Source organism: Microbulbifer mixtoriginis (SeqCode) (assembly GCF_052468275.1).
The window spans coordinates 4,724,358-4,782,028 of record NZ_CP174341.1; the positions used below are offsets into that span (position 1 = coordinate 4,724,358).

Here is a 57,671-nt window from a genome sequence, read left to right on the forward strand (position 1 = left end):
TGCTGCGTTTGACATTGGACCTGGGCGGAGAGACCCGCCAGGTATTCGCCGGTATCAAGAGTGCCTATGCGCCGGAAGAGCTGGTGGGCAAGCACACCGTTATGGTCGCTAACCTGGCGCCGCGCAAAATGCGTTTTGGCGTGAGTGAAGGCATGGTGCTGGCCGCCGGTCCAGGCGGTAAAGACCTGTGGATTCTCGAACCCCACACAGGCGCCAAGCCCGGTATGCGCGTAATGTAATTTATTTTTGGGGTGGGCACTGTCCACCCTAGCGCAGCGATACCGCAATTAAACCGGCACATACCAGCCCCACGCCTAACAGCTGGGGTCTGTGTGCCGGCTCTCCCAACAGCCAGATAGCAAATCCCACTCCCAATGGAATACTGAGCTGGCGTAAAGCGACCACGTAGCTCACATTTTCCGTCATCGTCATCGCCAGCAGCACCAGTCCATAAGTCGCTCCCATCATCAAGCCGGTCAAGATACCAACCTTCAAATCCCGCAGATTTTCTAATAATTGTCCGCGTCCCACTCGACTCATACAGCCACATAGTAACCAGACTCCACTGACAAAAAACTGCAAGCCCAAGTAGCTATACGCCACCACAGCAGGTGTTACCGCGTCGCCAAGCGCCTCTTCCAAATAAAGCAGTGCGCCCTTATCTGCCAATGAATATCCCACCGTACCCAGTGCCGCTACCAGAGCCCAGGCGCAGTCCGCTCTCCAGTACACGCTCCAGTGCCATTGACGAAAATACACCAGCGGCACCAACAAACAGCCGATCGTCACCAACAACATGCCCAGCCAGGCTTGCCAGGGCAGAACCTGCCCCAACAGCACCGTTGCCAGCGCCACAAGGAGTACCGGCAGAGCCCGTGCGATGGGGTAAACCAGGCTGATATCGGCGCGCTGATAGGCCAATGCCAGCCCCCCCATATAAATCATCTGAAAAAAACCGCTGGCCAGTAACAACAACCAGAAAGCACGCGGCAGTGATTGAGCCTGTAACAGGACCCAGAGGCCAAGGGGGAGAAGTAGTAGACCCACACTGAGGGTGGCGATACAAAAAAAAGCTGGGGAGGGGGTGCGGGATTTTCCCAGTAAATTCCAGCCCGCATGAAGAAATGCCGAGATTAAAACCAATGATGCTGCAGTTATCGATATTCCCATAAAGGCCCTCTTCATTTGTGACAGAAAGGCCCGTAAACAAACCGTAGCCAACCCTACAAGATCTGCAGCCGTCCTATAAAAGCCATTGCATTCGACCTCTGCTGACGTAGCATGCCGCTATCTCACACAGGAAATTGAGGAGATTCCATGCGCGGAGTATTTCTGGACGCAATGACCATGAAACTTGGGGAGTTGAATATACAGTCCCTAAAAAACAGTCTAGATCATTGGGATTTCTATGAGACCACCTCAGCCAAGCAAACCGCCGAACGTATCGCCGATGCGGACGTAGTTATTACTAATAAAGTGGTTTTGGACCGCACGCTTCTGGAGCAGGCCCGCTCTCTCAAGCTGATCTGTGTGTGCGCTACAGGCACGAATAATATTGACCTGCAAGCCGCACAGGACTTGGGTATTCCTGTGCGCAACGTGCAGGGATACGCCGGCGCTTCGGTACCACAGCACACCCTGGCACTAATTCTCGCCCTCGCTTCCCGCTGGCATCACTACCATCAGGACGTCATAACCGGCCGCTGGAGTCAGTCGGAAATTTTCTGTTTACTCGATCATCCTGTCGTAGAACTCGCCGGTAAAACCCTGGGAATAATCGGTTATGGTGAATTAGGGCAAAGGGTCGCCAAACTGGGGGAAGCCCTGGATATGCAGATTTTGGTGGCGGAATCCTTCAGTGGAGAAAAACGCGCTGACCGGGCACCACTGGCGCAACTTACAAAGGAATCCGATGTAATCAGTCTGCACTGCCCCCTCACGAAGCAGACGGAGAAATTGATCGATCGCGATTTTATCGCCAACATGAAATCCGGCGCACTGTTGATCAATACCGCGCGGGGCGGTTTGGTGGATGAGGAGGCCGTAGCCAACGCACTGCGCAGTGGAAAGCTCGGCGGCGCCGCACTGGATGTTTTGAGTGAAGAGCCCCCACCGGCGAGTCACCCCCTACTGGCCACTGATATTCCCAACCTGATTATCACGCCTCACAACGCTTGGATCAGCCGTGAGAGCCGCCAGCGCTTACTCGATGGTGTGGTAAACAATATTGAGGCCTGGAAACGGACACTCACACCATAAATGCCATCAGCCCCCCTGTAGAGACACCGATCAATAGCGATATAACTAAATTCACCAAAACAATTCGGAGTTATTTTTTAATACCCTAAATAAAGAGCCAATGCGCCTGTGAATTGATTGCTGCGACTATAAAATTCTGCGGCAATCATCCCCTGAAAAGGAGCAACCCGATGGCAACTGCAAGATCTCCACATAACTCCAGCAGGGATAAGCTGCAACAGGCCTATAATCTCGCAGGAGAGGCCGCTTCTGATGCTGCTGAAAACCTGAGACAGAGAGCGAGATCTTCTGTCCAGCAACAGAGGCAACGCGCTTCAGAGGTTATGGAAAAAGCGGAGTCTTCCCTGCGGGAAAGACCGATCCTCGCAGTCGGCTGTGCTTTTGTGGTCGGCTGGGCAATCGCCAAGCTTTTTAAATAAAGCCAAAGCGTTTGCCGTTTTAACCGGTAAGGAAACCGCCGATGGGCAATGGAGAAAAACGCCAGGGAACTGACCAGAATTCCGACCCGACCGCGCAACAGCGCGGGCGGGACGGTTCCGCTGAAGGCAGCGGTAACGGTGATAGTAGCGACACTGGCGGCAGTTTAGAGGAGACTATGGCTCGTGTTGAAGCCACTCTAACTCTTATAACTGCATGGATGGGTAATATTCAGCGCTTATTTCAGCTAGAGCTGGAAAGAACCCTAACAGCCGGGAAAAGGCTGATTTTTCTGCAGTTGATGCTGGTACCCCTGGGAACCGCACTACTCGTCAGCCTTTGCGGTGGCATTGGTTTGATTGCCTACTATTTTAGCCAATCGATCTATATCGGTTTCCTTGTATTTGTACTGATACAAATTGCCCTTTTCCTCGGTGTGTTGCTTTATCAGCAAAAGCTGCGCCCTCTGCTGGGATTTGAAGAAACCAAACGGCAGGTAAAAGAGGCCATACAAGATGTCGCTGAGACAATTAAATAGAGAAATTACACAATGCCGTGTGGACGCTGAAAAACAGCGTCGCAGTGCGTTGCGCTTGTTTGATCAACAGCAAAGGCAAATTAACCAGCAGCTGGGCAAAATTCCTATAGTGGCCATTCTCGGCGTCGCTTTTGCCGCCGGCTTTATTACCGAAAAACTCTGGCAGCTGCCACACACTTCACAAATCATTCAATTCGCACTCTCTATGCGCGCCCTATAAGCTATTTCGCTAAAGCTAAATAAGCAGAGAGACAACCATCCCACCCTGGGGGTGCAATAGACAAAACTGTCATTCAATCCTGCTCAGCTGTCTTTTTGCGCCATTTTGTCCTGGGTTTTTTTATCAAAATCACTGGCGTCATGGCGTTCATGAAGCTGCTTACTGGGATCCCCCCAGGTGCGGTTCACCATACGCCCACGCTGTACCGCCGGTCGCTGTGCAATTTCATCAGACCAGCGCACAAGGTGTTTGTAACTCTCGGTCTGCAGGAATTCACTGGCATCATAGGCCTCATTACGGATCAGGGCTCCGTACCAGGGCCAGATGGCTATATCTGCAATGGTGTATTCACGCCCAGCGATAAACTGGTGCTTAGCCAGTTGCCGGTTCAATACATCCATCTGCCGCTTTACCTCCATGGCAAAACGATTGATGGGGTACTCCAGTTTCTCGGGCGCATAGGCATAAAAATGCCCAAAGCCTCCACCGAGATAGGGCGCCGCCCCCATCTGCCAAAACAGCCAATTGAGAGTCTCGGTACGCTGCTCCGGTGTATGCGGCAGAAAGGCGCCAAATTTCTCTCCCAGATACAGAAGAATTGATCCGCTTTCAAAAACCCGAATTGGTGGTGTCGTACTGTGGTCCACCAGGGCTGGGATCTTTGAATTCGGATTGATATCCACAAAACCACTGCCGAATTGCTCACCCTCAGTGATGCGAATCAAGTGGGCATCGTATTCCGCCCCTTCAACCCCCAGTGCCAGAAGCTCCTCCAGCATAATCGTAGCCTTGGCACCATTGGGGGTTCCCAGGGAGTACAGTTGCATCGGGTGCTTGCCCCGAGGTAATTCTTTATCATGGGTGGCACCCGCTATAGGGCGGTTAATTTTGGCAAACTGCCCACCACTTTCCGCATCCCACTTCCAAACCTTGGGCGGAGTATAGGGTTGATCCGGCATTACAGAGCTCCAACTGGTGTTACGGGTTAATCCAATAGAGATAAGGGCATACTCCCCGAGAGTAAAGGGTCGCGCCAATAAATCCATGGAAACCTTAAATCGCCTCTCGCAAGCATCGCGCACTAGCCCAGAGGTACCCACTATTCTCAAAGCCAGAACCTAGCTTGGCGCCTTGCAGGGGTCCTCTGCTGCCAGAAGATCCCCGACTGAGTTGAAGGCCCCCCGCGACTCACCCATAATACCGGCCCTGCGCGACATTCGACGGAGCCCCAGGCCCTCTGCCTCTCACCGGGGCACCTCGACTCCGCCAAGGCGCTAGCATCATTTTGTTCCTGGGCTTCAACCGGACCTGATATGACCGAATTTGCAGTCATCCTGCTCAGCACCATCCTGGTCAACAACTATGTGTTGGTGCAGTTTCTTGGGCTGTGTCCCTTTATGGGTGTCTCCAACAAACTGGAGACCGCCGTGGGTATGGCTGGCGCCACCACTTTTGTACTCACACTGGCCTCAATCTGCTCTTACCTGGTGAATACCTATTTGCTTGAGCCCTTTGGCATCGAATACCTGCGCACTATTTCCTTTATTCTGGTGATCGCGGTAGTGGTGCAATTCGCCCGTATGTTTATCGAAAAAACCAGCCCACTGATGTACAAGGTTTTGGGCGTTTTTCTGCCGCTAATTACCACGAACTGTGCCGTACTGGGCGTAGCGCTGCAAAACACCATGAAGGCCCACACATTTATACAGTCCACCCTGTATGGCTTTGGCGCCGCGGTAGGTTTCTCCTTGGTATTGATTCTTTTTTCCTCCATGCGCGAGCGATTGTTTGCCGCGGATGTACCGCTGCCATTTCGCGGCGCCGCTATTGGCATGGTCACCGCAGGGCTGATGTCCCTGGCATTTATGGGCTTTAGCGGTCTGGTATAGGGTTACGTGATGCTGGACTGGATTTCTGAAATTTCCTCCCCCCTGCTGGTACTCGGCGGTATGGCTCTGGTGTTTGGCGCCCTGCTGGGATTTGCCGCCATTCGCTTTAAGGTGGAGGGGGACCCTCTGGTAGAACAGGTCGATGCCCTGCTGCCGCAAACTCAGTGCGGGCAGTGTGGCTATCCCGGTTGCCGTCCCTATGCCGAAGCAATTGTGCATGGCGACGCCATCAACAAATGCCCCCCAGGCGGTCAAGCCACCATCAACGAGCTGGCCAACCTGCTGGATATGGAACCCATGCCCCTGGATGCAGAGCACGGGGTCGAAGATGTAAAAAGAGTGGCCTTTATTCGCGAAGCCGAATGTATTGGCTGCACCAAGTGCATTCAGGCCTGCCCGGTGGATGCCATCGCCGGCGCAGCCAAATATATGCACACCGTAATTGCCGACGAATGTACTGGATGCGATCTCTGCGTAGAGCCCTGCCCCGTGGATTGTATTGATATGGTGCCCGTAGATATGCCGCTACAAGATTGGCATCCACAAAAGCCCGAAGACGGTATCCAGCTGATTGCCACCGACCGTCGCCCGCAGCAAACAGATCAACGGGGAGGTGCAGTTTGAACCCCGAAAATGAAAACCGCACAGCGCTACAGGAAAAAAACCAGCGGCGCGAAGCGGTAGAGGAGCGTCGCGCCGCCCGCGAGGCACAACTAATCGCCAGCGAAAAGGCGCGGGAACTGCGCCCCAACGATTTCCACGGCGGCGTACATCCACCGGAAAACAAGCAACAGAGTACCGGCGAACCCATTGGCAGCATTCCCCTGTCCGAGGATTTGATTGTGCCTCTGCTGCAACACAGTGGTGCCACTGCATTGCCCCTGGTCAAACTCGGCGATGATGTACTAAAGGGCCAAAAAATTGCCGAGGCGGATGGCCTGATCAGCAGCCCTGTGCACGCCCCCAGTTCCGGTAAAGTCATGGCCATAGAGCCCTGCGCCGTCCCCCACCCTTCGGGGCTCGCCGAGGACAGTATTGTGATCCGTACCGACGGCGAGGAGCACTGGTGTGAACTGCAACCCTGTGAGGATTACACCCAGCTTTCGCCTGTTGAGCTTCTGGAGAAAATTCGCGACTGCGGCATCGCCGGCATGGGCGGTGCGGGCTTCCCCACCGCGGTAAAGCTCGATCCCCACGGCGGGGCGGAAATCGACACACTGATCATTAACGGGACAGAGTGCGAGCCTTACATTACCGCCGACGATATGCTGATGCGCGAGCGCGCTGAAGAGATTATCGCCGGGATTGGCATCATCTCTTATATCCTTGATGAGCCCGAGCGCGTATTGATCGGGATTGAGGACAATAAGCCGCAGGCCATTGCCGCCATGCGCGAAGCCGCCAGAGATACCCGCTTTGATATCGTGGTGTTCCCCACCAAGTACCCCTCTGGTGGGGAAAAGCAACTTATCCAGATTCTCACCGGCCGCGAAGTACCCAATCAGGGCCTGCCGGCCAATGTCGGCATCGTCTGCCAGAACGTGGGTACCGCCAGGGCCATTTATCGCGCCGTTCGCTATGGTGAACCTCTAATCAGCCGGGTAACCACAGTTGTTGGGCAAGCCCTGGAGCGCCAGCGCAATATCGATGTGCCCATCGGTACTCCCATTCACCATATTCTCAAACACCACGGTATCCACCGCGGCCAGATGCAAAAGGTGATTATCGGTGGTCCCATGATGGGTTACACCATTGACGATGAGCGCGCCCCTGTAGTCAAAACCACCAACTGCCTATTGGTGCCTACCAACCAGGAGTTGCCACCAGCACCGGTAGCCAAGGCTTGTATTCGCTGCGGTTACTGCGCCGAGGCCTGCCCAGCTTCACTGCTGCCACAGCAGCTGTACTGGTATGCACGCGCCGATGAGCGCGAAAAGCTGCAAGCTTATAACCTGTTCGACTGCATCGAATGCGGCGCCTGCTCCTATGTCTGCCCCAGTACGATTCCGCTGGTGCAGTATTACCGCGCTGCCAAAGGGGCAATACGCTTGGCGGAGGAGGAGAAAGAAAAGTCCGACCGCGCCCGCGATCGTTTTGAGTTCCGCAAGCTCCGTCTGGAAAAGGCCGAGAAAGAAAAAGAAGCCAAACGTGAGGCACGCCGCAAGGCAGCCGAACTGGCGCGCCAACAGCGCGAGCAGAGCCCTGAGTCCGAGGAAGCCAAAGAGAGCAAGCAACAAGCAGATATCGTCGCCGCTGCCCTGGCCCGGGTTAAATCCCGCCAGGAAGATCCCCAGCAGCTGCTCGCCCGTGCCCAGCGCACCTTCTCCAGCGCCGAAAGCCGCGTCGAACGCCTGCGCAATAAGGTGGAGGCCGCAGAAGAAGGCCAACGCGACCAGCTGGCAGCCCAACTCAAGGCTGCCGAGTTAAAACTGCAGGAAGCCGAACACAAGCTCACCCTGGCCAGGCGTCGCGCCGATCGCGATCCCGCCAGGGAACCCAGCCAGGAAGAGACCAGTGCCGCCGTGCGCGCTATCACTAAGGCGCGTGCCTCGGCAGAAGCTCGCTCTCAAATGAGCGATGCCGAGCGACTCGCCGCAGATATCGAGGCTCTGCAGAAGCGTCTCGGCAAAGCCGAGGCAAGGTTGCAAAAAGCCAAAAATGAAAATGATGCCAACCTGGCGGCCTTTGAGACTGCCTTGGAAAAGCTGCAGAAAAAGTTGGAAGACAAGATGCAAGAGCAAAAAGCCGCACAGGATGGTCGCCAGTAATGTCCTTGATGCGAGCCACCTCCCCCCACGCCCGCTCCGGCGATAACACGGCCAAAGTGATGTTGCAGGTAGCGGCCGCCACCGCACCAGGTGTTCTGGCCATGGTGATTTATTTCGGCATCGGCGTGTTGATCAATATTGCCTTCTCTGTAATTACCGCTCTGCTGTGCGAAGCCGCAATCATGAAACTGCGGGGCAGACCCGTGGCTTTCTACCTGCGTGACTACAGTGCCATGGTCACGGCACTCTTACTGGGCATTGCTCTGCCTCCATACTGTGCCTGGTGGTTGCCGGTAGTCGGCAGCGCCGTGGCCATCGTATTGGCTAAACAGCTATATGGCGGCATGGGGTACAACCCTTTCAATCCAGCCATGGTGGGTTATGTGGTTTTGCTGATCAGTTTCCCGGTGGATATGACCCGCTGGGTTGGCGCGGCGGATGTGATCGGTGGTGCACCGGATATTGGCGAGGCCATCTCCCTGGTCTTTGGCAGTTACAACGTGGATGGTTTCACCCGTGCCACCCCCCTGGAAATCGTGCGCCTCAACGAGTCAGTGTTGCTGTCACAACTCTACGAGATGGAACCGGTTTTCAGCCAGGGGACTTTTGCCGGGGCCGGCTGGGAAACCATCAGTTTCGGGTTCCTGTTGGGCGGGCTTTTTCTATTGTTTCGCGGCATTATCACTTGGCACGCGCCAGTAGCCATGCTCGCAACCCTGACCCTGATCTCTCTGTTTTTCTACGACAGCGGCAGCTCTCTTTCCGAGGGCTCACCACTGCTGCACCTGTTCTCCGGCGCTACCATGTTCGGGGCCTTTTTCATCATCACAGATCCGGTCAGTGGCTGTACCAGTAATAAGGGGCGCCTGATCTTCGGCGCCGGTGTTGGACTCTTCACTTATATTATCCGCGCCTGGGGCAGCTACCCGGATGCCGTGGCCTTTGCGGTACTGCTGATGAACTTTGCCGCACCCACCATTGATAATTACACCCTGCCACGCACTTATGGTCACAAGCGGGCGCGTCGCGCTACTGACTTGGAGGAGCACTGATGCTCAAGCAGTCTATGGCCACCAATGCCGTTGTGCTGACCCTGTTTGCCCTGGTCACTGCAGGCACTCTGGCAGTGACCCAGATCACCACCCGAGAGCCCATTGAACGGGCGATACGCGCAGCCTCTGCCAAAGCCCTGCTGGAAATTATTCCTCTGGATCGCCACAGCAATGACCTACTTGTGGACACCTATCCAATTCCCAAGACCTACTGGAATCAACTAGGGCTCTCTCAGGGTGGCGATATCAACTTAGCGCGTGGCAAAGACGGTAAGATTTCAGCGGTCATTGTACCGGCGGTGGCACCAGACGGTTACTCAGGCCCGATCAAAATGCTGGTAGGCGTCAACCGCGATGGCACCATAGCTGGTGTACGGGTCACCAGCCACAGCGAAACGCCGGGCCTTGGTGATAAGGTCGAACTTAAAAAAAGTGATTGGATTCTTCAGTTCGATGGCCTCTCACTGAAAAACCCTCCCTCTAGTGAGTGGAGAGTTCAAAAAGATGGCGGGGTCTTCGACCAATTTACCGGTGCAACGATCACCCCCCGCGCAGTGGTTGCTGAAGTACATCAGGTGCTGGAGTTTGTCGCCAACAACCATCAGCAAATATTCAGTGCACCGGTGTCCAAGCGAGCCGTTGAGGTGGAAAATCCTGAAGCGGAAAATACTGATGAGGCTCAGCCCAATACGGAGCAGAATTAATGGCGACCCCCGGTTACGCAGAAATTACCCACAACGGACTCTGGAAAAATAACCCCGCCCTAGTTCAGCTTTTGGGGCTCTGCCCCTTATTGGCAGTTACCGGCTCAGTGGTCAACGCTATTGGTCTGGGGCTCGCCACCACTGGTGTACTCACCTGTTCCAACTTGGCAGTTTCCCTAGTACGGAAACAGATGCCCGACACCGTGCGTTTACCCGCCTCGGTAATGATCATCGCCACCTTCGTCACCTGTGTCGAACTCTTGATGAAGGCTTTCACTTATGAGCTCTACCTGGTGCTGGGAATTTTTATTCCATTGATTGTTACCAACTGCGCCATCCTCGGCCGCGCCGATGCCTTCGCCAGTAAAAATCCAGTACTGCCGTCACTGGTCGATGGTTTTATGATGGGGGTTGGCTTTACCGCAGTGCTGATTGCTATCGGCGCCGTGCGGGAAATACTCGGCCAGGGCACTTTGTTTTCGGATATGGATTTGCTATTGGGGCCTATGGCCAAAGACTGGAGCCTAAACTTGCTGGGAAGTAATTATCCCGGTGTGCTGGTGGCGGTGTTACCGCCCGGTGCATTTCTGGTAGCCGGTCTACTGATTGCAGCGAAAAATGCTATTGATACGGGTATTGAACGGCGCCGCAGTCAGCAAATCAGAATTGTACCTGGCTCCAAACGGGTGCGCGTTACTGGAAAAATCTCTTAAGATTGCCCCAAACAAGCCCTTATTCCCTACGACAATCGTTTAGTGTAGCGAAAGCTATTCGATTGTCGCTGACCCACTTGCCGAGTAATTGTCATATTCCGGTGAGAAAAAGACCTAGGATTGACGCCTAAATCTTTATTTTCTGATTCAATAAAAGCCCCCTATACAAAAGTGCACCATATTGAGGAGATTCACGTAGAAAAACCACAAGTGAAGCCTCTGACTTGTGCAATCTTCGTGTAATCGAATGTAATAGCTTTATTCTCTCTTTTTGAATTCGTTTGGCTAGAATGGCACGACCGAACAGCTTGCTAGAGCGATCGGAGCCAACACAAAAAGAACAGGGATACTGCTATGACTGTAGACAATGGAAAGTCTGATCTGGTCTATCACGGCCGCCGCGCACAGCGAGCCGACAGCCGCCTGCGCCGCAAGGCCATCCTAGAGGCCACCCTGCGACTAATCGTAAAAGAGGGGATTCGCGGTATCCGCCACCGCGCCGTAGCTCGCGAAGCGAATGTACCACTGGCCGCCACTACCTACTATTTTAAAGACCTCAACGATCTGATCAGTGATTCATTCACTTATTTCGTTGAGCAGGGATTGGAAAGCACACGCCAACTTCAAGAAGAAAGTTTCAATGCGGCTCGCAACCTCTCTTCACAAGAGCGCGCATCGAGTAGTAGTCACAAACTGCTGGTGCAGCAGCTCACCCGCTTCATCCTCACACATGTGCGCAACCAGGCTGAAGATCGTGACCGCCGTTTGGTTGAGTTGGCCTTCCGCAATGAGGCGCTGCGCAACGAGCAACTGACGCGGGCGGTACGCATGTCAAGCCATGCGAGAGAGTCCCTAATTCAGGAATTCTTCCACTTGCTGGGAGTTGTTGATCCAGAAGCCGCTGCGCAAATCGCTCACGGCACTATTCTCAAGTTGGAATATGAAATTTTAAGTGGCTCCATTGCACTGGATTCTCCATTGCTTGAGCGCACAGTCACCATGATGGTTCGCGGCTTAATTCCTGCAACAGCTACCCAAGTTACCGAGACCGCAGCATACGGCTGAAATATAAAGACTATCTCACAGGTTAGCGGCACGGTGCCCAAACACTGTGCCGCCTTCTTCCTTAAATGGCCAGCCTGATATCACTCACTGCACTATGAGCAGCTTCCCGACATAGCCGCCACCCACTGGCGTAGTAAGCTCACCCCCTCTTCATGTACCAAACTTCGCCCTAACTCCGGCATCATCGCGCCCGGATCGCTGGACTCTACACGGAAATTCAAAATTGAGTGATCCGGCTCTCCCGGTACTATGGCAAATACCCGCCCTCCACTGCCAGTACCCGCCGCTACTGGTGGTTTACACAAGCCCATCTTGCGCCAGTCTGTTTCACTGTGATGAAGCATCAGCCCCGATGTGTCAGCGGCACCGGCCGGGTTATGACAGTGACCGCAGTTGATATCGAGGTAGGCACGAGCTCTATCTTCTAGCGATTTTGAAGTATCTGCATAACTAGCCTGGCTTGGTAGTGATATCAGCGCGGGAAGCCCTTTCAGATATCCCACTTTCTGCCAGTGGGATAACTGATTCTCTGTTCCACTAAGATAGGTAAAATCTCGATTTAAGTGTCTTGCTCTCGGGCCGAGTGGGGAAATCTTCTTTCCAGTAAAGTTGTCAGCATGGCAACCGGCGCATTGATTGGCATCGGGCACCACATAAGTAAATTCTGAGACATCCCCAGAGTCGTTCACCAGTTTAAAATGTGTGGTATCACCAGCGATTTCATAAACGGCTTCAGTTTGAGCCGCATTCCAAATATAGGGGATCGCCTGCCAGCCCCTCTGACGTTTTACTAGCAGACGGGTCTCAATCAAGCGCACAGCCCGCATATCCAAAGCTTCTCCACTGCGCCCTTCCAGGTAGTCCCGAGTAAAATTATCGGTGCGCAGAACTGTATCACCCTCTCCTCTTGGATAGTAAAAAGTCTTGGTAAGTACCGTACCCACCGGATACTCAAACTGCTCCTCACCATACTCTGCCGAGGTGCCTGCGGGCATCCACACGGTTCGCAGTTTATGGGCGTAATCGGTAAAAAGCCCAGTATTTAAATCGTACGGCAGCACACCTGCGTTGGGGGTCAAACCGTTATCAATAATATTGACCAGATTCCAGTCACTAAGCCTCTCAGGAATAGCATCTTCGGCAAATAGTTGAACTGGGGCTTGGGCTTTCTCGCAGCCACTAAGGGTGACCATTAATGTAGCAATAAGGAGAAGGAAAGAGCCCACCAAACATTTCCACTTATTCATTCCCCCCCTCCAAGACAGCCAAATGATCTCCCGCGTTTTTTTCTTTATCTGGCCGGTCAAATTTCAAAACGACCTCTGGTAGCTTTTTCAGACGGCACTGATGAGCAGAAATATCGGTGGAAATATTCTGATAGTTATTTTGGAAATCAATATTCAATATGCCCACATCCGTGTTGTCAATGCATAGCCGAAGGTGGTCTGGCAGGGCGCCCTCAAACATTTTCTTGCTATCCACAACACCATCCCAAAGTACATCGGGCAAGCTTCCACCCAGTCCAAAACGCGCTAACTTTAGCGCCTTAAGTTCCAAGTGGTCTGGTGATGAACCACCTCCTGCAAAGTGATTGTTATAGATATAAATACCTTCCGGATATGGATCGAAGTCTGCCTGAGTCGACTTATCGCTGTAATAACCCGCAGTAAAGTAGCTACTCACGATAATATTAGCAGTATCATTATCCGCAATCTTGTTATCAAATATCTCAACCTGATCATTGGAATTAATCACGATACCCGATCCTGCAGGAACTGCAGCCACAGGGGTTCCTTCATGCCCAAAGTTTTTTACATTGTTTTTAAATATATCGTTATCATAAATACGCGTACTATGCCCAGGCTGAGGCAAATTTGGCATATTAAAAACCAGAATACCCCCCGTATTATTGGTTGCCACATTACCATACACATCAGCACCGATAGTATTTTCTATTTCGATGCCCGCCACATTAAACTCAGCGCGATTGTTTCGCACAATCACATTGCGAGACTGACCGACATAAATGCCAGCATCTGAGGCGCCAATAGCTACTGAACCTTCCACCAAGGTGTTTCGTGTCTGCACCGGATAAATTCCATAGGCACCATTTTCTGTAGATGGACCATTAGTCCACTCAACACGAATATTACGAATAATAATGTTTTGCCCTTCATTAATTTTTAAGGCATCACCCACCGTATCCTCTATTGCCAAGTTTTCTATCGTGAAATCGTTGGCATTGACCAACAGTCCCTCAGCCCCTTGAATTTGACTTTTAAATGAGAGGATAGATTTATCCATTCCCATACCACGAATAGTGACATCATCAACATTTAGAGAAAGACTACGATCAATCTGAAATTCCCCTTCAGGAACAATAATGACATCACCTGGCTTAGCAGCAATAAGTTGCCTCAACAGTTTTTTCTGAAAATCAACGTCATTAGTTGCAGGATTTGATTGAGGGGCTTTCTTCTCTCCGCAGGCGGAGACTAGTAATAACGTGAGAGCCACCCCGATGTAGGACAAGGTCTTCATGCTTCACCCTTTGTTTGAATTATTGTTTGTAGCTACTACATCTGGCTTTGGTAGGTACGAATGTACCAATTAAGTCGCGCAAAAAAACTTGCTAGGCAAGCTTCTGCATACTATCTGACCCCTAGATACCCTTCAAGACACTATTATTATTTGAAAGACTAGAAAACATATAGGGTACCAGCTTGGCGCTTCATGCAACCAATTATTGAAAGCACGTTTGCCCGTACCCCACATTCCCTAAGGAATCGCAATCAAGATGGAATTTCGTAAGTTGATTTTAATGCCATTTGCCCTTCTAAGTTTTCAGGTGCTTGCTCAACCGACTTTAAAGATTGAGATTACAACCCCAGAGGGATGGCAGTTTCATACTCGACAGATATTGAGTAAATTAACCCTAAGTAAGGAATCTAAGTCTACATCTGCCCAAACAGCGCCCTCGGAGTACCAGGCAATTCGCTGCGATGGCCCCTGGGGGGCTGTAAAATATACTATCCCCCTATTAAAGGGCCCCGGCATTAAAATCTTATATGGGACAGGTAGTCTTTTTCTGCAAGTTATTGAATATTCTGTTGACAGTAAAGAAGGTGCCATTTATTCAATGAGTATTCAATGCATTGATGTCGAGCCCACACAGATAATCAATGCGATCACTGAAATTGAACTCACTATTGGAAAAGAAGCTTCTGAGCAATTGGAGCTCAGCAATGGCTATATTCTTAAGTACCATTACAAGCCTGGCTGAAGAATTTACAATAATTTAGCTGTTCAGAAACCTACCTATTTTTTCATAAGCATCTGCACAAATATCTTTGAGCAAATCTTCAACATTTAAAAATCCATGTATAACACCCTCAAAGTGTATATATTCAGCGTGCACACCAACTGACCTCACCCTCTCAAAGTAAAGTTTACCCTCATCACACAAGGGGCAAAACTCTGCTGTTATCACCAGAGTTTTTGGCAGCCTTTGAGTAAAATCCATATAAAGTGGAGATGCCGACTTTCTACACTGGCCATCCCGGAAATATTTTTCAAAGAACCAGTAACATTTCTCAGCTTCTAGAAAATATCCTTTCCCGTATTTTTGGTAAGATTGACAGCCTGCCGTATAGTCAACACAAGGATAAATGAGAATTTGTTTGTCTATATAAATGCCAGTGTCAAATTGTGCTATATGCGACAAAGTTGCCGATAAAGAACCACCTGCAGAGTCTCCCGCTACTGAGAGTAACTTTTGATAGTCGATCTTGTGTCGGGAAAGGCTCGCCCAAACTCCACGAGCTACAGCGCAAGTATCTTCAATATTGGCTGGATAAGGATTTTCTGGAGCAAGCCGATATTCTGGTGCCACCACAATATGCTGTGTAGCTATCGCCATTTTACGACAAATAGGGTCATAGGCTTTAACACTATCCAGCATATGACCACCCCCGTGCAGATATAAAAGAACCGGTAGTGCCAAGCTCGAATTAGGGTTAAATATCCTCACAGGGACATTGTATCCACTGGTATAGATTTCATCATCTATCACCTGGTCAATGTCTGGGATGTCTGTAACATATTCCTGTATTATCCTTTCCGACCTCTCGCGAGAGTCGATAACACTAAAGGCATGACCTTTGGCTGTACGCTCTGATAACAACTCATTGCATACTCTGAGAAATTCAGAGAGGTTCGGATTTACTTTCCTCAAAAGAGACCTCCAAAGAGTAACAGCACCCATAGTGTTTTGGTGCAAAAAGGAATATTACAATTGAGTTGAGATAAAATTGATTCAAGACAAGCTGATAAATGAAGGGGTAAGCCAGCCGGCTCAAGTAAAACCGACTGGCAGATAAACACAAAAATTCACAGGTAGTGATCTGTGAAAAATAAAATCAGTGGAAAACAGGAGCGGACACATAGCTCCAGAACAATACCGTGCCTACCATAATTATTACAGCGATAACCAGGGAAACAGTAATAATTGCACTGGCAAAAAGAAATCCTCGCTCCTCTGAGACACCCATAACAATAGGAATCCCCAGGTAAAGTAGATACACCGCATAAGCTACCGCCACAGTTGCCAACAAAATATCCAACCACAACACCGGATAGATCCCCGCAATACCTGCCAAAAATATTGGAGTCGCTGTAAACCCTGCCACGACTACACCTTTCATCGGGTGCGTTTCTGCACCATAGGTTCTCGCCATCCAGTGAATTAAGTAACCAATTGAGACAACCGCCAATACCATCGTACAATAGAAAACCGCTACCAATTCCAACGCACTCTGGCCGGTTATTCTTACCGGATTCCCATTGCCGATACTCCAACCCACCTGAGTAGTGCCAAAATACCAGGCGATTGCAGGGAATAGTGCCAAAATAATAACGTAGGAGATTTGTCGGCGAAGTTTTTTCTCGGGGAGGCAGCTAATCAACTCCCACTGCTTGCGAGGTTGGAGCATCAGGCCGAACATATGGGTCAACATTCTGTTTTCCTCAGGTTCTAGGGAACTCTGAGTGCGACCTATCTAGTCAAATTGATCTTGGAACTGCCGGTCAATATGAAGGTACTACCAAAAGGCCACCCCAAAAGCTCCAGTGCGTTTCTTCTTGTATCGAGTTACTTGTAGGAGCAACAGTCGTTCAAGTCAACCGTAGAAAAGAGATTGGCGGGAATGCTTACATGCACGTTTCTCGCGGAAACATTTTTAAAGCGTGAGGTGATACCAAACAACCCCAGACTAAAGGGAAAGAGGCAGAAGTAGAGAAAAATCAAATGCTGCCATGCTAATTTCGCTAATTAAAAAAGTAACCAGCCACCAACCCACAGCCGGTTACTTTTAATTATTTAGATAAGCTCAGAAGCTCGCAGGTTCAACAGTCTGCATCCAGCCAAAGCGGTCCTCTGTCCGCCCCTCTTGAATATCAAGAAGCGCCTGACGTAAAGCTTCGGCCACAGGACCTGGAGCCTGCTGCAGCTCATAGCAATGCTCTGCATCACCAATAACGCTAATAGGGCTGATAATAGCAGCAGTACCGCAGGCAAAAGCCTCTGTGCAGCTGCCAGAAGCTATCTGGCTGAGTAATCGATCAACCGGAATGGACTCCTCTACGACCTGGTAGCCCAGGCTTTCGGCCAGCTCCAATAGTGAATAACGGGTAATACCCTCCAAGATGGAGCCGGTCAGTGCTGGCGTATGCAATGTCCCTTCAATTACCGCAAAGAAGTTCATGCCAGAGAGTTCATCTACGCTGTTTCGGTCAGACGGATTGAGCCATAGAGACTGATCATAACCGCGCTCCTTGAGCCGCCCTACGCTCAATAGAGAGGCCGCGTAGTTACCGCCAACCTTGGCATCCCCTGTGCCACCCACTGCGGCGCGTGCATCTTCCCTCTCCACCCAAAGACGCATGCTACCGGAGTGGTAAGCCTCTGAGGGACTGGCAATCACATAGAACTCATAAGAGCTGCTAGCAGATACGGTAAGGTCCGCCTGGGTGCCAATCAGAAACGGCCGCAAGTAGAGAGACTCGCCGCTATTACCGGGTACCAGGTTGGCACAATAGGAAGCAACAGTACGCACGGCACCGAGAAACAGGGATTCTGGCACCGGGGGCATACACAAGCGTTTGGCAGAATAGGCCATTCGCTCAGCATTTTTCTCGGGACGGAATAGAGCAATACCACCAGCCTGGGTCCGGTAGGCCTTCATTCCTTCAAAACACGATTGAGCGTAGTGCAGCACTTTTGCTGCAGGATCTATCGACAAGGGTGCATAGGGAATCAACTCACCCTGACTCCAACAACCGTCCTGATAAACTGCACGAAACATTATAGGGGCCATTGCCGTCCCGAAGCCCAGCCTCTCGGGTACTTCATATCCACGCAGGCTTGCGGCCACTTCGGGATCGATATTGATGCTCACCGGCACTCTCCTCTCATTCGAATCGGCTGATTATGGCGCCTGCCGGCCAGCAATCCAAATGTAGTGACCACAGACCCCATGGCTTTAGCCGTTTTCACCTAATCAAACCTATTCATATAGGATGAAAATCCAAATACTCCTGTTCTTACCCCTGCAGCGCAGAGCCATCGAGTAGTCACTTAAATTTACTCTAAAAATTTTTGGCACTTACTTGCCGACCTTCGGCACTGCTATTTCTCCCCAGCTGCTAAACCGAAAGAGTGCCCGCAGGCATCCCGGTAACCTATTCACCGGTTGGTTGAAGTCTCCGTCACAATCCCTCTGATGACAGACTGTGCTGGCTATACTGTTTAATACGCAGCCAGGAGCGCAAAAATAAGCCTCCGGATGCGGCTTCTCTGAGCGGCTATGAGTAAAAAAGACGTGCCTTCAGAGTTGTAACAGAACCACATTTCAGGAGAGAGCTTCCACCGTATCTGTCGGTTTTCCGGCGATCGGGCGGAGACGAGATCCACACCCCTGCGTGATGGCTAAGGCCTATTGCACAGCTGTGGGCAAAGTAAACCGGAATGGAAGTGGTTCAATCGTGACACAGATAGATACCTGCAATCGCCTTGCTATCGGCTTGATGTTTACAGCCACAGCACTGCTGTGTAACGGCGCCATTGCCGCAGATGACGCCACTGCGAATCCAGATCCGAAAGGCCCTCCCCAGGCCTTTATTGAAGCCGCTTCCAAACCGCTGAAAAAAAACCGAAGACAGCTGCGCCCCTCAGAGGCTGTCGAATATTATCGTGAACGCATTGAAGATCTTGAAGCTGAGTATGGTGCCTATGGTATCGGTATTGATGAGCAGCTGCTGGGCCTGGCCACTGCACTGCAGAAAGCTGGAGCCCATGAGGAAGCCGCCACCGAATTCCGCCGTGCAATGTTAGTTAATAGAGTGAATGAGGGCCTCTATTCCCTCAGTCAGATACCGATGATTGAACGCTTGATAGAAAGCCAGATTGCGTTGAATCAATGGGAAGAAGCCAACGACAACCAACAGTATCTCTACTGGTTGCACGAAAAAAATTACGGTAAAAAAGATCCGCGGATGTTGCCTGTAATCAATAACCTGAGTCGCTGGCACCTACAATCTTATGTTGAGAAGAAAGGTGAGACTCTGGTCGAGCACCTAATCAACGCCACCAAGCTCTACACCCTCGCGGTCGATATCATCAGCAAAAATTTTGGCTCCAACGATCTGCGTCTAGTGGACGCACTACGCGGGCTGAAAGCAACGAATTACTATCTCGCCAATTACAAAGGAGAGGCCCAGGCGCCGCTCGTCGTCAATACCAGCTTTGGCGGCGGCCCCGATGTAAGTCAGCGCAGTATGGTAGATCACTATCGAATGAAGAGCTTCAATACTGGCAAAAAAGCGATTACCCGAATCGTCGATGTCTACCAGCGCAACCCTCAATCACCCCCGGCCGCATCTGCAAAAGCAAAAGTCGAGTTGGGCGACTGGTATATGATGTTCAATAAATGGCATTCCGCGCGCCGCACTTATGGAGAGGCTTATAAATCTCTGTGGGACAATGGTGCCTCCAGCGATGAAATTGAGGATATTTTTGGTCGCCCGATTGCACTTCCTGCCCTGCCGATTTTGGAATCGGAAAGCAAAGCCCTGGCCAACTCACATATCACTGTTTCTTACGATGTCACTGCCTTTGGCAAAGCACGCAATATTAAAATCCTCAGAGCCTACCCATCCGATAAAGTACAGATTCGCTCCAAAGTCCGAAACATACTTAAACGCGCCAAATTCCGGCCGCGCTTTGAAGATGGTGAAGCGGTAGCAACACGCGGTATTGTTCAGCGCTTTGTTTTCGATTGAGTGATTCACTGAAAAGACACTGAGTGATGTGTTGTGGAGAGCGCGCAAATAATCAAATAACAACTACTTTTAAATTTCCACACCAGCCATTTTCCGGGCAGCTGGGGAGTCGCAGAATTGATCGCGGCCTCCCGGCATAACGCCAAGCCCTTCTAGGAGAAAAGAGATGACAACTCGGAAAGCGGTACGAAAAAGTCACCGCCAGGGCATTAGCTGGCACACTCTGTTCTCTGTCGTTGTACTGACTACAGTGATTACTGGATGTAAAAGCCAGCAAACCCAATCGCAACCACCGGCGATGCCCTCTTCCAGCTCGCAATCTCAGTCTCAGAGCAGCGCCTCATCAAGCAGCAGTTCTAGCAGTAGTTCACAGAGCTCTAGCCAGTCACAGTCCAGTAGCAGTGGTGGGCAACCCAGTAGTCGTTCTTCGAGCCAACCCAGCGCGAATATGCCAACGGCACAGCGAGAGTCCCAACAAAAGTCCGGAACAGCTTCCAGTGAAAATCAACGTTCCTCCCGTGAACCCTCAGCAGGTGATAGCATGCCGGAGGCAGATTCCCGCAATCGCTCTCCATCATCCCCTGTCTACAGTGATTCACAGCAATCTCCGGATGAAAGACGTACGCCTCCAGATCCCTCTTCTAGCCAGGACGGCACCCCACCGGATGAGATCGACTTCTCCGAGGAGGAGCAAACAGCTTCGGCTTCAAGTAGCTCCTCATCAAGTAGTTCTTCCTCGAACAGCTCCTCGTCGAGTAGTTCGGCCTCAAATAGCAATGCGTCCACCAACGGTCAACCCAGTAATGGCTCTACTCGCGCTGGCAGTGCGCCCAATGAAGTTCCCAGTACAGCCGCGGAGAGAGTCGCAGAGCTTGAGGGCCGCTTCGAATCCACCATGGTGAGCTACGACGGCATGATCCTGCGTGAACGGGACTATGTCCGTAACAGGCCTGGTTCCGCTTCAAAAGAGGGCGAGGAAGAGGCAATGGATGAAGCGCCACCGGGAGAATCACTGGAAGATCTCATTGAATCTGCGGAAGCCGAAATCCCCCCTCCACCCGGAAGCGGAGCACCCAGCGGCGGGGGCCCACAGCAAAACAATTCCAGCGGCCAGGTAACAGGCCCCGGTTTACCCACTAAGGGGCGCCAAGGGGAGTACAACCACAGCGGCTCACAGCCAGTGGTGCCTGCAGATATTCCCAGTGGTACCGATGACGATGTAGTGGCAAGACAAATTCGTGAAGCCGCCACACGGGAGACCGATCCTGAATTACGGGAAAAGCTCTGGGAAGAGTATCGAAAATATAAAAATGCGACGAAGTAGTTACAGAGGACGCATAGATGGCACTTTTAACTCGAAAAAACTATCGCTGTTTATTTACAGCTCGGCTCGCATTGATAACTGCTGGGTTACTGCTAGTACTACTTAGCGGATGTACCACAACCGAAGTACGAACTACTGCATTTACCCCCCTCACCATTGAGGACAAAAATATTGCGGAAGAGCGCCTGCTGGACGTCGGCGTTATCCAGTTCGATCCCGGTATAGACACTGTTGAAGTTGACGAAGACACCCTGGTCTTTCCCGAATTACGCCAGGCTGAGTCCCGCTTTATGGCAGTCACCCTGGCTGACTCATTGCAGTCCAGCCTGGGTTGGGGGGCAGTGAGAGTTATCCCATCTGCCCGCACCAATATTGATGTAACGGTTTCTGGAAAAATAATCCAATCCGATGGTGAAATTCTCACCATGGAAGTGACCGTTACCGATTCCCGTGGTCAACGCTGGTTTACCAAGGAATATTCGGAATACGCTTCTCACTACGCCTATGATCGTAAGCACCCTACTGAAGGAGATGCCTTTCAGGGAATCTATAACCGGGTTTCCAATGACATGTTGAATTATCGACAAGGGCTATCCAATCAACAGATTGCTGAAATCCGCACTATCTCTGAGATGCGCTTCGCCAGGAGCTTTTCCCCCGAAGCCTTTACGCGCTATCTGCAGCAAAGCCAGGAAGGTATTTACTACCTGAGCGCTTTACCTGCAGAAAATGATCCTATGTTGCAGCGAGTACGAAAAATCCGTGAGCGCGATTATCTATTTGTGGACACACTACAGGAATATTACGGCACTTTTGCCAAAACCATGGAAGTACCCTACCAGGAGTGGCGAGCACGGAGTTATGAGGAAGTTCGGCAAATGCGCGAACTCAAGCGTAAAGCCCGCAACCACACCATCATGGGAGCCGCGGCCATTATCGGCGGTATCGCCGCAGCCGGTGCAGGAGGAGGCAGTGCCCAGGCTGCGGGACAGGTAGGTATTGGTGCTGGCGGTTATTTAATTAAGAGCGGCTTTGATCGTCGCGCAGATGCCAAGATGCATCTGGAAGCTCTGCAGGAATTGGGAGACTCAATGGAGGCTGAAGTCGAACCACAAATTGTCGAACTGGAAGATCGCACCGTCACCCTGAGCGGCACAGTAGAGAACCAATATCGTCAGTGGAGGGAAATCTTGAAAGAAATTTATGAAGCCGAAACAGCGTCTTCCGAAACCAGTATATGAAGTGCAGACCTTATCGAGGTAAACCGGTCAGATTTTAACCCTTAGCAAGCACCCAAGATCTTCACTGGGTAACTTAATAAAACGGCGGAATCACTATGCAGCACCGCAATAACACCAAGGAAGATTCAACTCCGATCGAGCCCGCAGAGTTTAGCTTTGGCGGTGAGGAAGCTCGCATCCCCAAGAAAACCAGCCCTAAAACTGACAAGCCGGAAAGGGAAAATTCATACTGGCCTTTTTTGCTGGGGGCAGTAATGCTCAGTGGCTTGGTAGGGGTTTTCTGGGGACTTCCCCAAGTTGTGCAAACTCCAAAATTACAAACCGATAAAATGGCTGTTGCCAAAACAATAAATACACCAGAGGAAGATCCGGCACACGCATCCCCCTACTCCGATGCTGAAATCATGCAGCAACGCAGGGATGTGCAAAAAATTCTGCAAGATATTCTCGCCCTTAAAGAGGAGCTACAAGAACGTCAAGTTGAGTTATGGGCATTCGAAGATTACTACTCCGCTGAAGACCTAGCTCTAAAGGCTGATAGCCTTTATCGAAAAAGACAATTCATGCAAGCCCTGGAAAAGTACCGGGAATCCTTACAAGCACTAGAGACATTGCGTGACAGTATTCCCGAGCGAATTGAGTTACACCTTAGCGAGGGTAAACGTGCTTTGGATATAGGGGATAAGGATTCTGCACTAGATGCATTTAATCTAGTACTTACTATCTCTAAAGATCACCCAAGAGGTCTCAAGGGACTTGAGCGGACCGATAAATTACCCTCTGCCTGGTGGAGATATATTCAGGCAAAAGACGCCTACTCCGATTCCGACCTAGACCAGGCTAAGTCATCTCTTGAGCAATCACTCTCGGTTGACCCTGAGACTGTTGAAGCTCAAGCATTACTGGCAAAGGTTGAAATAGAAATCACTGAGAGAGACTACCAAAAGGCTATGTCTTCTGGCTACGCAGCGATTGCCGATAAAAATTACACATCCGCTAAACAATTCTTCAATCAAGCGCAAGCATTAAAGCCTACTGCTAAAGCACCGACCATCGGCCTACAGCAGGCAAAAAATGGTATGGAGCGGGAGAAAATTAATAAACTACTGAGCTTGGCACGCTCACAGGAAAAAAAAGAAGATTGGCGTGATGCTCTTAAAAGTTATACGGCCTTGCTGAAAAAGGATAGTAGCCTGGTTGCTGCAGTTACGGGGAAGGCACGCTCTTCTGCCAGGGCCAAATTAGATGATCAGTTACAAGAATTACTCAAAGACCCCCTTACCCTTAGTGAAGGTAAGCGCAACCACTTTGCCCGCACTGTCTTAGCCGATGCACGTAAAGTAAACGGTCAAACACCACGCTTAGTTCAGCAAATAGAAGACCTAGAAAATGCGCTTACCCAAGCTCTGATACCTCTACCCGTTCGTTTCAAATCCGATCGTAGTACCAGTGTCACGATTTACCATGTTGGACGTCTGGGTAATTTTGACCAACGAGAAATCGCCTTAAAACCCGGTCGCTACACAGCCATTGGTACCCGCGATGGGTATCGGGATGTACGGCGTGAGTTCATTGTAAAACCCGGAAAACCTGTCACCGAAGTGGTCATTCAGTGCGCAGAGAAAGTAAACGGCGCTAATAATAGCTGAAGACAAGAACCCCTGAGCGAGATGAAAATCCAATAAAGAAGATATTCGCAAGGGGCAAATCCTGAGATGAATCAGAAGATTCATTCACAGGAAAAGAGGTGTTCTGTGACAAACGGCTCGCTGATCGCCAACCCTCCGGTGGCAGCGAGCTAAGCTTTATTTCACACAAAAAAACATCAAACCCAGCCTTGGTATCGGCTGCGCTTTAGCGCGTATTTCATCGGTGCCAGATTATTGCGATAACTCCATAACGACACAGCAATAGGGAAGTGTAAATGGCAGTGAAAGAGGCGGTCTCAGTTCGTGATAATGAGCCTGTAGTCGATGACTCACCTCTCATCGAACCTATAGGTTTCACACCGGTTCAAGTCAGCTCTAACCGTGCTCGCCTGTTCCTGTCCAAGCGTGCACTGGTAGTAGCGGCCTGCCTGTTATTAAGTCTCTTGGCGCTGACCTACTTAGTCATCGCCCGCTCCCTCATATTTGAAACCGTGCCTAACAATGCAAAAGTCAATATTAATGGCTTTGCCCTGCCACTGGGAGATGGACATCTGGTGCTTCCCGGCAACTACAGTTACACCATCAGTGCAGATGGTTATTTATCCAAGAGTGGTGAGGTTGAAGTCGGCAGCGATGGGCACAGCCGCCATGCAGTGACCCTGGATAAGCTGCCAGGCCATCTGCAAGTTGAAACAGACCCCCCGGTTCCAGTCAAAATAATAATCAATGGCGGTGAAGTGCCCAATACAAACGGACTGGTGGAAAATATACGTCCAGGTTCCCTTCGGGTAACAATTCTCTCCGATCGTTATCTCCCCTATACCCAAGTAATCAAAGTCGAGGGACTCGACAACACTCATCGCTTGCAAGCAAAACTTCGTCCAGCCTGGGCCAATATACGTATTAGTAGTAATCCCCCAGGTGCCACTGTCACCTCCAATGGAAAAACTCTTGGCACAACACCTCTCAATACAGAGCTGGTGCAAGGGGATAGGGTTGTCTCCATCTCCCTACCAGAACATAAAACTGTCGATGTCCCAATAGCCGTTACCGCCGGTGTGGACCAAGCCCTTCCCACGGTAAATCTGGGCCCAGCCGATGGACTATTACGAGTTGTTTCAATTCCCGAAGGCGCTAGTGTAACTGTTGATGGGGAGTTCCGCGGACACACTCCTCTTGAACTTGAATTGTCATCAGGAGAAGCTCATCGATTACGCTTTTTTAAAGAAGGTTACGCCTCTGTAGTACACACCATAGACCTTTCCGCCGGAATGGAACGGGATCTCAGCGTTAACTTAAACGCCGTGTACGGTAGGGTATTTGTAACGAGTGTACCCACTGATGCAGAGGTTTATATTGATGGGCAATATGCGGGTAAAAGCGGACAGTCATTCAACCTCCCAACGAAAAGTCACAAAATTGAAGTGAGGAAGAATGGCTACCAAGCATTTGATACCAGAGTAATCCCAAGCGACAAGCTGGAGCAGACGGTACGCGCAGTATTGTTGACCAAAGAGCAGGCTCGCTGGCAGCAGGTTCCGGCATCCTATCAACATGGCGCGAATGGAACCATGAAGTTGATGCGCCCCAATGCTGTATTCACTATGGGATCCTCACGACGTGAACAAGGGCGCCGTGCCAATGAGGTGATGCGCCAAGTCGCTCTAAATCGTCCTTTTTATATCGGAGCCACCGAAGTCACTAATGGAGAATTCAGACGCTTTAAACGTATGCATACCTCAAGGCATGTGAATGGAGTTAGCCTGGATAATGACAACCTGCCTGTCGTCAATGTCAGTTGGGCCGATGCGGCTTTATTTTGCAACTGGCTCAGTGAACGTGAAGGTCTTAACCCTGTATACCTAACCGAGCGCGGCAAAATAGTTGGGTTTGATTCAGCGGCAGATGGCTATCGTCTTCCCACAGAAGCCGAATGGGCCTGGTTGGCACGCTATGATAAGGGCACCATGCGTAAATACCCCTGGGGCAATGAGCTACCTATCGGCGCCAACTCTGGTAACTATGCCGACAGCCACGCTGCCAAGCTGGTCCCGGCAGTATTACGTACCTATAGCGATCGCTATGCAGCCACAGCTCCCGTCGGCAGTTACGGTCCAAATCCTCTTGGTATATACGACTTGGGTGGCAATGTTTCTGAGTGGATTCACGACCTCTATACCATTGGTACCGGACTCTCATCGCGCCTGGAAGAAAATCCGATTGGCCCACAGGATGGCGACTACCATGTAATTCGCGGCTCCAGCTGGCGTCATTCAGGGTTAACCGAACTGCGTTTATCTTACCGTGATTATGGCGAAGCTCCCCGCAATGATATTGGATTTAGGGTCGCGCGCTGGATTAATTAAAGAAGGAGTGAAGATGTTCAGGATCATTTTAATACTCATCATTCTTTTACCCTCTTACTTATTTGCCCAGGAGAAAGAAGATACCAATGAGATGACCGTTGCTCAGGCGAACAAGGAGAAAACAGAAAAAAACAAACGCAGGGGCAATCGTTCAGATGATTACAAGTCTTCAGAAGAAATTTCTGAAGATTTATCTGTTTCCTATCCTGTGGATATTTAAAAGAGAAGCCGCCAAGGGCACCACCATGAAATTCAAATCCTCAGACTTTGTGTTCCAGATATTTGCTCTGCTGGGATCTATTATCCTGGTTCACGCCATTTATGTTGCCATCATTCGCCCTAACGCAGATGCCTTGATAGAAGAACAGCTTGCACGGGAGGCAGCAGGAGAAACCTATGTTCAGCAACGTTCCATTTATATTGTGATGAAAGACTACGAGCAGGAAGCTTGCTTTGTACTGATGCTGTGGGCCATGGCAATCATGGGCCTAAAGGCACACCGCAGCATACGCGAGCGCAAACTGCTCGATAAAGCCCTTCTTAATATCAGCGAAGGCACACCTATCTTACCCGAAGACACCCGCGACCTGTCCCGTCCCATACAAGCACTACCCGAAGAGGAGCGCAGTTATCTCGTGCCAAGAGCACTGCTCACCGCGCTACAAAGATTCGGCTCTACCAAAAATGTGGCTGCAGTTTCCAATTCGGTAAAAGAAGTATGCGAAACAGAGGGCGATCGGCTCGACTCGGAATTAGCAATGGTGCGCTATATCACTTGGGCAATTCCCTCGATCGGGTTTATCGGAACCGTGCGCGGCATCGGCGAGGCACTTTCTCAAGCCCATAAAGCAGTAGAGGGTGATATTGCCGGGGTTACCGTAAGCCTTGGGGTCGCCTTCAACTCAACTTTTATTGCCCTGGTGATCAGCATTGTCATTATGTTTTTTACCCATCAGTTACAGCTTATGCAAGAGAGACTGGTCTTGGATACTCAGAACTATTGCGATAACCGCCTGCTGAGATTTCTCAAAATCAGCTAGCCGAACTCAAAATTATCATCTCGGATATTCGCCGCGAGGAATACTCCATGGGACAAGGTGTCCTTGAAATCAATGACTGTGGTTTAAGAGTTTTTATCGATACCACGGAAGTTCTGGAAAGCCCCGGTATTGCGGTAATTGAACCGGGACGTATTCACATAGGCACCGCAGCGCAAATGCGTGCCCGCAGTCACCCCACCCAAGTCAACAACCAGTTTTGGCGAAGGCTGAGTTTAGAATCTTTAAAGTCAACCAACCAGCGCTGCCGCCACCATGCCGATCTTGCCTACTGCCACTTACAAGAAATATCCGAACACTGTGATCTTCCCGAAGAACTGGTGCTAGCAGTACCAGGCAATTTTACTCGCGAGCAATTAGCGCTGTTACTCGGGATTATTAAAGAAAGCAATATGAATGTGGTTGGCCTGGTTGACTCTGCCAGTGCTGCTATTGGTGACTTGGCCCCCGCTGGATTGCAAATGCATGTAGAACTGCAACTACATCAAACTCTCGTTTCCCGTATTTCGGTGGATAACCAAGCCACCGTAAAATCATCGGAGAGTGTTGCAGATGCAGGCCTATGTCATTTTCAAGAGGCCTGGGCAAGAGTTTTCACGGATGCTTTCGTTATGCAGTGCCGTTTTGATCCACTGCACTCTGCAGAATCCGAACAGCAACTCTATGATTTGATGCCCCAGTGGGTCAGCCGCGCAATGAGTCAGGGGGAAGTTCTTGCAGAGTTAGATGATCGTACGGCAAAAATATCTTTGCGCCAACTTCAGGACGCTACAGCTCCTATTCTTTCCCGTGTTCGGGCAATGATTGAAAACCTTGCAGATAGTGGCAGTGTGAGCTTTATATCCCATCGCTGGGCAGAAATTCCCGGTGGTCTGCAGATAGCCCAGCGTATGCACCTTCTATCCAGGGACAGCACTGCCCAATCTATTAAGAATCGCTGGAAAGAGTTGCGCAGTCCTGACTCTGCTTTGCGATTAGTGAGCAGTGTCAGAGCCGCCCCAGAAAGTGAGATCAGCCTGCATTTAGAAGCACCTTCAGAAGCCGTAGCCACACATCTTTTATATGGCCATCGCGCCCTTGCCGCACAACAGCCACTATTTGTTTTCTGGCACGAAGATAAATTTCAGGTTACTCCCACCCCTCCTGAGCACCCAGCAGCAACGGTTACCAACCATTCGGGGCGTCTTGCGTTAAGAGTAGATGCGGGAATTCGTCTGATGCTTAACGGTGAGGAAATTGCAGCACCGGTTAACCTAAACGCCGGAGATAAGATCGGAATTGCGGATCGCCATGACGTCATAACTGCAATCAGTGTGGAACGCTATGAGACGTAAACAGCGTCGCTTTTCTACCTTCAGCTTATCCTTTCTAGACATCATGTCCTGTGGATTTGGTGCGGTTGCACTGATTTTTCTAATTATTAAGCATGGCTCCGATCACGAAATCGAAGTAGAAACTGAGGACTTGAGCGCTGAAGTCAACCTGCTACAAGAAGAAGTTGAAATTGGGGAGGAGCACCTTGTCTTGGCGCGCAACACCTTGGATATCGTCAGCGATGAACTAGCAGAGGCACAAGGACTTGCACATCGTATACTCGAACAAATAGAGGAGGTAAAAGGCAATATTGCCGAAGTGGACAGTATTGATGAAAAGGAAGACATAAAAAGATTACAAGACAAACTCAAAAAATTAGAACAGGCCAAAAAGGACTTAGAGGAAGAAAATAAGAAGCTCGGTAACAATGTGCGCAAATATAGTGGAGATGGTGACCGTCAGTATCTTACAGGGCTTCGACTTGGTGGTAATCGTATCCTGATTTTACTTGATGCCTCTGCTTCAATGCTCGGTGATGAACTTATCAAAGTTATTCGCGCCCGCAATATGTCATCAAGGGTTAAACGTCAGACAGAAAAATGGCGTCGGGCCATAAATACCGTTTCCTGGCTCACCGCCCAGTTACCACCAGACAGTCAGTACCAGATCTATACTTTCAATACATCTTTTCGCGCCGCAATCACCGGGACGGAAGATCGCTGGCTCAATGTAGATGATCGTGACCAGTTGGATAAAGCAATCAAACAATTGGATGAAATCGTGCCAGAAAATGGCACTAGTTTAGAAAGGGTATTCAATGCCATTCACGCCATGACACCTTTACCCGATAACATTATTTTGATCACCGATGGCCTGCCTACACAAGGTATGAAGCCACCCAGAAGTGCCACTATCTCAGGTAGGGAACGCCGTAATTTATTCAAACGTGCGGTGAAAGTGCTTCCCAAGAATGTTCCGATCAATATCATTCTCACTCCAATGGAAGGCGACCCTTTCGCGGCCAGTGAATACTGGAAACTGGCTATGCAAACTCAAGGATCTTTTCTCGCCCCATCAAGGGATTGGCCATGATTGGTTCTTCAAAGAAAAAACGCCAAGAAGAATTCAGCATCTCCTTTCTCGATGTCATTTGCTGTGGATTTGGCGCTATTGTATTGCTGTTAATGATTGCCAAAACAGCCGAGCCCATTGTATTGGAAGAAGCGGAGATAGATCTGGAGGCTCAGGTTATAGAGCTTCAAGAACAAATCGCAGAAATTCGTGGTGAAACCACCGTCCTCAACCGGGACCTCAACGCCAAGCGCGAGCAGATTGACATTGAGCGCAAGCGCATTGCCAATCTACGTGGAGAACTTCAAGCTCTGCAGGCCGTCTACGCCAGTAAAACGGAAGGACAAAGCCAGGAAGGCAAGTTGAAGGGTAAATTGACTATCGCTCTTCAGACGATGACCGAAGAAATGCGTCGCCTACTCGGCGAAAACTACCAGCGTAAAAATAATGTCATAGGTGGTATACCAGTCGACAGTGAATACATTCTTTTCATTATCGACACCTCCGGCAGTATGTTTAACTATGGTTGGGACCGCATGATGGCGGAAATGGTCAATACTTTAGACCTGTATCCCAACGTCAAAGGTATTCAGGTAATGAATGACATGGGGGATTACATGTTTTTCAATTACCGCAACAAGTGGATCCCCGATACCCCTGGACGTCGCCAGGCGATCCTCCAACGATTAAAAACATGGAACCCTTTCAGTAACTCTAGTCCTGTAGAGGGCATACAAAAAGCCGTGCGTAGTTTCTACGATCCCAGTAAAAAAATTAGCATCTATGTATTAGGTGATGAATTTACAGGGAAATCAATTCGCAATGTCATGTTGGCTGTGGATCGAGTCAATGCCCAACATGGAGAGGGAAAACGCAATATTCGCATCCACGCAGTAGGGTTCCCAATACAGTTTTCCAGGCCTCCGCATTTGCAAACTACCGGATTACGTTTTGCCGCGCTGATGAGAGAACTAACCTATCGTAATGGTGGCACTTTTGTTGGACTTAATGATTTTCGCTAGCTGATTGTTATCAGGAGTCATGCATGAAGCACAGTATAAAGGAGACACCCACATTTCATCTGGCGATTGTGGTTTTTCTCTCTCTAATGGTTACGGCCTGCTCCCATACGGTTCAGGTTGAAGGAAACTATCCCGCCCCTGTAGGTCATCAATTTCCACTCTCAGTGGGTATCTATCTGAGCGAGGATTTCAAAAATTATACCTATCAGGAGGATAGTGAGGACCGAGAGGAATGGAAAATAAATACTGGCAGAGCACAGGGAAATCTATTTGAAACAGTTCTCCGCTCTATGTTTGTCAATACTATCTCACTTTCTGAATACCCTAAGGATGTCCCCGCTAATGTTGAGCTTGTTATAGTTCCGGAAGTCCGTGAACTTCAGTTCACCATGCCCAGAGAAACAAGAGTCAATATTTTTGAGGTGTGGATCAAATATGATATGAACGCCTATGACTCCCAGGGAAACCAAGTTGCCAACTGGGTGATAACTGCTTACGGTAAAACACCAACCGCCTTTTTACAGTCCCAAGAGCAGGCCTTAACCCAGGCAATCAATATTGCTCTTCGCGATGCAGGTGCAACCTTATATACAGGTTTCGAAAAGGTTCCCGAGCTACAGGCATTTCTCTCTGGCAGGATTAGATCTGCATCATTACAGGAATTTAAAGTAAAGTCCCCACAGGCTGAATAGAGGGTTTCATCGTGTTCAAGCCATTAATTGTTATATCCCTGCTCATCCTTAGCGGATGCACCACTGTAGTTATTGATGAATACAGACGTAGCGATGGTGAACTTGCGGCTGGGGATTCCGTGGTGATATTAGGGCGTCGCCATTCCAGTGATTACGAAACGGAACCCAATCTTATCGACTGTGTCGGTAGAGAATTACACAACCCTGAGATGGGGGTTAATATTATTCCCGAAAAAGAGTTTGTTGATCTTATGTATCCCTGGTTCGAGCCAAGAACCGCCCCCATGCATGTGCGTTCACTCGATCGCCTTATGGAAAACAAAGAGGTCCGTGAACGAATGGAGTCTTATGGGGTGAAATACATCGTCTGGATAGACGGCTCCACAGAAACCACTGCCAGTGCCGGCTCTATAAGCTGCACGATCAGTACTGGCGGAGCTGGTTGTTTCGGTTTCGGTACCTGGGATAAGGAATCTGATTATGAAGCATCAGTATGGGATTTTCGCGATCGAGAGCTGTCCGGAAAACTGAGCGCAGATGCCAAAGGCACATCTTATATGCCCGCCATCGTAATACCAATCCCCCTGATCGCACGGGTACAAAACAATGCTTGCAAAGGGATGGCCGTGCAACTACAGCAATTTTTGGTACCCGCAGCAGGCACCAGTTCTTAAACAATAAATAAGTAGGGAGGCAGGGTTAATGCAAAATTTCTTTCGGTGGTACATCTTTTTATTGGTCCTTGTATGTACTGCATGTGCTTTCAACCCGGCCACCAACCGACCCGATCTGGTCTTGATGTCCGAGGATAAAGAGATTTCTATCGGCAAAGAAATGCATGAAAAGCTGATCGAAAGCACCCCTATCTACCAGGATCCAGTACTCACCGCCTATGTTGACCACGTAGGGCAAAAAGTAGCGGCAGCCAGCGATAGGCCCGACATCAAGTATCACTTCACGATTATCGATAGCCAGGATATCAACGCTTTTGCCCTACCTGGAGGCTATGTATATATCAATCGCGGCCTGCTGACTTACCTTCACTCCGAAGCAGAAATGGCAGCTGTGCTCGCCCATGAGATCGGCCATATCACTGCACGCCATGCCGTTCGTCAAAAAACTGCTGCCACTGGTGCCAGTGCCGCATCAGTATTATCTGTATTGGTAACAGGCAGCCGCGTTGTTGGTGATGCAGCAAATCTCTGGAGTACTGCTGCGGTGAAAGGTTATGGGAGGGAAATGGAGTTGGAGGCAGACCGCTTTGGTGCGCAGTATATGTTCAAAGCCGGTTATGATCCCACCGCAATGCTCAATGTAATTGGCATACTAAAAGATCAGGAAATCTTCGCCCGCAGACGGGCGCGTGTGGAGGGTAAAAAACCGCAGACATATCATGGCGTTTTTTCTACTCACCCACGCAACGATATTCGTCTACAGGAAGTAGTCAAGGCCGCAGGTACCCTACCTGAAGAGAGCAAGGATGTTAAAGTAGCCTATTACCGTGAAAAAACTGATGGTCTTGTTTACGGTGATAATGCCAGGCAATCCAATAAAAATCGTTTTAATCATAAACGTTTAGGCTTCTCACTGCTGTTTCCTGATGGTTGGACAGTAGCCAATCAACGCTCCTCCATCGTAGGCACAGCTCCTGACCAATCAGCAACAATTACGATTAAGGTCGCTAAGCGTGAGGGGAATCAACCCGCAGATATGGCCTTGCGTGAGCAGTACGATTTACGCAAGCTGGAACAAGATGAAAAACTAAATCAATACCGACTAGAGGGACACACAGGTAAAGTCCCACCACTTGAAAAGAATAATATTGATCTAGATCGAGTTGCAATTATCTACTATGGCAGCCGTCAATTTATGCTGGAAGGTAAAGTGGCCAATGCATCATCGCAGAAAAAGGATGATCTTGAACATTATGACACACTATTTTTAACCAGTATTCGCAGTTTCAGACCCTTGCGGGAAACCGATATTGTAGAGAAGGATATAAGACGACTGCGCTACGTAAAAGCCACAGAAAAAACTACCTTTTCCTCCCTGGCACGACACATGGAAATTGGTGAATATGCTGAGGAACAGCTGCGACTTCTCAATGGTTATTATCCTCGGGGCGAACCAGAGCCCGGTGAATGGATCAAAATAATCCAGTAAAAAAGCTACCACCTTTGAATTATTCTTGGCATTTGTAGCAATATTCTGTATACCTGAGAAATACCGTATGGAAAATTAAATAATAACTTACGGAATTCACTATACGTGCAGAATTTTTCATTCTCCATAGAGACCCACTGGTCTACCTTACTCACAATTGAAGAACACTCTATGCCAGTAACATCAGTGGTGTATGGATACTTTAATTAAGTGCATAGAAACATATTCACAACTTATGCACAGCACTATGTATTCTTTTTATTCTTCATTCATAGCAAGGCATAAATATCGATCCGCACAACTCTATATAGATCAAGTGCTAAAAACCATAATAATAGGAGCTTTAAATGAACGGCATGATGATGCAGTCACAACTTACCCTAACCGGTATCATGCAGCACGCCTTGAGTAATTCACCCAATAGTGAAATTGTCTCCATTACTAAGGATAATCCTCAGTTTCGCTACACCTACAAAGAGGCCTTTAAACGCTCTGCCCAACTTGCCCAGGCCCTAGCCAGACTTGGAGCTAACAATGGAGATCGTATCGGCACTCTGGCCTGGAATGACCATCGTCATTTTGAACTCTACTATGCGACTTCCTGTAGCGGATTTGTTTGCCATACCATCAATCCACGCTTATTTCCTGAACAAATTCATTATATTGTCGAGCATGCCGAAGATCGCTGGCTGTTTATCGACCCAATGTTTGTTCCGCTTATTGAAAAAATGGTTGATAGACTCAACAGCGTAGAGGGTTTCATCGTTTTAACCGACAGGGCTCATATGCCCCAAAGCACTCTACATAATTACTACTGCTATGAAGAGCTTCTCGATAATCATTCTGGCGATTTCCACTGGCCGGAACTGAATGAGCAAAGTGCCGCCGCTCTATGTTATACCTCCGGCACCACAGGGAACCCTAAGGGAGTCCTCTACTCTCACCGAGCAATGACACTGCACACCTACGGGGTACTAATGCCCGATGTCTTCGCCATACGCCGCGATGAAGCCATCCTTCCCGTAGTGCCCATGTTTCATGTTAATGCTTGGTCCATTCCCTACGCGGCACCTGCTGTTGGCGCTAAGTTAGTTTTACCAGGCCCTAAAATGGGTTGTGGTGAAACGCTTAGTAGACTTATACAACAAGAGTCAGTCACCATCGCCGCTGGCGTGCCCACCGTTTGGCTAGCACTTCTCAAATATTTGCGTGAAAGTGGAGAAAAGGTCTCTAGCTTGAACCGTGTGGTCGTCGGCGGCTCTGCCTGCCCTTGGAGTATCATGGAAGAGTTTGAAGAAAAGCATGGTGTCTATACCCATCATGCCTGGGGTATGACAGAGATGAGCCCACTTGGTACCTACAATGCCCGCATAGATGAATATTTACCTAAGAATGAAGCCAAGGCCCTGCGCCTGAAGCAGGGCCGTGCGGGGTTTGGAGTAGAAATGCGAATTGTAGACCCTCTCGGCAGCCCCCTTCCTCACGATGGTATTGCTTTTGGCACACTACAGGTAAGAGGCCCTTGGGTTTGCGAACGCTACTATAAAGCCGAAGAGTCTGCGCTCACGGTGGACGGATGGTTTGATACCGGCGATGTGGCCACTATAGACTCTTTAGGCTATCTGACCATCACCGACCGAACCAAGGATGTGATTAAATCTGGGGGAGAATGGATATCTTCCATTGAGCTTGAAAATTTCGCTATAACCCTTGATGGAGTTGCCGAGGCAGCAGTTATAGGTGTCGCTCATGAAAAATGGGCCGAACGGCCACTATTGATCGTGGTGCCAGAGACCGACGGAAAGCTCGAAGCCAAGCAGATTCTCGCCGCTTTTCACGGGCGCTTCGCAAAATGGTGGATTCCTGATGACTGTATTATCACCTCAGAAATCCCCCATACCGCTACGGGAAAAATTAGCAAGAAAGACTTGCGGCAGCAATTTGCACAACACCTCTGGCCTCAAGAAGTATCAGTATAAATTGCCATCAGAAAGGCAAGCATCTTAGCAACCAGTTCAACCGGGCAATAAGCCCGGTTTGCCACTTGAAACCGTTGAGCAAATCTAAATGCCCTATGGTTCACACTATATTTAACCACTTTAGCATTGATATATCTCTGTCATATTCTTTTGCTAGAAAGCTTCCCACACTTATTTGGGATCTCTTGCAAATGTTCAAAAGAATTCTGTCTACCTTATTACTCATTGGCTCTGCCAGTGCAAATATCACCTGTGCTGAAAACAGTACCGCTGGAGCCGAATCCCCCTTGGTTATCGCTCATCGTGGTGCCTCTGCTTACTTACCAGAGCACACTCTCGAAGCAAAGGCCATGGCCTATGCTATGCGACCAGATTATATTGAGCAGGATCTGGTTCTTAGCAAAGATAATCACCTGATCGTGATGCATGATATCTACCTCGATAGCACCACCAATGTTGCAGAGATATTTCCTGGACGAGCTCGTGAAGATGGGCATTACTACACTATCGATTTCACGCTGGAAGAATTAAAAAAGCTCCGTGTTAGCGAAGCTTTCTCAATAGGCGAGGATGGGCCTCAGGCAAAATATCCGCATCGCTTCCCCCTATGGAAATCCAGTTTTCAACTATCCACTTTCGAAGAAGAAATAGAACTCATCCAGGGTTTAAATAAATCCCTTGGATATAAAATTGGTATTTATCCAGAAATAAAAAAACCATACTTCCACCACTGGGAAGGAAAAGATATCGCCACAATCGCTTTGCAAAAACTTAAGGAATACGGCTATAGCGACAAACAACAAAAAGTTTTTTTACAGTGCTTCGATGCAGAAGAGTTACAACGTATCAAGTTTGAACTAATGCCCGCCATGGGGATGGATCTTTCCCTCGTTCAGCTTATTGCTGCAACCAGCTGGGGGGAAAAACTGATTGAGATTGATGGCATAATTCAAAATTATGATTACGATTGGATGCTGGAGCCTGGCGGCATGCGCAAAATCACCAGCTATGCCGATGGCATCGGCCCTTGGTACCCCATGTTAATAGAAGTTGAGGATGGTAAGCCAAGGGCCAATAATATCGTCCGCCGTGCCCATCGCAGGGATCTCCAAGTTCACCCCTATACTTTTCGCGCCGACCCGGAGAAGCTTCCAGAGGAATTCGATAGTTTTAACCAATTCCTCCACTTTGCCACCTACCAACTGCGCGTCGATGGAATTTTTACTGACCAGCCCGATCAAGCTGTCAATTACCTTTCCCGCCCTCACCATAGAAAACGCAGATATTAAGCAAACAAAAAAGTAGCCGCATCAGCGGCCACTTTTTTAATCAAACTTTGAGAAATCTGCAGGGCGCTTCTCCATAAAGGCAGTAGCCGCCTCTTTAAACTCCTCAGAAGTGAGGCGGTCCTGGAAATGGCGACCCTCCTCCTGAATAATCTCCAAACCCTTTTCCTGGGTTGCGCGACGCAATAACTGCTTGGAAAGCCGCACGGCAGCCGGTGCCTTCGCCGCTAGCTCAGCGGCCACCTCTCGGGCCCGAACAATCGCCTGCTCCGGCTCCACCGCCGCATTACAGATACCGATCTCCACAGCTTCCTGAGCACTAAACTTTTTGCCCAATAGCAATAATTCCGATGCTTTTGCGTGGCCGGCAATACGAGGCAATAAGTAACTGGAACCATACTCAGGGCATAACCCCAGGTTGACAAACGGCATTTGGAACAGGGCATCATGTCCGGCAAATGACAGATCACAGTGCAACAGCATAGTGGTACCGATACCCACTGCAGGGCCATTCACTGCTGCAACCACTGGCTTGGGAAAGTTGTAAAGTGCGCTCATAAACTGGAATACCGGAGACTCCTCACCCTCTGCAGAGCCACCGAGAAAATCTGTCAAATCGTTGCCACTGGTAAAAATGCCCTCGGCACCAGTGAGAATAACTACGCGGATTTCACTATTATTGACTGCACTATTGAGCAACTCTGCCATGGCAGTATACATAGCCATAGTCAGTGCATTTTTGCGCTCAGGGCGATTGATGGTTATTTCCAGGATACGCTCGTTTACCTGGGCCTGAATTTCCGCACATGCGCTTTGCATAATGTTCTCCGGGTTCGAATCATTTAAGACTGATAGACAGCCGCAGCGGCCAAAAAAACAGAGCTGTGAGTAAACGCAGAGCTTCTGATAGTGCTTCCGGAATACTAATAGGATCTTGGCCTAAGTGTGCAACCACAAATAAACAGATTTCCGTTGATTAGCGCGAAATTTCTATGCCTTTCCCAAGGGAAACCACTTTTATCTTATTAGTTAGCACAAAAGGCTTGATAACCGGGTGTATAGCCGCGAGCCGCCTTTGACAGGCGATTAATATTAACGACTATAAGCCCAGAGGCGAGTTCATAACCAACCACATTCGTTGACGGGAATAACCCGGTGGCTCATAGATCACCGAGCTATTCTTTCAGGGCACTTGTTAGGGCTTTAGCGCGGACTCTCTACGCAGAGGCTGGCACATACAGTGAACACCACCACCTCCGGGAGTAATCATGGAGATATCCGGATCAATTACCTCAAGACCATGAGCCCGACACTTCTCCGCGAGGCCAGTATTGGCTTTGGGTAGCATCACTCGGTCATTCCCCAGGGCCACCACATTAACTCCCAGTTCAAGTACTTGCGGGAAAGGAATATCGATAATCTCTATATTGCGACTCTTAAACCACTGCACCAGCTCCGGCTCGACGGCATCAACACAGATGGCCGCAAGCTTTTCCGCCAGCATTGCCACCATAACATCGATATGCAGGAAGAAGGGGTCAAACTGGTAGCCCTTTACCTCCCAACCCTCCTTCTCTACCCAGCTCTTCATCTGCGCAAAGCCCTGAGGACTGGTGCGCTCACCAGAATAACCGCACAGAATCACTCCCGGCTCAAGCACCATAAAGTCACCACCTTCCAGAGAGCCGGCGGTGATGACATCATAAATGGGGATATCCAGTTCCGCATACTTCTTAACGATAGGGGCCCACTCCCCCCGGCGCCAAGGGCTAAACATTTGCGTAACAATAGGTCCCCAGGGCGTCATTACCGAAGAATCACGTCCGTAGATCTGATAGGGCAAGCTGCTGTCTGCCGGAATCAAATGGGTAGTCACTCCCGCATGGCGATAGGCATCCAGCATTTCTTTATGCTGCATCTCAGCCACTTTGTGATCGAACTGCATGCCTAAGCGTTCAGCTCGGCGTGCACTGGCATTTCCCGTTCGCCAGCTGAAGTTATCCACCGGCCCGATGAGTACATCGCGCAATACGCCGTACTCCGAGTCCATTCCCCAGTTAGTCAGTGGAGCTGTACCACCGTTATCCTTGCGGTACTTCAAGGTAAATTCACTCATGATCAACCTAAATCTATTGATAGGAACCCAGCCAACCTTTTAGGCTTACCAGGCGTTCTTATTGCATATTGGCTAGTAAGGATAATCAGCCCGCTTCGGCGCTATTTAACATGGCGTGCAACAAAACATTACAGCCCGCTTCCAAGTGGCCTGGCTCAGCCGACTCTGCTTCATTGTGTGAAAGCCCCCCGGCACAGGGAACGAAAATCATAGACACGGGTGCAACCCGCGAGATATAGACCGAGTCGTGCCCAGCTCCAGAAACCATCTTACGATTGCTATAACCCAGGTTTTGTACCGCACTGTCAACCGCCTCAATACAGTCTTTATCAAAAGCCACCGGTGGTGAGAACCACTCTTCGCGTACATCGATGACAACACCGCTGGCCTCTTGCGCCTGCTCGGCTACCCGGTAGAGAGTGCGGTGTAAATGCTCCAGCCCCTCCGGTGTTGGGTGGCGTAAATCCAATGCGAGCACTACTTTTTCCGGTACGGTATTGCGGCTACCCGGTTCTGCACGCAAGTCGCCACAGGTAATCCGGGCATCCTCGGAGTAAGCCTTCACTTCCCCATATAGTTTCTCGCACAGCCACGCCATGGCCTGGACAGGGTCGCGACGATCCTCCATTGGGGTGGGCCCTGCATGACAGGGGGTACCAAAGAAGGTCACATCGTACCAGCGGATTCCCTGCACCCCGGTAACGACTCCAATCACTTGATCCTGTTTTTCCAGAATAGGTCCCTGCTCAATATGCGCCTCAAAGGCCGCTTTGATAGGTGCCGGCTGGACCGGTTCAGGACCTAAATACCCAATACGCTCCAGCTCCTGGCCAATGGTTATGCCAGATTTATCCATGCGGCTGTGGCCATAATCGAGGCTAAACTCCCCCGCCCAAACACCGGATCCGACCATGGCTGGTGAAAAGCGAGCCCCTTCTTCGTTAGTCCACACCACCACTTCCAGGGGTGCCTTGGTTCGAACCCTACCCTCCTCAAGGGTGCGCAATACTTCGAGGCCGGCCAGCACACCGTAAACTCCATCAAACTTGCCGCCAGTGGGCTGGGTATCCAGATGCGATCCTGTAATCACTGCGGGGAGGTCATTGTCGGTACCGGAACGGCGAGCAAAGATATTCCCCATGCGATCCACGCGAATTTCACAACCGATTTCCCGGCACCAGCGTACAAACAGGTCGCGCCCTTTACGATCCTCATCAGTCAGAGCCTGCCGGTTACAACCCCCAGCAGGAGTTGCACCAATTTCAGCCATTTGCATAAGACTTTGCCAGAGACGTGTGCCATCAATACGCAATTGTTGTGCGGGGTTTTCCATTCAAAAAGCTCCGGGCCTGATATTGAGGATCATATTAATCACTTTGGCAAAAGTTATGTTTTGATCCTTACAGATTAAAGAGAGCATTATTTCGCCGTTGATCAAAACTCGACCAGAATTTACCAAATGACTCTCACTTATAGCTCATACTTGAAAATAGACGAGCTGCTAGGGTGCCAGAAGCCCCTATCAGATGGCTCTAAGCACGATGAACCTCTGTTTATTGTGAAACACCAGAGCTTCGAGCTCTGGTTTAAGCAGATGTTACATGAACAGAGCTTCCTGGTATGGCTCTTCAGTTGACCGCGCCTTACATCCCCTTAAGCGAGTGGGTAAAATTTACCGCACGCTGATTCAATAAGTGGATATTCTTGAAACGCTGACACTACTGGAATTCTTATCCTTCAGGGACCGGCTCTCAACCGCTAGCGGCTTTCAGTCATTTCAGTTCTGCGAGATAAAGGTTCTGATTGGTATCTATCACAATGATCCCCTGCTGAATGAGATCTGTGAGGGCTGCTCGATATCGACTGTTCTTTACAACAATAATGGTAGAGCGAAGGATGGAAGCAAAGCAGGCACTGGCGGATCGGCCATGAGCGGGCAAAAAGCAATTTTTACCGTTTGCCTTTCCTGCGCTATTGAAGGCTCCCGTTGCGGGGTCTCAGTAATTAGCAGCAGGCATAAAAAAAGCCAGCATATTGCTGGCTTTTTTTATGCAATGCGAAGGCTCGCTCGCTTCTCTCTGGTTTACTTCTCGAAAGGCACCAGGGAAACTTGAATAGCCGGATTCACTTCCTTAGCAGCATCCGCGATCTGTACATAAGTATCCGCACTCGACTTGTTATGCGCACGTACAATCACAATAGCTTGAGGGTTCTCGGCATACAGCTGCGCGATACGGGCACGAACAGCGCGACTATCAATACGGCTACCAGCAAGACTGATCTCATCGTTGGCGTTCACAACCAGCAGGATGTTTTGCTTATCTGAATCAGGCGGGTTGTCCTGGGTCTGGTTCGGATCAGGCACATTTACGTCCAACGCTTTCTCTTTTACAAAGGACGCCGTTACGATAAAGAAGATCAACATGATGAACACTACGTCCAGCATGGGCGTTAGGTCGATATCCGCCTTCTCTTCTTCTACGGCCTTTCCGCGTCGTCTACTCATAAAACACCGTGCTGTTATCAAATACCAAGGGTGCCGGTTTAACCGGTCTCATCTGGTGGGCAAGATTGCCGCGAATCGCCAGGCATTGCAAGTACAACCTATAACCAATAGAAATAACCCTTAAAAATCAATAAGTTAAGAAAGCCAACTGAATAATCAGATCATTTTTTGATCGAAAGATCCGACTATCGCTGCTGCAGATAACGCTGGTAATCCGGTACCTCCCGGTCAAACTCACGCTCCATTAGGGTCGACTGAACAATCATGTCTGCACTACTCGAATTGCAGGCCACGGGTATATTCCAAGCAGCAGCAATACGTAACAGTGCTTTGACATCTGGATCGTGAGGCATAGGCTCAAAGGGGTCCCAGAAAAAGACTAGCAAGTCTACCTTGCCTTCACTGATTCGGGCTCCAAGTTGCTGATCCCCCCCTAGGGGACCGCTCAATAGCTTCTCTACTTTGAGACCGGTAGCTTCCTCTATCTTACCGCCAGTTGTGCCCGTAGCCAGAAGACTGTGCTTCTCCAGAAGATAACGGTGACGAAGACACCACTGTATCAAGGTCCCCTTGCGGTTGTCGTGGGCGACCAGGGCGATCCGTTTACTCGCGGGTAACGCCTTAGAGATAAATTCCATAAGGACCTCAATAAAAAGTAACTCTTCTATATTATCTCAATCACACGGAAGTTGTTCCCTCTACTCCACCCCACGAAGTATTAAGGAATTGCTCCCCACAGAAGTAGGTTCACCTCGGTATAATGGTGAAAACCTCGTACCTAAGTAAGGAGAGAATATGAGTGTAGGAGCCTGGGAGCCACAGGTGAGTGGCCGGCAAGAAGAAAACCAGTGGGAATTCGACCGGGATCAATTGCAGAGGCTTATCAGTGTTGCCGCCTCTGAAAACAGCCTAAGCGCAAATCTAAATAAAGATGACTTAAAGGCCTCAAAGCTGATTCGCCTGCCGTCACAGCAATGGTTAGAAGAGAGCCAACACTGGGACAACGAGCAGTTATGGCAACTCATACGCTTCTTCACCCTTGCAGAAATGGAACTGACCGGCTGGGATGCCGGGGCAGAGTCTGCTGTCATTCCCCTGGCCAAAGAGCTGCGCCAACGCAAAGCACCATTACAAAAAGAACAACTTCTCTGGATTCGTCAACACTCCAATAACCGCTACCTTCCCTACGGGCCACTGTAACCTTTAGATACCAAGACACGGTGATAGAGCCGCAATTCCTTCCTCTATCACCAAAGTCTCTGCTTAAGTTATCAACTCTTTATAAAGAAGAATCCATCTCCAAGCGCTATTAAGATAGCTTGAAAACTTTCAGCTAATTCACCGCAATCGCCATCACTATCAGAAACCACTGCAAGGGAATATCTTGTTAACCTAGAATTCTCTGCCCAGCATTAAACTGAGCCCCCTAAGGCTATTCATAGCAATGCCTACTTAGGAAGCATACTTTTAGCTCCAGGAAGTGATGACTCTACAAAAGACTCAACCTGTCACTAGATAACAAAGAATTTACTTTAAAGCCTTCATTATCCCAGTTACCCAAGTGAATGTTCTTGAGCGTTTTAACACTCAGCAAATACCCACTAACTTTTTGATACTTAGTTAACAGACCAGTTGAGTTAGTCTGCAACAAAGCGATTAGTTCCTACGACTATTTCAAGATAGCCACAAACACTCAAAACTCAACCAGAATTCAGATCGGCTGTTGGCATCAATGGGAAAATTCTTGGCCAATATCCAGCTTAACCACCGAGCTTTTCTCTTAACTCACCTAAACAGAGTAATATCCCCATAAATAAAGAGGCTATCTAATTAATCAAAGCCTACATGTACACGTATAAGAAGTGCCTTACTGATCCGCGACGGCTCAGCTGAACCTTGAAGGCGTTGTACATCACTAACCTCTCGCAGGTGCAGGATAGTAATATCCACGGCTTTCGAAGTTCTTCTGTTAGACAGTGCATCCAGACTAGAAGCCCATGAAAAGAGTGGGCATTTCTCCAGAGCCAGCCACTACTTTTACTCCACTTAAGAAGCCAGAGCTTTTAAGGCATGGTTAGAGTCACTTTCACTATAGTGAAAACAGTATTCAGCCACATTAACTCAGCGCGGTAGGGTTACATCTGATAAAGACTGCAATGATTCATAGTCGCAGGCTCCGAGCTTAAGCATTTGTCGATAACAGTCCGTTAAGTTTTGTTAACTCTTTACTTGCTCAACACACTAACCCCACTACCTGGGTTTGCGCTAAATCGGAACTGTAAGTGCTCTCCAGTTTAATCTCTTGTACAAAAACGAGAGTCATCAATAAACCATAGGAAATTACTCAACTATTCACTTGCAATTACACCTTTCAGTTTATGCAACGAGAGTAAAACAAAAGTCTTCTTTACTGCGCAAATACCTACTACGACTCTCTTTTTAGGTCCTCAAATTGAAAATATATAAAAAAAAACGATTTTTTTTACATGAAATAGCAAAATTCCATATAAAACACTTGCATTTAGGTATACAAATAAGCTGCAATTAGCGCCGCTCACTTGGGGGGACTCACTATCAATTGTTTTCTGCCGAAAACAGACGTCTTCGACAGTGCATTTCACTGGGAAGATGGCTGAGAATAATTGATAGGAATGCCCCCATTTAACAAAACAATACATTTGCAGGGAAATTTAAATGGCTACAAAAAAAGTATCCGCAGTCGCCACTAGCGATGTTACACAGCTGGAAGCGGAGCTTCGCTCCCTTACCGCAAAACTGGAAAGTGCCCGTCTCAAACAAGAGAAGGACCTGACCGCTAAAGTAGAAAAGTTGGCAAACAGTGCCAAGAAAACCGCAGAAAAAGCTAAAGCGACTCAAGAAAAAGTTGCCGCTGTCCGCGCTAAGAAGAAAACCCCGGCCCAGCAAAACCAGCTGAAAAAAGCGCGTGATGCTGCTGCTGCAGCCAAAACTGCCGCTGCAGAGGCCAAAACTGCCGCTGCAGAAGCAAAAGAAGAGCTGGCCGGCATTAAAGCTGCAAACAAGCTTGCAGCTAAAGTAGCCAAAGTCGTCGCTAAAGAGGAAGCCGCTATCGCCAAGAAGCTGGCAACCGAAGAGAAGAAGCAAGCTACAGCAGAAGCCAAAAAAGCTGCAGCTGCTGCCAAGAAAGCTGCCACTGCAGAGAAGAAAAAAGCTGCTGCGGTAAAGAAAAAGCCCGGTCGCCCAGCCAAAGCTGACTCAGCTAAGAAGAAGCCAGGCCGTCCTCCTAAGGCTGCAGCCACTACTGAAGAGCCCAAGAAAAAGCCGGGGCGCCCAAAGAAAACCGAAGAAGCTAAAAAGCCCGGTCGTCCAGCCAAAACCGAAGCTGCCAAGAAAAAGCCTGGCCGTCCAAAGAAAGCAGAAACAGAAGCCGCAGCAACTGAAGCTGCTCCTGTAAAACGCGGTCGCGGCCGCCCGCCAAAGGCAGAAACTGCGAAAAAGAAGCCCGGTCGCCCGGCTAAAAGCGAAGCAGCCAAGAAAAAGCCAGGGCGCCCCAAAAAAGTCGAAGCCGCAGCCCCAGCTGCAACTGAAGCTGCTCCTGTAAAGCGCGGCCGTGGTCGTCCGCCCAAGGCTAAGTAATAAGTAACTCACTTAGCTTGTTCAGCGGGAACAACAGCGCCCGCTGAACCGCCCCCGGCAAGCCCGGGGGCTATCCTTTGTACTCACCGATTTGAACACCAATACTGACCGCGCGTATGTGGTGATCCTTCCCCAAATACAAAATGCAATCGGCCCAGTTAGGCATATCAATTAACAGATTTCGTGTTATCCGTTCATAGTGCTCAATAAAGCGGTCCAGCTCAGACTCCTCCATCCCCGCCCCTGTACGTTTATGTAACTTTTGTTCCTGTAGTTTGCGCCACTCAAAAATTGACTCCATTCCAGGAGCACACAGCATCACCATGATATCCACGCGCTGAAATAGTTCGCGATAGATCCCTGCCAGTTGCTGATTAATAAAACGTCTCCAGCTGCCGGAAGTGTCCTCTAACCTCTCCAATGAATTAATAGGCTGAATTGGTGTTATCGATGACTTAGCGCCGAGACACCATCCCTCAAGCAATACAATATCCACCTTGCCACTATGCACAGGCCAAAGGTTACTGGGCACCCTGTCATCTTTGGATTTATCAAAACGCGGCAGATAAACTTGTGACTGATCTCCAGCACTGCAAAGAGCATCCAGAGTATCTAACCCCAATTGAACATCGTGAGTGCCCGGTACTCCTCGGGTGCGCAAGAGCGGGTGAACCTCTTCGGAGAGCTGCAGCCGCTGGGAATGAGTCAGGTAAATGTCATCCAAAGAAAAAGTGCAGCAGTTGAACCCCTGTTTCGCCAGTATCAGGCAAATAAAGTCTGATAACGTTGACTTGCCAGTGCCCTGCCCACCACTAATCCCCACAACCAGGGTCTGCCCTTCCTTGTGTCTTTTCATGAGCCATAAAGCCAATGGCAAGTAATAGGCCTCTATCTCATGAGAAAAATCTGCTGGCAGTTGGTGCTTCTGGATAAAACTACCAATCACTTGCCGTAGACTTGTCCCTGCTAATTCACGGCTAAGTTTGATAATTTCCTCCGGCCAGCGACATATTCCAGTCTCTAACTTGTTTCCCAACCTTCCCTCCAGATTCTGCTCCAATTTTTAATCAAGCCTCTTATTCACCATAAAGAAACGGGGGCTATGGCCCCCGCAAAAAGTGATCACAAGAATAATTTAATACTGAATTTGCTAGCTCAATCGAGGACCTGCTAACTTTCTCCAAGAGAGTTTGCTGCGCAAATGCCCAGGCAAAACCAAAAGAACCGGGGTCACCAGTAACGTCAGGAGTGTGGAGAAGGACAATCCATAGACGATAGCACTGGCCAGTTTGACCCAGAATGATGCGATTACACCGTCGACCACAACATTTCGTCCTACCATGTCGACACTCACACCTAGGGCTAGCGGCAACAAACCTAAAATCGTCGTCGCAGTAGTGAGAAATACCGGGCGTAACCTCTGCGTGGAAGCTTTGAGGGCAGCCTCTGCGGGGCTAAGGTCAGGCTCACTTTTACGTACAAAGTTATAGGTATCGATCAAAACAATATTGTTGTTAACCACAATCCCCGCGAGGGCAACAATCCCTACTCCAGTCATGATGACACTGAAGGTGCTCTGGCTAAGCAATAAACCCAACATCACACCAATCGTCGACATAATCACCGAAGACAAGATCAGCAATGACTGATAAAAACTGTTGAATTGGGTTACTAACAGGATAAACATCAAAAACAGTGAAAGTAGAAAAGCCACCCCTAGAAACTGAAAGGACTCACTCTGCTCTTCATCCGCACCGCGAAATAATAACTCCACGCTTGGATCTACCGGATTCTGCTCAAGCCAAGCCCGGATTTCTTTGACCTTATCGTCTGGCAACACACCCTCCTGAGCGTCAGCTTTTACTTGCATGCGGGTAATGCCGTCGATCCTTTCAATTTTGTCTACTTTCGGCATGGCCACTGTATGTACAAAGCTGCTGATAGGCACTGTACCGCGCGGAGTGTTGACCTTGAGTTGATCAAGAGCGGCTATACCGCGAGCACTTTGCGGGTAACGAATACGAATATCCACCTCTTCATCAGTATCATCGGGACGGTATTCAGCCACTCGCACACCGTTGGTTACCAGCTGAACCGCTCGTCCTACTTCAGTCAGATCAGCTCCATACAAGGAGGCCTTGGCACGATCCACCCGCACCTCCCACTGAATCCCTGGGAGTGGTGCAGTATTGACAATATCTCGTAAACCACCGAAATCATCTTCCATTGCCCGGTGTAGTCGCCAAGTCTCGGCCAATAATTTTTCATAGTTCTGCCCGCGTAGCTCTAACACAATATCTTTGCCAACTGGCGGGCCGCCTTCCATTACGTTAGCCGTAACCTTGATCCCTGCAAAATTTGCTGTGCGTGCACGAATATCTTCGAAAACTTCCCGGCTGCGCCGCTCGCGCTCCTCAGCCGGCAGCAGCTCCACCAACATATTGGCAATCTGGTCCGGGGCACGATCGGAGTTACCGGAAATTCCACCGGAACCGATTGTCGTGTGCGCTATACGTACTTCTGGAATACTCAGGACCGCTTTTTCCACTTGGGCGACCAGCACTTTCTTCTCCGCCATGGAGAGATTGCCCTGCGCTCTAATCTCAACATTGCCGTACTGCTCTTCGGTCTCGGTGAAAAATTCAACCCCGGCACCAAAGCGGCCAAAAGCAATAAATATGCAGACCAAGAGAACAATTGTGGTGGTAAAGGCCATCCCTGGGCGACGCAAGACAAAAGCCAAGAGGCGGGCATAGTAACCGGTAATTCCCGGTAGGAGCGTGGGCTGCCCCTCCTCTAACTGCTTTAAGTAACTACGCGTTGAAGCTGTTAAATTACTTTTGCCAAATAAAGCACCCAGCACCGGAGCAAAAAACAGTGCATAGAGCAGTGATCCCGCTAATACCGCAAAGACAGTCACCGGCAGGTAGCGCATAAACTCGCCGACCACTCCCGGCCACAGCATTATCGGAAGAAAAGCGGCGAGCGTTGTTGCCGTTGAGGCGACAACCGGCCAAAACATACGACTGACCGATGCGATATAAGCGTTACGAGCACTCAAACCCTCAGCCATTTTTCGATCGGCAAATTCGGTAATCACGATGGAACCATCAATCAGCATACCGAGGGCCAGTAACATGCCGAACATCACCATAAAATTAAAGGAGTACCCCAGATACCAGGTGACGATAGAACCGAACAGCAGCGAGAATGGCACCCCCAATCCAACCAGAATGCCTGAGCGGAAACCCAGGGCAGCCACCACAATAATCATTACCAGCAGCATTGCGGTAAGAATATTGCCCTGCATTTCACTGACCATATCCCGCGCAAAGTTGGACTGGTCAAAAACAAACTCCACTTTTACGCCTTGGGGTAAAGCTCCCAGCTCCTCTTGCACAACCGATCTGACCCGATCTGCCACATTTACGGAGCTGGCGTCATTGCGTTTCTCGACATTAATAGCGAGACCGGGGCGACCGTTGATGCTGGTAAAACTCACAGCATCCTTGAAGGTGCGGCGAATATCGGTCACATCACCCAGGGTAACGACGCCATCTGCCGAATTCTTTAACGGGATCTCATAAACATCCTGTGCACTCTCAATCAGGCCGGGAACTTTGACAGAAAAGCGCCCGCGATCCGTATCCAATTCTCCTGCGGGAATCAGCAAGTTATTGCCCAGCACTGCGTTAATCAGCTCTGCACTGGTCACCTGATAGTGCTCAAGGCGCACCGGATCAATAGTTGCCTCGACTACCTCTTCGCGATTGCCGTGTAGATCTGCGCTCAATACATCGCTGATATTTTCTATTTTGCGCTTAAGTAACTGGGCACTACTGAGCAGTACCCGCTCACTAACTTTTTCCCCAGAGAGGGTAACCACAATGGTGGGAAAAGGTTGCGCCGATGCCTCCTCAACGGTGGGTTCTTCCGCATCCCTTGGCAGCTCTGCACGGGCCCTCTCCACCGCGTTGCGTATATCATCCACCGCATCATCCACATCAATTGCGGAGTCAAATTCCACCACGATATAGGCCAGGGACTCACGGGCGACTGCAATCACCTCGACAACTCCCTCGACCGCACGGATTTCCTGCTCCAAAGGGCGCACCAAAAGGCGCACGCCATCCTCGGGAGAAATCCCCTCATGGGTAACCTGCACCATAACAAATGGCGGATTCACTTCAGGGCTAGATTCAATTGTCATAGCACCGCGGGCCACAAGCCCCACTAAGACAATCAGCAACATCAGGCAAATGGCACTGCGATTGCGCGCAATCGCATTCTCCAATAATTTCATCGCTAGTTACCTTCCTGATCATCCTGTGCACTGGGCACTGAAACCGGCTCAGGGGTGATATCCACAGGCTGGGATTGCACACTGAGTGCAGGTTCTGGTGGAGACATTTCCACCTTGACAATATCGCCCTGGCTCACATATTCCTGACCGACGGTGATCAGAGTAACCGGGTCCGGCAGGCCACTGACCCAAACACCCCCGTCTCCATCACCCACCAAAGTGACATTGATAAAATCGACCCGATTGTTTTCATTGAGCACCCGCACACCCAGTGTGCCGCTGTCATCCAGAGTCAGTAGTGAGGAGTTAATATGGTGTGCCAGTATTTCACCGGTGGGCAGAGCCAAGCGACCACTTAAACCACCGCGCAGCAAGTTGCCGGGATTATTCACTGCCACCTCGACACGGTAAGCGCGGGTGATCTCTTGAGCCTGCTGGCTGATGTAACGCAATTTACCCTGAACCGGAATACCACGTTGTAATTCTGCACTGGCCGGGCCCTCGGGCACTAAATTGCCCACTTGATTCTCGGAGACCTCACCAACTACCAGAATTGGATCCAAATCCAGCAGGGTCGCACATTCTTCTCCCCGGCGAATAAAATCACCCAGCTCTACTGCGCGCTTATTGACCACGCCGGCAAAAGGCGCGCGGATTTTCAAGTTATCCACCATCACCTTGGCCGAGGTGAAATCCGCCTGCGCTTGCGCCAGAGCAACATTCTGCTGAGCCATGGCCGTATCGGACTGCAAGCCTTTCTTTTTTAGCCGCTCAGCGCCAGCATAATCCAGACGCGCTTTATTGAGCGCGGCTTCGGCCAGGGCCAGTTTTTCCAGACGGTCCTCCGCTTCGATTTCACAGATCACCTCACCCTGTTGTACTTGGCTTCCCTCTGGCACTGGCAGCCGGGCTATAACACCATCCAGTTCCGCTCTCAGGCGCACGCTGCGATTTGCTTCGGTATGCCCATTGACCAACACCCGTGTCGCGTAGGACTGAGCCTCAATCCGCCGGGCCTGAACCCGCATCGCCGCCTCGGGAACAATCCCCGCTTTTTCGGCGGAATTCGCACTCTCACTATCCTCTTCAGGTAGCAAAACTCCACTGAATAGCCAGGCAAGGGCCAGTAGGGTAACGAGTAATGCGATTCGATAATTTCGGTTAGACCAGATAGATACCAGTGCACTCATAAATAGAAACCTGTCAGGCACAAATAAAGCGGCCGGCAGCAACGCTGGCGCAGTGTTTTGAGTAGGCCAAATTTTACACAGCCCAGTCGTATTCCTAAATTGAATTTTCAGAGAAATAGACCAGCTGACAAGGCTGCGGGGCCGGTAACATCAGTCGATGTCTGAGTAAATTGAGTATAAGAAGGGACAGGTGCTTCGCGTGGAGCAAAGAGGGGAAATCGGTCAGACTGTCTTCACAGGGCACTCCAACCGCATCATTTAGTGAGAATTAAGACAGCATCGATTCCAAAAAACCCAGCATGTCTGACTCATCATCAATCAGTTCACCGGAACCAAATTCCGCATTCCAATCGAGAAGTATTCTGGCCAGAGCCCTTGCCTGTTCGGCCAGGGCAACTAACTCTTCGCGGCTATTCTTTGGCCCGGTGTAAAGCTTTAATTTGCGATGGCTGTCGGCCAGTTGATGGCTGGGGTACTTAGAGCGATACACTTCCAACTTCCAGCGCAGCGAATGCACCATATTGCGATAAAACGTCAATTTTGTTGGCAACTGCAGCAGAGTGAAATCTTCAAGATCCCCAAACAGGGAGCAATCGAGCCCGAGCACCTGGGTCTCGCGGCTATTGTGCGCAGCAAAAATATTCGCGCTACGAGGCTCTGCCAACAACATAGAGAGATCGCCAAATAATTCCCCTGGGCGAATAACCGCCAGGGGACGCTCGCCATTAAGCCCATTGCCCTCCACTTGAACCTGCAGTTCTCCCCGCAAAAGGAAAAAAACCCACTGATCCACGTCGCCGGCGCGCAGCAGCTGTTCACCAGGTTCCAAACTCAAAAGTCGGGAGCGCTTTAACAATACATCGTACTGCCACTCACTGGCCGCACGAATATCTCGAAACAGATGAATGACGTTAAGAAGCTTATCGACAGCTTCCCGCGGATAGTCAATAAGGGGCTTGGTTTCCATAGATACCGCAAAATTAGTGAAAACTTTTCCATTTTTTCTAAAAGTGTGGCCGATGCCACTTGGCGATGCTGGATTCTAAACGATATCGATCTGCCACACACATCGTTGGCTATGACAATCGTTTCCCACTCGGCACCCGCGATCCTGCGAAGGGGGGCATTCTAACCTCTCCAGGCTTGAACTCCATTCCAGTTGCAGTAGAGTTAGGCGAAGTGTTGAGTACAGTGTGCTCACTCACACTTTGAATGCGCACTATTTCATCTGATTTGTGTGCACCGGGGAGGGACACCTCAATCTTAATTACCGGGACCCGAGTGTCCGGATATGCAGACACCATAGAACAATGAAATCGATAAAAATTGTCTTCTCACTTTGGGTGTTAACATTTGCTGTAACTACCTCAGCTGCACCGCTCTTAAATGGCCTTGCGCTCGAACAACAATTTAACAAAGAACTCTATATAGCCGCTGTCTACTCGGAGAGTCTTTCTAGTGATTCAGCCGGCCTTTACAACCCAGAGACACCGCGGCGCCTGGAAGTACGGGTGCTCGCCAAAAGCCTGCCCGCGCGCCGTTTCCGCAACCAGTGGATGGAAAGTATCGCCATCAATAACCGCGGTGACACCCTGAGCAGTCAGGCGGAGGATATGGTGACCTTCGCCAACCTGTTTAAAGGCCGCCTACACCGCGGGGACCAGTTAGCCATCGATTTTGCTGCCGACAGCGGTATCACCTCGGTTTCCCTAAATGGCATTACCCTCGGTGAGATAGCCAATCCGGATTTCTTCAATACCCTGCTGCGCGCCTGGATCGGCCCTGTCCCCCCCTCGACAGATTTTCGTGACGGACTGCTCTCTGCCGGAAATATTCCCGACTCCCTGCGCTCCACTTTTGAGAGCCTAGAGCCCAGCAGCGAGCGGATCGCCGAGCTGCAGTTGAAGTTGATTAGCCAAGAGGAAGCCCTGGCGGCGGCGCAGGCACCACAGAAAGAGGAGGAGCTATCCAAGCCCACACTGGTTGAGGTGGATCTCGCCCCGCCCACCATGACTCTGACTCCGGCAAGCTCCGAAGTGTTGGAGGTGGCCGAGCAAATCACAGAGCAGGTAGCTCAGACTGAAGCCACCGATGGGCTCTCACAGACAGAGGAAGCCCCCCTGCAGCAGGAAAACGAAAGTAGCGGCGAGCCTATCCAACTAGCCGCAAACGGCCCCGAGGATATAGCGCTGGCAGAAATGGATGAGGAGTTTGAGGAGGAAGAAGAGGCCCCCCTAACCGCCGGTATGATCTTGGCTCGCCAAATTTACACTTCCAACCTACTGCGCCACACCTACCGTCATATTCGCTATCCGAAACGCGCCCAGGAGCGGGGCCAGGAAGGTAGTGTGCGCCTGAATGTGGTTATTAACACCCGCGGCGAAGTAGAGGAGATTCAGGCAGTGCAAGAATCCCGCTTTGGAACTCTCAACCGTGAAGCTCGCGCTGCGGTAGAGAGAGCGGCGCCATACCCCGCAGTACCCTCCCAGCTGGGCGAGGAGACTTTCAGCTTCTCACTGCCGATTACCTTCAATCTACCCGACTGACCCACTCTTTCGCAAAAGCCCCACTCTGTGGGGCTTTTTACTAAGAAATTTCGCTAAATTTGTAACTCCTAACCAAATTAGCCAAGCCACCATCTGCCGCAATCCATCCGCCGCTAAACGCAGCCCTCTTGCCCAACCTTACTGTCCCCTTTTACCATGTACGTTTGATACAACTGTGCAAAATTTAGCCAAAAGAGCCGAAATGAAAAAACTATTACTACCTGTCGCTATTGCAGGCATTCTCGCCGGCACCCAGCTGTCACTAACAGCCCACGCCCACGATCACAGTGGCTCCAGCCACCATAAGGCCACTGCTGAACAGCAGCAGCTCACTTCCGGTATCGACCTCACCGCGATGGATACTAGTGTTCGCCCACAGGATGACTTCTTCGCCTATGTAAACGGCACCTGGCTAAAGAACACCGAAATTCCAGCAGATAAATCCCTCTGGGGCGGCTTTACAACCCTGAGAGACAAAAGCACAGAACAAGTTAAAACACTGATCATGGAGGCCAGTAAAGGCGCCAGCAGCAAAGATGCCAAGCAGATCGGTGACCTCTACAACAGCTTTATGAATGAAAAGCTGATTGAAAAGAAAGGCATTACCGCTGTCTCCTCCGAACTCGCCAAAATCGACGCAATTAAGACCCGCAAGGATCTGACTAACTATTTCGCCTACGCTGATGTCGCCGGCTACGACGTACCCTTCGGTGGTGGCATCTACCAAGACCTGAAAGAGGTCGAAAACTATATTTTCTACCTGTGGCAGGCCGGCCTGGGTATGCCGGACCGCGACTACTATTTCGAAGATACCGAGAAGAGCAAGGGGCTGCGCAAGGCCTATAAAGAGTATCTGGTAGAAATCCAAAAGTTAGGCCAGCTGGATAATGCCGAAGCGTTCTCCAAGAAAATCTTCAAGCTGGAAGAGAGCCTCGCCAAGCATCACCGTACACGCCTGGACAACCGCGACCCCGAAAAGTATTACAACAAGAAATCCACTGCGGAGCTGAAAAAGCTGATGCCCGCAGTTGACTGGAACAGCTACCTAAGCGCAGCCAAACTGGCCAAGGCTGACAGCTTTATTGTGGGCCAGCCCGAGTACCTGGAAGCCGCTAATCAGATCATTGTCGACACCGATATGGCCACCTGGAAGCGCTACCTGAAGGTCAAGGTACTTTCCGCCATGGCGCCTTACATGCACAGTGAGATTGCCCAGGCACATTTCGATTTTTACAACACCAAACTCCACGGCGTAGAGCAGATGGAACCCCGCTGGAAGCGCGGCACCCAGTTTGTGAATGGCGCAGTGGGTGAGCTGGTCGGCAAGCGCTACGTTGAAAAGTACTTCCCACCGGAAGCTAAAGCGCGCATGACTGTGCTGGTGGACAACCTGAAAGCCGCCTACCGTGAATCCATCGAGTCCTTGGAGTGGATGGGTGAGGACACCCGCAAACAGGCATTGTTTAAGCTGGAAAACTTCACCACCAAGATTGGCTACCCGGACAAGTGGCGTGACTACTCCGCACTCAAGGTAGATGCCGATAACCTGGTGGGCAATGTGCTGGCAGCCAATATGTTTGAGGCCAGTTATGATCGCAACAAGCTGGGCAAGCCCATCGACCGCGGTGAGTGGGGCATGAGCCCACAGACCGTGAATGCCTACTACAACCCGGCAATGAACGAGATCGTGTTCCCCGCAGCAATTTTGCAACCACCATTCTTTAATATGAATGCCGACGATGCAGTGAACTACGGCGGTATCGGTGGTGTGATCGGCCATGAAATCGGCCACGGCTTCGATGACAAGGGCAGTAAATTCGATGGCAAGGGCTATCTAAATAACTGGTGGACTGACTCTGACCGCAATAACTTTGAGAGCCTTACCAGTAAGCTGGTCTCCCAATACGACGCCTACGAACCCTTAGAAGATGAGCACATCAACGGCAAGCTGACTCTGGGTGAAAACATCGGCGACTTGTCCGGCCTCGGCATCGCCTATAAAGCCTACAAAATGTCCCTGAACGGCAAAGAAGCACCGGTCATCGACGGTTTCACCGGCGATCAGCGCGTATTTATGGGCTGGGCACAGGTTTGGCGTAGCAAGATCCGCGATGAAGCTCTGAGCGGCCGTATGAAGGTGGATACCCATTCTCCTGCGGAGTACCGAGTGAAAGGGGTCCTCCCCAATATCGAAGCTTTCTACGAAGCTTTTGATATTAAAGAAGGTGACGGTATGTACCTGCCGAAAGAGGAGCGCGTGAAGATCTGGTAATCGCTGGCAATAATCCTGCCATCTGTTACCGGCTTTCCACTCTACCGGCCGCCCCGGCGGCCGGTTTCTCTCAATATTTTCCTCGAAGTTTCCCTCTCTCCTAATATTTCCTCATTCTTGTACCATCCATTTCATCAACACTACAGGATGGACAAATCTTTGCCGCAATAGCTTAAGATGGATGGCGTGCTTTCATAAGAGATACCACCAATGGCCCATCGCACCCAGTTCCAACTGCTTGCCAGCCGCCGCTTTCTGCCCTTCTTTATCACCCAGTTTTTAGGTGCCTTTAACGATAACGTATATAAAAATGCGTTGATCGTGATGATCGCCTTTCGCTTGGTGGAAAGCGAAGCCAATGCTCTAATTAATATCGCCGCCGGCCTGTTTATTCTGCCGTTTTTCCTATTTTCCGCCTCTGCAGGTCAGTTGGCGGACAAATTTGATAAGAGCCGCTTAATTAGACTGATCAAGCTGGGAGAGATCGTTATTGGCTCCCTCGGTATAGGTGCGCTTTATAGTGGCAGTAATCTGCTCTGCCTTGCCGTTTTGTTCCTGCTCGGAGTGCAGTCCGCCTTCTTTGGCCCGGTGAAGTACGCCATCCTGCCACAATCCTTGAAACGCTCTGAACTGGTCGGTGGTAACGCCCTGGTAGAGATGGGTACTTTTGTTGGTATCCTCGCCGGCACCATTGTGGGCGGCCTACTCGCCGGACTGACCGGGCAAGGGGAACACGGTCTCTTCTACCTCAGCCTGATTATTATGGGGGCCGCGATATTCGGTTACTTGGCAAGCCGCTGGATTCCTCAAAGTCCAGCGCCCTCGCCAAATTTGCATATCAACCCAAACCCCATCACCCAAACCAACAAAATCCTGCGCACTACTGCCAAAACCCCATCAATTTTCTATGCCATTATCGGCATCTCCTGGTTTTGGCTATTGGGCGCGGCTTATCTGACGCAGATACCCAGTTTTACGAATAATGTACTGGGGGGAGATGAATCCCTTGTCACCCTATTGTTGTGTGCCTTTACCATCGGTATTGCCCTGGGCTCCATGCTGTGCGAGCGTTTATCCAACGGCCATATCGAATTGGGCCTAGTACCACTGGGTGCCGCCGGTCTCACCATTGCCGGAATCGCCCTTTCCAGTGCCGGGGGGGGCTTTCAGGAACTGCAAGAGCCCACCTTAAGCGCTTTCTTCAACAGCGATGGCGCCCTCACTATTCTTATCTGCATCGTATTGTTAGGTATTTTTGGTGGCCTCTACATTGTGCCTCTCTACGCTATGATGCAAGACCGATCGCCTCGAGAAATTCGCGCACAGATTATCTCGGTCAACAATATTCTTAACGCGCTGTTTATGGTTGTTTCAGCGCTGCTGGGTATTTTGTTCCTGAATATCCTAGGAGCCACGATTCCACAGTTTTTCCTGGTCATCGCCCTGATGAACGCCGCCGTGGCTATCTTTGTATTCACCAAGGTTCCCGAATTCGCGATGCGTCTACTTATCTGGATGCTCTCCCACACAATGTATCGGGTTAAGCATCAAGGGTTAGAGCAGATTCCCGCAGAGGGACCAGCCCTGATCGTGTGTAACCATGTAAGTTATGTGGATGCCCTACTGTTAGCCGGCGCCGTACGCCGCCCAATACGCTTTATCATGTATAAGCCGATTTACGAAATCCCGGTACTACACTTTATCTTCCGCACTGGGCGCGCCATTCCCATCTGCTCCAAGTCACGGGATCCTGCAGGCTATGATCAGGCATTCAAGGACATTGAGCAGGGTTTGCAAGATGGTGACCTGCTATGTATTTTCCCAGAGGGACAACTCACTAAAGACGGAGAGATGCAACCGTTTAAAGCCGGCATTGAAAAAATCCTTGCGCGCACCCCTGTGCCAGTAATCCCCATGGCCCTACGCGGACTTTGGGGCAGCTTCTTCAGTCATAAAGGTGGACACGCCTTCACCACCCTGCCAAAGCGCTTCTGGT

51 protein-coding genes (2 of these 51 cut by a window edge) are annotated in these 57,671 nt (G+C 50.0%); 35 read left to right on the plus strand and 16 right to left on the minus strand.

Annotated elements, in window-relative coordinates; genetic code table 11:
- Positions 1 to 239, plus strand: the end of a protein-coding gene (gene metG, locus ACJJIC_RS20610) for a methionine--tRNA ligase (protein WP_444908717.1). 1,789 nt of this gene lie to the left of the window's left edge; 239 of the gene's 2,028 nt are visible here — the last part of the coding sequence; the start codon falls outside the window, past its left edge; it ends in the stop codon at positions 237 to 239.
- 28 nt (positions 240 to 267) lie between these two features.
- On the opposite strand, the gene ACJJIC_RS20615 is transcribed toward metG, so the two are convergent.
- On the minus strand, positions 268 to 1,170 hold the full coding sequence (locus ACJJIC_RS20615) for an EamA family transporter (RefSeq protein ID WP_444908716.1): 903 nt from the start codon (positions 1,168 to 1,170) through the stop codon (positions 268 to 270).
- A gap of 147 nt (positions 1,171 to 1,317) precedes the next feature.
- Here ACJJIC_RS20615 and ACJJIC_RS20620 point away from each other — a divergent pair, with 147 nt between their 5' ends.
- The 4 genes from ACJJIC_RS20620 to ACJJIC_RS20635 all read left to right on the plus strand — a co-directional run bounded on the left by ACJJIC_RS20620 (position 1,318) and on the right by ACJJIC_RS20635 (position 3,434).
- Positions 1,318 to 2,259, plus strand: coding sequence for a D-2-hydroxyacid dehydrogenase (locus tag ACJJIC_RS20620; RefSeq protein ID WP_444908715.1), 942 nt, complete (start codon positions 1,318 to 1,320; stop codon positions 2,257 to 2,259).
- A 170-nt stretch (positions 2,260 to 2,429) separates the two neighbouring features.
- Positions 2,430 to 2,678, plus strand: coding sequence for a hypothetical protein (locus tag ACJJIC_RS20625; RefSeq protein WP_252084591.1), 249 nt, complete (start codon positions 2,430 to 2,432; stop codon positions 2,676 to 2,678).
- 41 nt (positions 2,679 to 2,719) lie between these two features.
- Positions 2,720 to 3,214 (plus strand): hypothetical protein, encoded by a 495-nt coding sequence (locus tag ACJJIC_RS20630; RefSeq protein ID WP_444908714.1) that lies wholly within the window; start codon positions 2,720 to 2,722, stop codon positions 3,212 to 3,214.
- Entirely contained in the window at positions 3,192 to 3,434 is a 243-nt protein-coding gene (locus ACJJIC_RS20635) for a hypothetical protein (protein ID WP_444888031.1), read from the plus strand. The genes ACJJIC_RS20630 and ACJJIC_RS20635 overlap by 23 nt, the downstream gene beginning before the upstream one ends.
- 83 nt (positions 3,435 to 3,517) lie before the next feature.
- On the opposite strand, the gene yghU is transcribed toward ACJJIC_RS20635, so the two are convergent.
- The gene (yghU, locus tag ACJJIC_RS20640) at positions 3,518 to 4,393 is read right to left on the minus strand and encodes a glutathione-dependent disulfide-bond oxidoreductase (RefSeq protein WP_444910995.1); all 876 of its coding nucleotides are present in this window, start codon (positions 4,391 to 4,393) and stop codon (positions 3,518 to 3,520) included.
- Positions 4,394 to 4,747: 354 nt separating this feature from the next.
- On the opposite strand from yghU, the gene rsxA reads away from it, so the two are divergent.
- The 7 genes from rsxA (at position 4,748) to ACJJIC_RS20675 (ending at position 11,625) form a co-directional block, all read left to right on the plus strand.
- Entirely contained in the window at positions 4,748 to 5,323 is a 576-nt protein-coding gene (rsxA, locus tag ACJJIC_RS20645; RefSeq protein ID WP_444883780.1) for an electron transport complex subunit RsxA, read from the plus strand.
- Positions 5,324 to 5,332: 9 nt separating this feature from the next.
- Entirely contained in the window at positions 5,333 to 5,947 is a 615-nt protein-coding gene (rsxB, locus tag ACJJIC_RS20650) for an electron transport complex subunit RsxB (RefSeq protein ID WP_252084588.1), read from the plus strand.
- Entirely contained in the window at positions 5,944 to 8,091 is a 2,148-nt protein-coding gene (rsxC, locus tag ACJJIC_RS20655; protein ID WP_444908712.1) for an electron transport complex subunit RsxC, read from the plus strand. The genes rsxB and rsxC overlap by 4 nt, the downstream gene beginning before the upstream one ends.
- The gene (locus ACJJIC_RS20660; RefSeq protein WP_444908711.1) at positions 8,091 to 9,143 is read left to right on the plus strand and encodes an RnfABCDGE type electron transport complex subunit D; all 1,053 of its coding nucleotides are present in this window, start codon (positions 8,091 to 8,093) and stop codon (positions 9,141 to 9,143) included. Before rsxC ends, ACJJIC_RS20660 begins: the two co-directional genes overlap by 1 nt.
- The gene (rsxG, locus tag ACJJIC_RS20665; RefSeq protein WP_444883777.1) at positions 9,143 to 9,847 is read left to right on the plus strand and encodes an electron transport complex subunit RsxG; all 705 of its coding nucleotides are present in this window, start codon (positions 9,143 to 9,145) and stop codon (positions 9,845 to 9,847) included. Before ACJJIC_RS20660 ends, rsxG begins: the two co-directional genes overlap by 1 nt.
- Complete coding sequence (locus ACJJIC_RS20670) at positions 9,847 to 10,560, plus strand: electron transport complex subunit E (RefSeq protein ID WP_444899076.1); 714 nt, start codon at positions 9,847 to 9,849, stop codon at positions 10,558 to 10,560. Before rsxG ends, ACJJIC_RS20670 begins: the two co-directional genes overlap by 1 nt.
- Positions 10,561 to 10,914: 354 nt before the next feature.
- Positions 10,915 to 11,625: a TetR/AcrR family transcriptional regulator gene (locus ACJJIC_RS20675; protein ID WP_445357768.1), complete on the plus strand. Its 711-nt coding sequence runs from the start codon at positions 10,915 to 10,917 to the stop codon at positions 11,623 to 11,625.
- Positions 11,626 to 11,717: 92 nt separating this feature from the next.
- On the opposite strand, the gene ACJJIC_RS20680 is transcribed toward ACJJIC_RS20675, so the two are convergent.
- Positions 11,718 to 12,872 carry an SO2930 family diheme c-type cytochrome gene (locus ACJJIC_RS20680; RefSeq protein ID WP_445357769.1) on the minus strand — a complete coding sequence of 385 codons (1,155 nt, stop codon included), beginning with the start codon at positions 12,870 to 12,872 and terminating at the stop codon, positions 11,718 to 11,720.
- Positions 12,865 to 14,166, minus strand: a complete 1,302-nt coding sequence (locus ACJJIC_RS20685) for a parallel beta-helix domain-containing protein (RefSeq protein ID WP_444908709.1) — start codon at positions 14,164 to 14,166, stop codon at positions 12,865 to 12,867. The genes ACJJIC_RS20680 and ACJJIC_RS20685 overlap by 8 nt, the downstream gene beginning before the upstream one ends.
- Positions 14,167 to 14,422: 256 nt before the next feature.
- Here ACJJIC_RS20685 and ACJJIC_RS20690 point away from each other — a divergent pair, with 256 nt between their 5' ends.
- Positions 14,423 to 14,908: a hypothetical protein gene (locus ACJJIC_RS20690; RefSeq protein ID WP_444908708.1), complete on the plus strand. Its 486-nt coding sequence runs from the start codon at positions 14,423 to 14,425 to the stop codon at positions 14,906 to 14,908.
- Between the two features lie 15 nt (positions 14,909 to 14,923).
- Here the strand turns inward: ACJJIC_RS20690 and ACJJIC_RS20695 are convergent, their stop codons facing one another.
- The 3 genes from ACJJIC_RS20695 to ACJJIC_RS20705 form a co-directional block, all read right to left on the minus strand.
- On the minus strand, positions 14,924 to 15,859 hold the full coding sequence (locus ACJJIC_RS20695) for an alpha/beta hydrolase (RefSeq protein ID WP_445357770.1): 936 nt from the start codon (positions 15,857 to 15,859) through the stop codon (positions 14,924 to 14,926).
- A gap of 184 nt (positions 15,860 to 16,043) precedes the next feature.
- Entirely contained in the window at positions 16,044 to 16,640 is a 597-nt protein-coding gene (locus ACJJIC_RS20700; protein WP_252084579.1) for a Yip1 family protein, read from the minus strand.
- Positions 16,641 to 17,012: 372 nt separating this feature from the next.
- Entirely contained in the window at positions 17,013 to 18,080 is a 1,068-nt protein-coding gene (locus ACJJIC_RS20705) for a branched-chain amino acid aminotransferase (protein ID WP_445357771.1), read from the minus strand.
- 586 nt (positions 18,081 to 18,666) lie between these two features.
- On the opposite strand from ACJJIC_RS20705, the gene ACJJIC_RS20710 reads away from it, so the two are divergent.
- The 15 genes from ACJJIC_RS20710 (at position 18,667) to glpQ (ending at position 37,130) form a co-directional block, all read left to right on the plus strand.
- On the plus strand, positions 18,667 to 19,962 hold the full coding sequence (locus ACJJIC_RS20710) for a tetratricopeptide repeat protein (RefSeq protein WP_252084577.1): 1,296 nt from the start codon (positions 18,667 to 18,669) through the stop codon (positions 19,960 to 19,962).
- 166 nt (positions 19,963 to 20,128) lie between these two features.
- Complete coding sequence (locus tag ACJJIC_RS20715) at positions 20,129 to 21,286, plus strand: hypothetical protein (protein ID WP_252084576.1); 1,158 nt, start codon at positions 20,129 to 20,131, stop codon at positions 21,284 to 21,286.
- Between the two features lie 17 nt (positions 21,287 to 21,303).
- Positions 21,304 to 22,527, plus strand: coding sequence for a hypothetical protein (locus ACJJIC_RS20720; protein WP_444908704.1), 1,224 nt, complete (start codon positions 21,304 to 21,306; stop codon positions 22,525 to 22,527).
- Between the two features lie 95 nt (positions 22,528 to 22,622).
- A complete protein-coding gene (locus tag ACJJIC_RS20725) occupies positions 22,623 to 24,176 on the plus strand; it encodes a tetratricopeptide repeat protein (protein ID WP_445357772.1) in 1,554 nt (517 codons plus the stop codon).
- Between the two features lie 275 nt (positions 24,177 to 24,451).
- Positions 24,452 to 26,542: a PEGA domain-containing protein gene (locus ACJJIC_RS20730; RefSeq protein WP_444908702.1), complete on the plus strand. Its 2,091-nt coding sequence runs from the start codon at positions 24,452 to 24,454 to the stop codon at positions 26,540 to 26,542.
- A 13-nt stretch (positions 26,543 to 26,555) separates the two neighbouring features.
- Complete coding sequence (locus ACJJIC_RS20735; protein ID WP_444908701.1) at positions 26,556 to 26,762, plus strand: hypothetical protein; 207 nt, start codon at positions 26,556 to 26,558, stop codon at positions 26,760 to 26,762.
- A 25-nt stretch (positions 26,763 to 26,787) separates the two neighbouring features.
- Positions 26,788 to 27,582, plus strand: a complete 795-nt coding sequence (locus ACJJIC_RS20740; RefSeq protein ID WP_252084571.1) for a MotA/TolQ/ExbB proton channel family protein — start codon at positions 26,788 to 26,790, stop codon at positions 27,580 to 27,582.
- Positions 27,583 to 27,629: 47 nt separating this feature from the next.
- Positions 27,630 to 28,934, plus strand: coding sequence for a hypothetical protein (locus tag ACJJIC_RS20745; protein WP_445357773.1), 1,305 nt, complete (start codon positions 27,630 to 27,632; stop codon positions 28,932 to 28,934).
- Complete coding sequence (locus ACJJIC_RS20750) at positions 28,924 to 30,006, plus strand: VWA domain-containing protein (protein WP_445357774.1); 1,083 nt, start codon at positions 28,924 to 28,926, stop codon at positions 30,004 to 30,006. Before ACJJIC_RS20745 ends, ACJJIC_RS20750 begins: the two co-directional genes overlap by 11 nt.
- Entirely contained in the window at positions 30,003 to 31,007 is a 1,005-nt protein-coding gene (locus ACJJIC_RS20755; RefSeq protein WP_445357775.1) for a VWA domain-containing protein, read from the plus strand. Before ACJJIC_RS20750 ends, ACJJIC_RS20755 begins: the two co-directional genes overlap by 4 nt.
- 23 nt (positions 31,008 to 31,030) lie before the next feature.
- On the plus strand, positions 31,031 to 31,699 hold the full coding sequence (locus ACJJIC_RS20760; protein WP_444908699.1) for a hypothetical protein: 669 nt from the start codon (positions 31,031 to 31,033) through the stop codon (positions 31,697 to 31,699).
- A gap of 11 nt (positions 31,700 to 31,710) precedes the next feature.
- On the plus strand, positions 31,711 to 32,373 hold the full coding sequence (locus ACJJIC_RS20765; RefSeq protein WP_444899086.1) for a hypothetical protein: 663 nt from the start codon (positions 31,711 to 31,713) through the stop codon (positions 32,371 to 32,373).
- 28 nt (positions 32,374 to 32,401) lie between these two features.
- Positions 32,402 to 33,862, plus strand: a complete 1,461-nt coding sequence (locus ACJJIC_RS20770) for a M48 family metalloprotease (RefSeq protein ID WP_445357776.1) — start codon at positions 32,402 to 32,404, stop codon at positions 33,860 to 33,862.
- 347 nt (positions 33,863 to 34,209) lie between these two features.
- Entirely contained in the window at positions 34,210 to 35,841 is a 1,632-nt protein-coding gene (locus ACJJIC_RS20775) for a long-chain-fatty-acid--CoA ligase (RefSeq protein WP_444908697.1), read from the plus strand.
- A gap of 191 nt (positions 35,842 to 36,032) precedes the next feature.
- Complete coding sequence (glpQ, locus tag ACJJIC_RS20780) at positions 36,033 to 37,130, plus strand: glycerophosphodiester phosphodiesterase (RefSeq protein ID WP_444908696.1); 1,098 nt, start codon at positions 36,033 to 36,035, stop codon at positions 37,128 to 37,130.
- A 36-nt stretch (positions 37,131 to 37,166) separates the two neighbouring features.
- Here the strand turns inward: glpQ and ACJJIC_RS20785 are convergent, their stop codons facing one another.
- From ACJJIC_RS20785 to ACJJIC_RS20795, 3 genes are all read right to left on the minus strand, one after another.
- Positions 37,167 to 37,946 (minus strand): enoyl-CoA hydratase, encoded by a 780-nt coding sequence (locus tag ACJJIC_RS20785; protein ID WP_252084561.1) that lies wholly within the window; start codon positions 37,944 to 37,946, stop codon positions 37,167 to 37,169.
- Positions 37,947 to 38,322: 376 nt separating this feature from the next.
- On the minus strand, positions 38,323 to 39,243 hold the full coding sequence (locus ACJJIC_RS20790; RefSeq protein WP_252084560.1) for a dimethylarginine dimethylaminohydrolase family protein: 921 nt from the start codon (positions 39,241 to 39,243) through the stop codon (positions 38,323 to 38,325).
- A gap of 85 nt (positions 39,244 to 39,328) precedes the next feature.
- A complete protein-coding gene (locus tag ACJJIC_RS20795; RefSeq protein ID WP_444908695.1) occupies positions 39,329 to 40,576 on the minus strand; it encodes a Zn-dependent hydrolase in 1,248 nt (415 codons plus the stop codon).
- 126 nt (positions 40,577 to 40,702) lie between these two features.
- On the opposite strand from ACJJIC_RS20795, the gene ACJJIC_RS20800 reads away from it, so the two are divergent.
- A complete protein-coding gene (locus tag ACJJIC_RS20800; protein WP_444888016.1) occupies positions 40,703 to 40,879 on the plus strand; it encodes a tryptophan 2,3-dioxygenase family protein in 177 nt (58 codons plus the stop codon).
- A 58-nt stretch (positions 40,880 to 40,937) separates the two neighbouring features.
- On the plus strand, positions 40,938 to 41,357 hold the full coding sequence (locus ACJJIC_RS20805; RefSeq protein ID WP_444938344.1) for a tryptophan 2,3-dioxygenase family protein: 420 nt from the start codon (positions 40,938 to 40,940) through the stop codon (positions 41,355 to 41,357).
- Here the strand turns inward: ACJJIC_RS20805 and ACJJIC_RS20810 are convergent.
- Positions 41,327 to 41,749: an ExbD/TolR family protein gene (locus ACJJIC_RS20810; RefSeq protein ID WP_252084556.1), complete on the minus strand. Its 423-nt coding sequence runs from the start codon at positions 41,747 to 41,749 to the stop codon at positions 41,327 to 41,329. The two genes, ACJJIC_RS20805 and ACJJIC_RS20810, sit on opposite strands and share 31 nt — an antisense overlap.
- A 185-nt stretch (positions 41,750 to 41,934) precedes the next feature.
- Positions 41,935 to 42,387 (minus strand): methylglyoxal synthase, encoded by a 453-nt coding sequence (locus tag ACJJIC_RS20815; protein WP_444883759.1) that lies wholly within the window; start codon positions 42,385 to 42,387, stop codon positions 41,935 to 41,937.
- 157 nt (positions 42,388 to 42,544) lie between these two features.
- On the opposite strand from ACJJIC_RS20815, the gene ACJJIC_RS20820 reads away from it, so the two are divergent.
- Together ACJJIC_RS20820 and ACJJIC_RS20825 are read left to right on the plus strand one after the other, a co-directional pair.
- Positions 42,545 to 42,949, plus strand: coding sequence for a hypothetical protein (locus tag ACJJIC_RS20820; protein ID WP_444938343.1), 405 nt, complete (start codon positions 42,545 to 42,547; stop codon positions 42,947 to 42,949).
- Positions 42,950 to 44,443: 1,494 nt separating this feature from the next.
- Positions 44,444 to 45,364, plus strand: a complete 921-nt coding sequence (locus ACJJIC_RS20825; RefSeq protein ID WP_445357777.1) for a hypothetical protein — start codon at positions 44,444 to 44,446, stop codon at positions 45,362 to 45,364.
- Between the two features lie 70 nt (positions 45,365 to 45,434).
- On the opposite strand, the gene ACJJIC_RS20830 is transcribed toward ACJJIC_RS20825, so the two are convergent.
- The 4 genes from ACJJIC_RS20830 to ACJJIC_RS20845 form a co-directional block, all read right to left on the minus strand.
- Positions 45,435 to 46,400, minus strand: coding sequence for a phosphoribulokinase (locus tag ACJJIC_RS20830; RefSeq protein ID WP_445357778.1), 966 nt, complete (start codon positions 46,398 to 46,400; stop codon positions 45,435 to 45,437).
- Positions 46,401 to 46,514: 114 nt separating this feature from the next.
- Positions 46,515 to 49,667 (minus strand): efflux RND transporter permease subunit, encoded by a 3,153-nt coding sequence (locus ACJJIC_RS20835; protein ID WP_444883756.1) that lies wholly within the window; start codon positions 49,665 to 49,667, stop codon positions 46,515 to 46,517.
- 2 nt (positions 49,668 to 49,669) lie between these two features.
- Positions 49,670 to 50,857, minus strand: a complete 1,188-nt coding sequence (locus tag ACJJIC_RS20840) for an efflux RND transporter periplasmic adaptor subunit (RefSeq protein WP_444888011.1) — start codon at positions 50,855 to 50,857, stop codon at positions 49,670 to 49,672.
- Between the two features lie 268 nt (positions 50,858 to 51,125).
- Entirely contained in the window at positions 51,126 to 51,824 is a 699-nt protein-coding gene (locus ACJJIC_RS20845; protein ID WP_252084550.1) for a cyclic nucleotide-binding domain-containing protein, read from the minus strand.
- A gap of 343 nt (positions 51,825 to 52,167) precedes the next feature.
- On the opposite strand from ACJJIC_RS20845, the gene ACJJIC_RS20850 reads away from it, so the two are divergent.
- The 3 genes from ACJJIC_RS20850 to ACJJIC_RS20860 all read left to right on the plus strand — a co-directional run.
- Positions 52,168 to 53,403, plus strand: a complete 1,236-nt coding sequence (locus ACJJIC_RS20850; RefSeq protein WP_444883754.1) for a TonB family protein — start codon at positions 52,168 to 52,170, stop codon at positions 53,401 to 53,403.
- A gap of 202 nt (positions 53,404 to 53,605) precedes the next feature.
- On the plus strand, positions 53,606 to 55,675 hold the full coding sequence (locus tag ACJJIC_RS20855) for a M13 family metallopeptidase (RefSeq protein ID WP_445357779.1): 2,070 nt from the start codon (positions 53,606 to 53,608) through the stop codon (positions 55,673 to 55,675).
- A 210-nt stretch (positions 55,676 to 55,885) separates the two neighbouring features.
- Positions 55,886 to 57,671 carry the 5' portion of an MFS transporter gene (locus ACJJIC_RS20860; protein ID WP_444888010.1) on the plus strand. Its footprint extends 101 nt past the window's final position, so 1,786 of the gene's 1,887 nt are visible here — the first part of the coding sequence; its start codon is at positions 55,886 to 55,888; its stop codon lies off the right edge, out of view.

Bases quoted from the DNA above. Each gene is read 5' to 3' on its own strand.
- ACJJIC_RS20615 (WP_444908716.1), bottom strand. From the start codon at position 1,170: ATGGGAATATCGATAACTGCAGCATCATTGGTTTTAATCTCGGCATTT.
- ACJJIC_RS20620 (WP_444908715.1), top strand. From the start codon at position 1,318: ATGCGCGGAGTATTTCTGGACGCAATGACCATGAAACTTGGGGAGTTG.
- ACJJIC_RS20625 (WP_252084591.1), top strand. From the start codon at position 2,430: ATGGCAACTGCAAGATCTCCACATAACTCCAGCAGGGATAAGCTGCAA.
- ACJJIC_RS20630 (WP_444908714.1), top strand. From the start codon at position 2,720: ATGGGCAATGGAGAAAAACGCCAGGGAACTGACCAGAATTCCGACCCG.
- ACJJIC_RS20635 (WP_444888031.1), top strand. From the start codon at position 3,192: ATGTCGCTGAGACAATTAAATAGAGAAATTACACAATGCCGTGTGGAC.
- yghU (WP_444910995.1), bottom strand. From the start codon at position 4,393: ATGCCGGATCAACCCTATACTCCGCCCAAGGTTTGGAAGTGGGATGCG.
- rsxA (WP_444883780.1), top strand. From the start codon at position 4,748: ATGACCGAATTTGCAGTCATCCTGCTCAGCACCATCCTGGTCAACAAC.
- rsxB (WP_252084588.1), top strand. From the start codon at position 5,333: ATGCTGGACTGGATTTCTGAAATTTCCTCCCCCCTGCTGGTACTCGGC.
- ACJJIC_RS20660 (WP_444908711.1), top strand. From the start codon at position 8,091: ATGTCCTTGATGCGAGCCACCTCCCCCCACGCCCGCTCCGGCGATAAC.
- rsxG (WP_444883777.1), top strand. From the start codon at position 9,143: ATGCTCAAGCAGTCTATGGCCACCAATGCCGTTGTGCTGACCCTGTTT.
- ACJJIC_RS20670 (WP_444899076.1), top strand. From the start codon at position 9,847: ATGGCGACCCCCGGTTACGCAGAAATTACCCACAACGGACTCTGGAAA.
- ACJJIC_RS20675 (WP_445357768.1), top strand. From the start codon at position 10,915: ATGACTGTAGACAATGGAAAGTCTGATCTGGTCTATCACGGCCGCCGC.
- ACJJIC_RS20680 (WP_445357769.1), bottom strand. From the start codon at position 12,872: ATGAATAAGTGGAAATGTTTGGTGGGCTCTTTCCTTCTCCTTATTGCT.
- ACJJIC_RS20685 (WP_444908709.1), bottom strand. From the start codon at position 14,166: ATGAAGACCTTGTCCTACATCGGGGTGGCTCTCACGTTATTACTAGTC.
- ACJJIC_RS20690 (WP_444908708.1), top strand. From the start codon at position 14,423: ATGGAATTTCGTAAGTTGATTTTAATGCCATTTGCCCTTCTAAGTTTT.
- ACJJIC_RS20700 (WP_252084579.1), bottom strand. From the start codon at position 16,640: ATGTTGACCCATATGTTCGGCCTGATGCTCCAACCTCGCAAGCAGTGG.
- ACJJIC_RS20715 (WP_252084576.1), top strand. From the start codon at position 20,129: ATGACAACTCGGAAAGCGGTACGAAAAAGTCACCGCCAGGGCATTAGC.
- ACJJIC_RS20720 (WP_444908704.1), top strand. From the start codon at position 21,304: ATGGCACTTTTAACTCGAAAAAACTATCGCTGTTTATTTACAGCTCGG.
- ACJJIC_RS20725 (WP_445357772.1), top strand. From the start codon at position 22,623: ATGCAGCACCGCAATAACACCAAGGAAGATTCAACTCCGATCGAGCCC.
- ACJJIC_RS20730 (WP_444908702.1), top strand. From the start codon at position 24,452: ATGGCAGTGAAAGAGGCGGTCTCAGTTCGTGATAATGAGCCTGTAGTC.
- ACJJIC_RS20735 (WP_444908701.1), top strand. From the start codon at position 26,556: ATGTTCAGGATCATTTTAATACTCATCATTCTTTTACCCTCTTACTTA.
- ACJJIC_RS20740 (WP_252084571.1), top strand. From the start codon at position 26,788: ATGAAATTCAAATCCTCAGACTTTGTGTTCCAGATATTTGCTCTGCTG.
- ACJJIC_RS20745 (WP_445357773.1), top strand. From the start codon at position 27,630: ATGGGACAAGGTGTCCTTGAAATCAATGACTGTGGTTTAAGAGTTTTT.
- ACJJIC_RS20750 (WP_445357774.1), top strand. From the start codon at position 28,924: ATGAGACGTAAACAGCGTCGCTTTTCTACCTTCAGCTTATCCTTTCTA.
- ACJJIC_RS20755 (WP_445357775.1), top strand. From the start codon at position 30,003: ATGATTGGTTCTTCAAAGAAAAAACGCCAAGAAGAATTCAGCATCTCC.
- ACJJIC_RS20760 (WP_444908699.1), top strand. From the start codon at position 31,031: ATGAAGCACAGTATAAAGGAGACACCCACATTTCATCTGGCGATTGTG.
- ACJJIC_RS20770 (WP_445357776.1), top strand. From the start codon at position 32,402: ATGCAAAATTTCTTTCGGTGGTACATCTTTTTATTGGTCCTTGTATGT.
- ACJJIC_RS20775 (WP_444908697.1), top strand. From the start codon at position 34,210: ATGAACGGCATGATGATGCAGTCACAACTTACCCTAACCGGTATCATG.
- glpQ (WP_444908696.1), top strand. From the start codon at position 36,033: ATGTTCAAAAGAATTCTGTCTACCTTATTACTCATTGGCTCTGCCAGT.
- ACJJIC_RS20785 (WP_252084561.1), bottom strand. From the start codon at position 37,946: ATGCAAAGCGCATGTGCGGAAATTCAGGCCCAGGTAAACGAGCGTATC.
- ACJJIC_RS20790 (WP_252084560.1), bottom strand. From the start codon at position 39,243: ATGAGTGAATTTACCTTGAAGTACCGCAAGGATAACGGTGGTACAGCT.
- ACJJIC_RS20795 (WP_444908695.1), bottom strand. From the start codon at position 40,576: ATGGAAAACCCCGCACAACAATTGCGTATTGATGGCACACGTCTCTGG.
- ACJJIC_RS20800 (WP_444888016.1), top strand. From the start codon at position 40,703: ATGACTCTCACTTATAGCTCATACTTGAAAATAGACGAGCTGCTAGGG.
- ACJJIC_RS20810 (WP_252084556.1), bottom strand. From the start codon at position 41,749: ATGAGTAGACGACGCGGAAAGGCCGTAGAAGAAGAGAAGGCGGATATC.
- ACJJIC_RS20815 (WP_444883759.1), bottom strand. From the start codon at position 42,387: ATGGAATTTATCTCTAAGGCGTTACCCGCGAGTAAACGGATCGCCCTG.
- ACJJIC_RS20820 (WP_444938343.1), top strand. From the start codon at position 42,545: ATGAGTGTAGGAGCCTGGGAGCCACAGGTGAGTGGCCGGCAAGAAGAA.
- ACJJIC_RS20825 (WP_445357777.1), top strand. From the start codon at position 44,444: ATGGCTACAAAAAAAGTATCCGCAGTCGCCACTAGCGATGTTACACAG.
- ACJJIC_RS20835 (WP_444883756.1), bottom strand. From the start codon at position 49,667: ATGAAATTATTGGAGAATGCGATTGCGCGCAATCGCAGTGCCATTTGC.
- ACJJIC_RS20840 (WP_444888011.1), bottom strand. From the start codon at position 50,857: ATGAGTGCACTGGTATCTATCTGGTCTAACCGAAATTATCGAATCGCA.
- ACJJIC_RS20845 (WP_252084550.1), bottom strand. From the start codon at position 51,824: ATGGAAACCAAGCCCCTTATTGACTATCCGCGGGAAGCTGTCGATAAG.
- ACJJIC_RS20850 (WP_444883754.1), top strand. From the start codon at position 52,168: ATGAAATCGATAAAAATTGTCTTCTCACTTTGGGTGTTAACATTTGCT.
- ACJJIC_RS20855 (WP_445357779.1), top strand. From the start codon at position 53,606: ATGAAAAAACTATTACTACCTGTCGCTATTGCAGGCATTCTCGCCGGC.